Source organism: Streptomyces sp. NPDC044002, from assembly GCF_056434525.1.
Genome location: NZ_JBWKEZ010000020.1, coordinates 1 through 49,098 on the forward strand (window position 1 = coordinate 1; position 49,098 = coordinate 49,098).

At 72.1% G+C, this 49,098-nt stretch carries 44 protein-coding genes and 2 riboswitches; of the genes, 21 read left to right on the forward strand and 23 right to left on the reverse strand.

Annotation, left to right across the window (positions count from 1 at the left end; all coding sequences use genetic code 11):
• Positions 1-308: 308 nt before the first annotated feature.
• The 8 genes from AC07A6_RS17140 to AC07A6_RS17175 form a co-directional block, all read right to left on the reverse strand.
• Positions 309-1,370, reverse strand: a complete 1,062-nt coding sequence (locus AC07A6_RS17140) for an ABC transporter ATP-binding protein (protein ID WP_386275412.1) — start codon at positions 1,368-1,370, stop codon at positions 309-311.
• Positions 1,367-2,428 (reverse strand): ABC transporter ATP-binding protein, encoded by a 1,062-nt coding sequence (locus AC07A6_RS17145; RefSeq protein ID WP_386275413.1) that lies wholly within the window; start codon positions 2,426-2,428, stop codon positions 1,367-1,369. Before AC07A6_RS17145 ends, AC07A6_RS17140 begins: the two co-directional genes overlap by 4 nt.
• A gap of 29 nt (positions 2,429-2,457) precedes the next feature.
• Entirely contained in the window at positions 2,458-3,459 is a 1,002-nt protein-coding gene (locus AC07A6_RS17150; RefSeq protein ID WP_386275411.1) for an ABC transporter permease, read from the reverse strand.
• 164 nt (positions 3,460-3,623) lie between these two features.
• Positions 3,624-5,333, reverse strand: coding sequence for an ABC transporter substrate-binding protein (locus tag AC07A6_RS17155; protein WP_362474284.1), 1,710 nt, complete (start codon positions 5,331-5,333; stop codon positions 3,624-3,626).
• A 93-nt stretch (positions 5,334-5,426) separates the two neighbouring features.
• The gene (locus AC07A6_RS17160) at positions 5,427-6,419 is read right to left on the reverse strand and encodes an ABC transporter permease (RefSeq protein WP_362474275.1); all 993 of its coding nucleotides are present in this window, start codon (positions 6,417-6,419) and stop codon (positions 5,427-5,429) included.
• Between the two features lie 622 nt (positions 6,420-7,041).
• Positions 7,042-7,782, reverse strand: coding sequence for an enhanced serine sensitivity protein SseB C-terminal domain-containing protein (locus AC07A6_RS17165; protein WP_042801841.1), 741 nt, complete (start codon positions 7,780-7,782; stop codon positions 7,042-7,044).
• Positions 7,783-7,844: 62 nt separating this feature from the next.
• Positions 7,845-8,585 (reverse strand): enhanced serine sensitivity protein SseB, encoded by a 741-nt coding sequence (locus AC07A6_RS17170; protein ID WP_386275410.1) that lies wholly within the window; start codon positions 8,583-8,585, stop codon positions 7,845-7,847.
• A gap of 242 nt (positions 8,586-8,827) precedes the next feature.
• Positions 8,828-9,523, reverse strand: coding sequence for an AAA family ATPase (locus tag AC07A6_RS17175; protein WP_478777614.1), 696 nt, complete (start codon positions 9,521-9,523; stop codon positions 8,828-8,830).
• Positions 9,524-9,698: 175 nt separating this feature from the next.
• Positions 9,699-9,802, forward strand: a riboswitch (glycine riboswitch).
• 180 nt (positions 9,803-9,982) lie between these two features.
• On the opposite strand from AC07A6_RS17175, the gene gcvT reads away from it, so the two are divergent.
• From gcvT to AC07A6_RS17210, 7 genes are all read left to right on the forward strand, one after another.
• Positions 9,983-11,098, forward strand: a complete 1,116-nt coding sequence (gcvT, locus tag AC07A6_RS17180; RefSeq protein ID WP_478777615.1) for a glycine cleavage system aminomethyltransferase GcvT — start codon at positions 9,983-9,985, stop codon at positions 11,096-11,098.
• Between the two features lie 79 nt (positions 11,099-11,177).
• Positions 11,178-11,561, forward strand: coding sequence for a glycine cleavage system protein GcvH (gene gcvH / locus AC07A6_RS17185; RefSeq protein WP_478777616.1), 384 nt, complete (start codon positions 11,178-11,180; stop codon positions 11,559-11,561).
• 17 nt (positions 11,562-11,578) lie between these two features.
• The gene (gene glyA, locus AC07A6_RS17190) at positions 11,579-12,835 is read left to right on the forward strand and encodes a serine hydroxymethyltransferase (RefSeq protein ID WP_007266694.1); all 1,257 of its coding nucleotides are present in this window, start codon (positions 11,579-11,581) and stop codon (positions 12,833-12,835) included.
• Positions 12,836-13,061: 226 nt separating this feature from the next.
• The gene (locus AC07A6_RS17195; RefSeq protein ID WP_125816129.1) at positions 13,062-14,444 is read left to right on the forward strand and encodes an L-serine ammonia-lyase; all 1,383 of its coding nucleotides are present in this window, start codon (positions 13,062-13,064) and stop codon (positions 14,442-14,444) included.
• Between the two features lie 192 nt (positions 14,445-14,636).
• Positions 14,637-14,951: a hypothetical protein gene (locus tag AC07A6_RS17200; RefSeq protein WP_362459429.1), complete on the forward strand. Its 315-nt coding sequence runs from the start codon at positions 14,637-14,639 to the stop codon at positions 14,949-14,951.
• A gap of 229 nt (positions 14,952-15,180) precedes the next feature.
• Positions 15,181-15,591: an SsgA family sporulation/cell division regulator gene (locus AC07A6_RS17205; protein WP_362459432.1), complete on the forward strand. Its 411-nt coding sequence runs from the start codon at positions 15,181-15,183 to the stop codon at positions 15,589-15,591.
• Positions 15,592-15,686: 95 nt separating this feature from the next.
• The gene (locus tag AC07A6_RS17210) at positions 15,687-16,199 is read left to right on the forward strand and encodes an AMIN-like domain-containing (lipo)protein (protein WP_386274563.1); all 513 of its coding nucleotides are present in this window, start codon (positions 15,687-15,689) and stop codon (positions 16,197-16,199) included.
• A gap of 27 nt (positions 16,200-16,226) precedes the next feature.
• Here the strand turns inward: AC07A6_RS17210 and AC07A6_RS17215 are convergent, their stop codons facing one another.
• On the reverse strand, positions 16,227-16,946 hold the full coding sequence (locus AC07A6_RS17215) for a flavodoxin family protein (RefSeq protein ID WP_362459438.1): 720 nt from the start codon (positions 16,944-16,946) through the stop codon (positions 16,227-16,229).
• Between the two features lie 118 nt (positions 16,947-17,064).
• A riboswitch (cobalamin riboswitch) is annotated at positions 17,065-17,292 on the forward strand.
• A 29-nt stretch (positions 17,293-17,321) separates the two neighbouring features.
• Between AC07A6_RS17215 and AC07A6_RS17220 the strand changes: the two genes are divergently transcribed.
• The 5 genes from AC07A6_RS17220 to AC07A6_RS17240 all read left to right on the forward strand — a co-directional run bounded on the left by AC07A6_RS17220 (position 17,322) and on the right by AC07A6_RS17240 (position 20,627).
• Positions 17,322-18,020, forward strand: a complete 699-nt coding sequence (locus tag AC07A6_RS17220) for an energy-coupling factor ABC transporter permease (RefSeq protein ID WP_478777617.1) — start codon at positions 17,322-17,324, stop codon at positions 18,018-18,020.
• A complete protein-coding gene (locus AC07A6_RS17225; protein ID WP_362459442.1) occupies positions 18,020-18,379 on the forward strand; it encodes an energy-coupling factor ABC transporter substrate-binding protein in 360 nt (119 codons plus the stop codon). Before AC07A6_RS17220 ends, AC07A6_RS17225 begins: the two co-directional genes overlap by 1 nt.
• Positions 18,380-18,382: 3 nt before the next feature.
• The gene (gene cbiQ, locus AC07A6_RS17230) at positions 18,383-19,132 is read left to right on the forward strand and encodes a cobalt ECF transporter T component CbiQ (RefSeq protein WP_362459445.1); all 750 of its coding nucleotides are present in this window, start codon (positions 18,383-18,385) and stop codon (positions 19,130-19,132) included.
• Entirely contained in the window at positions 19,123-19,950 is an 828-nt protein-coding gene (locus tag AC07A6_RS17235) for an energy-coupling factor ABC transporter ATP-binding protein (RefSeq protein ID WP_362459450.1), read from the forward strand. Before cbiQ ends, AC07A6_RS17235 begins: the two co-directional genes overlap by 10 nt.
• Positions 19,951-20,063: 113 nt before the next feature.
• Positions 20,064-20,627 (forward strand): PadR family transcriptional regulator, encoded by a 564-nt coding sequence (locus AC07A6_RS17240; protein ID WP_362459453.1) that lies wholly within the window; start codon positions 20,064-20,066, stop codon positions 20,625-20,627.
• 45 nt (positions 20,628-20,672) lie between these two features.
• On the opposite strand, the gene AC07A6_RS17245 is transcribed toward AC07A6_RS17240, so the two are convergent.
• On the reverse strand, positions 20,673-20,885 hold the full coding sequence (locus AC07A6_RS17245; protein WP_007266682.1) for an EF-hand domain-containing protein: 213 nt from the start codon (positions 20,883-20,885) through the stop codon (positions 20,673-20,675).
• Between the two features lie 276 nt (positions 20,886-21,161).
• Between AC07A6_RS17245 and AC07A6_RS17250 the strand changes: the two genes are divergently transcribed.
• Positions 21,162-21,923 (forward strand): tRNA-dependent cyclodipeptide synthase, encoded by a 762-nt coding sequence (locus tag AC07A6_RS17250; RefSeq protein WP_362459457.1) that lies wholly within the window; start codon positions 21,162-21,164, stop codon positions 21,921-21,923.
• On the forward strand, positions 21,904-23,142 hold the full coding sequence (locus tag AC07A6_RS17255) for a cytochrome P450 (RefSeq protein ID WP_478777618.1): 1,239 nt from the start codon (positions 21,904-21,906) through the stop codon (positions 23,140-23,142). Before AC07A6_RS17250 ends, AC07A6_RS17255 begins: the two co-directional genes overlap by 20 nt.
• A gap of 60 nt (positions 23,143-23,202) precedes the next feature.
• On the opposite strand, the gene AC07A6_RS17260 is transcribed toward AC07A6_RS17255, so the two are convergent.
• The 7 genes from AC07A6_RS17260 to AC07A6_RS17290 form a co-directional block, all read right to left on the reverse strand.
• Positions 23,203-24,393, reverse strand: a complete 1,191-nt coding sequence (locus tag AC07A6_RS17260) for a YncE family protein (RefSeq protein WP_478777619.1) — start codon at positions 24,391-24,393, stop codon at positions 23,203-23,205.
• Entirely contained in the window at positions 24,390-25,181 is a 792-nt protein-coding gene (locus tag AC07A6_RS17265) for a polysaccharide deacetylase family protein (RefSeq protein WP_362459466.1), read from the reverse strand. Before AC07A6_RS17265 ends, AC07A6_RS17260 begins: the two co-directional genes overlap by 4 nt.
• A 383-nt stretch (positions 25,182-25,564) precedes the next feature.
• On the reverse strand, positions 25,565-26,068 hold the full coding sequence (locus tag AC07A6_RS17270; protein ID WP_362459469.1) for an ATP-binding protein: 504 nt from the start codon (positions 26,066-26,068) through the stop codon (positions 25,565-25,567).
• Between the two features lie 252 nt (positions 26,069-26,320).
• A complete protein-coding gene (locus AC07A6_RS17275) occupies positions 26,321-27,088 on the reverse strand; it encodes an enoyl-CoA hydratase/isomerase family protein (protein WP_478777620.1) in 768 nt (255 codons plus the stop codon).
• Between the two features lie 86 nt (positions 27,089-27,174).
• Entirely contained in the window at positions 27,175-28,419 is a 1,245-nt protein-coding gene (locus tag AC07A6_RS17280) for a L,D-transpeptidase (RefSeq protein WP_478777621.1), read from the reverse strand.
• 112 nt (positions 28,420-28,531) lie between these two features.
• Complete coding sequence (locus tag AC07A6_RS17285; protein ID WP_478777622.1) at positions 28,532-30,775, reverse strand: choice-of-anchor A family protein; 2,244 nt, start codon at positions 30,773-30,775, stop codon at positions 28,532-28,534.
• A 165-nt stretch (positions 30,776-30,940) separates the two neighbouring features.
• Positions 30,941-32,152 (reverse strand): L,D-transpeptidase, encoded by a 1,212-nt coding sequence (locus AC07A6_RS17290; protein ID WP_362459478.1) that lies wholly within the window; start codon positions 32,150-32,152, stop codon positions 30,941-30,943.
• 267 nt (positions 32,153-32,419) lie between these two features.
• Here AC07A6_RS17290 and glgX point away from each other — a divergent pair, with 267 nt between their 5' ends.
• Positions 32,420-34,624, forward strand: a complete 2,205-nt coding sequence (glgX, locus tag AC07A6_RS17295) for a glycogen debranching protein GlgX (RefSeq protein ID WP_478777656.1) — start codon at positions 32,420-32,422, stop codon at positions 34,622-34,624.
• Between the two features lie 152 nt (positions 34,625-34,776).
• Positions 34,777-35,499, forward strand: a complete 723-nt coding sequence (locus tag AC07A6_RS17300) for a CDP-alcohol phosphatidyltransferase family protein (protein WP_362459481.1) — start codon at positions 34,777-34,779, stop codon at positions 35,497-35,499.
• Here AC07A6_RS17300 and AC07A6_RS17305 read toward each other — a convergent pair.
• A complete protein-coding gene (locus tag AC07A6_RS17305; protein ID WP_386274108.1) occupies positions 35,480-35,974 on the reverse strand; it encodes an FAD synthase family protein in 495 nt (164 codons plus the stop codon). The two genes, AC07A6_RS17300 and AC07A6_RS17305, sit on opposite strands and share 20 nt — an antisense overlap.
• Positions 35,975-36,146: 172 nt before the next feature.
• On the opposite strand from AC07A6_RS17305, the gene AC07A6_RS17310 reads away from it, so the two are divergent.
• Genes AC07A6_RS17310 through AC07A6_RS17320 form a run of 3 tightly spaced genes read left to right on the forward strand, consistent with a single transcriptional unit; the run spans position 36,147 to position 40,209 of the window.
• Entirely contained in the window at positions 36,147-37,352 is a 1,206-nt protein-coding gene (locus AC07A6_RS17310) for a glycosyltransferase (protein WP_478777657.1), read from the forward strand.
• Positions 37,349-39,001, forward strand: coding sequence for a lipopolysaccharide biosynthesis protein (locus AC07A6_RS17315; RefSeq protein WP_478777623.1), 1,653 nt, complete (start codon positions 37,349-37,351; stop codon positions 38,999-39,001). Before AC07A6_RS17310 ends, AC07A6_RS17315 begins: the two co-directional genes overlap by 4 nt.
• Entirely contained in the window at positions 38,998-40,209 is a 1,212-nt protein-coding gene (locus AC07A6_RS17320) for an MATE family efflux transporter (protein ID WP_478777624.1), read from the forward strand. Before AC07A6_RS17315 ends, AC07A6_RS17320 begins: the two co-directional genes overlap by 4 nt.
• Positions 40,210-40,420: 211 nt before the next feature.
• On the opposite strand, the gene AC07A6_RS17325 is transcribed toward AC07A6_RS17320, so the two are convergent.
• The 4 genes from AC07A6_RS17325 to AC07A6_RS17340 all read right to left on the reverse strand — a co-directional run bounded on the left by AC07A6_RS17325 (position 40,421) and on the right by AC07A6_RS17340 (position 46,507).
• Positions 40,421-41,887 carry a CHAP domain-containing protein gene (locus AC07A6_RS17325; protein ID WP_478777625.1) on the reverse strand — a complete coding sequence of 489 codons (1,467 nt, stop codon included), beginning with the start codon at positions 41,885-41,887 and terminating at the stop codon, positions 40,421-40,423.
• A gap of 64 nt (positions 41,888-41,951) precedes the next feature.
• Complete coding sequence (locus AC07A6_RS17330) at positions 41,952-43,415, reverse strand: M23 family metallopeptidase (protein WP_478777626.1); 1,464 nt, start codon at positions 43,413-43,415, stop codon at positions 41,952-41,954.
• Between the two features lie 49 nt (positions 43,416-43,464).
• Complete coding sequence (locus tag AC07A6_RS17335; RefSeq protein WP_478777627.1) at positions 43,465-44,760, reverse strand: transglycosylase family protein; 1,296 nt, start codon at positions 44,758-44,760, stop codon at positions 43,465-43,467.
• Positions 44,761-44,995: 235 nt separating this feature from the next.
• On the reverse strand, positions 44,996-46,507 hold the full coding sequence (locus AC07A6_RS17340; RefSeq protein ID WP_478777628.1) for a hypothetical protein: 1,512 nt from the start codon (positions 46,505-46,507) through the stop codon (positions 44,996-44,998).
• Between the two features lie 96 nt (positions 46,508-46,603).
• Between AC07A6_RS17340 and AC07A6_RS17345 the strand changes: the two genes are divergently transcribed.
• Together AC07A6_RS17345 and AC07A6_RS17350 are read left to right on the forward strand one after the other, a co-directional pair.
• The gene (locus AC07A6_RS17345) at positions 46,604-47,143 is read left to right on the forward strand and encodes a WcaF family extracellular polysaccharide biosynthesis acetyltransferase (protein ID WP_362459502.1); all 540 of its coding nucleotides are present in this window, start codon (positions 46,604-46,606) and stop codon (positions 47,141-47,143) included.
• The gene (locus AC07A6_RS17350; protein WP_478777629.1) at positions 47,140-48,297 is read left to right on the forward strand and encodes a glycosyltransferase; all 1,158 of its coding nucleotides are present in this window, start codon (positions 47,140-47,142) and stop codon (positions 48,295-48,297) included. Before AC07A6_RS17345 ends, AC07A6_RS17350 begins: the two co-directional genes overlap by 4 nt.
• On the opposite strand, the gene AC07A6_RS17355 is transcribed toward AC07A6_RS17350, so the two are convergent.
• Complete coding sequence (locus AC07A6_RS17355; RefSeq protein ID WP_478777630.1) at positions 48,260-48,952, reverse strand: hypothetical protein; 693 nt, start codon at positions 48,950-48,952, stop codon at positions 48,260-48,262. The genes AC07A6_RS17350 and AC07A6_RS17355 overlap by 38 nt on opposite strands.
• Positions 48,953-49,098 lie beyond the last annotated feature (146 nt).

Consider the following 49,098-nt stretch of genomic DNA (forward strand, 5'->3'; position numbering starts at 1 on the left):
CTCAAACGCCGGCGGGGCTATGAATAGCCCCGCCGGCGTTTGAGGCGACGGGCGCGCAGCGCCCGTACCGGGGTCAGGGGCAGCGCCCCTGGGAACGGTGGAAGGGCGGGTAGGGGACCCTCGCCCCGCGCAGCGGCCCACCTACCCGCAGACGACCCACCGGCACCGGCCACGCGAACCGGCCCCGCCCCGGCCCCGACGGACGGAGTCCGGCGCAGCGGCGCGAAGCCGGTAAGGCGCCCCGGCGCCGCACCGCGCGAGCGGCGCGTCAAAAGGGGGCGCGGCGCGTCCAAAAGGAGTGCGGCGCATCAAGAAGGAGCAGGGGCGTTTTCCGGGTGGTGGCAGGCCGTCTGGTGGCCCGGCTTGATCGTCAGCAGCGGCGGATCCTGCTTCGCGCACAGCTCCGTCGCCTTCCAGCACCGCGTGTGGAAGCGGCAGCCGGCCGGCGGGGAGATCGGCGAGGGGACGTCTCCCTTGAGCAGGATGCGGCCGCTCTTCGCCCCGCGCCGCCTCGGGTCCGGGACGGGGACGGCGGACAGCAGGGCGTTCGTGTACGGGTGCATCGGGGTCTCGTACAGCGACTTGCGGTCCGCCAGCTCCACGATCTTGCCGAGGTACATCACCGCGATGCGGTCCGAGACGTGCCGGATGACCGACAGGTCGTGCGCAATGATCACGTACGTCAGGCCGAGCTCCTGCTGGAGGTCGTCCAGCAGGTTGACCACCTGCGCCTGGATCGACACGTCCAGCGCCGACACCGGCTCGTCCGCGACGACCAGCTTCGGCTTCAGCGCCAGGGCGCGGGCGATGCCGATGCGCTGGCGCTGGCCGCCGGAGAACTCGTGCGGGTAGCGGTTGTAGTGCTCCGGGTTCAGGCCGACGAGCGAGAGCAGGCGCTGGACCTCCTTCTTGACGCCGCCCTCGGGCGTGACGCCCTGGAGCTTGAAGGGGGCCGAGACGATCGCGCCGACCGTGTGGCGCGGGTTCAGGGAGCCGTACGGGTCCTGGAAGATCATCTGCACGTCGCGGCGCAGCGGGCGCATGCCGGCCACGCCGAGGTGGGTGATGTCCTTGCCCTCGAACTCGATCCGGCCGCCGGTCGGCTCCAGCAGCCGCGTGATGAGGCGGCCCATCGTCGACTTGCCGCAGCCGGACTCGCCGACGACGCCGAGGGTCTCACCCCGGCGGACGTCGAAGTCGATCCCGTCGACGGCCTTGACGGCGGCGGTCTGCCGGCGCAGCAGCCCCTTGTTGATGGGGAAGTGCTTGACCAGGCCGGTGACCTTCAGCAGCGGCTCCGCCTCGGCCACGGCCGTACCCGCCGCCGCGTCCTGGGCGGCGGTGTCGGTGTCCTTCTTCATGTCCGTCACAGCTTCGGCGCAATCTCTTCGGTCCAGATCCGGGTCCGCTCCTCCTGCGACATGTGGCAGGCGGACCAGTGCCGGCTGTCGTCCTGGGTCAGCTCGGGCCGCTGGGTGCGGGTGATGCCCCCCTTGGGCACGTCGGCGTAGGGGCACCGGGGGTTGAACGCGCAGCCGCTCGGGATGTTGATGAGGCTGGGCGGCGAGCCCTTGACCGGGATCAGCCGCTCGGTCTGGTCGCGGTCGATGCGCGGCATGGAGCCGAGCAGTCCCCAGGTGTAGGGGTGGCGGGGCTCGTAGAAGACCTTCTCGGCGGTGCCGCGCTCGACGCACCGGCCGCCGTACATCACGAGGATCTCGTCGGCCATCTCGGCGACCACGCCGAGGTCGTGCGTGATCATGATGACCGCGGAGCCGAACTCCTTCTGCAGGTCGCGGATCAGGTCGAGGATCTGCGCCTGGACGGTGACGTCGAGGGCGGTGGTCGGCTCGTCCGCGATGAGCAGTTCGGGGTTGTTGACGAGTGCCATCGCGATCATCGCGCGCTGGCGCATGCCGCCGGAGAACTCGTGGGGGTACGCGTCCACGCGCCGGTGGGGCTCCGGGATGCCGACGCGGTCGAGCATCTCGACGGCGCGGGCGCGGGCCTTCTTCTTGTCGACGTCGTGGTGGGTCCGGTACGCCTCGACGATCTGCTTGCCGACCGAGTAGTACGGGTGCATCGCGGACAGCGGGTCCTGGAAGACCATCGCCATCTTGCGGCCGCGGAGCCGGCGCACGTGGTCGGCGTCGGCGCTGACCAGGTCCTCGCCGTCGAGCACGACCTCGCCGGAGATGTTCGGGCGGCTGCGGGCGTTGCCGGTGCGGTGCAGGCCCATGATGGCCAGCGAGGTCACCGACTTGCCGGAGCCGGACTCGCCGACGATGCCGAGGGTCTTGCCGCGCTCCAGGTCGAAGGTGAGGCCGTCCACGGACTTGACCAGGCCGTCGTCGGTCGGGAAGTGGACCTTGAGGTCGCGCACGGAGAGGAAGGGGGCCGCGTCGGGCGCGCCGCCCTGCTCGGGCACGAAGGCCGGCTGGTCGGAATCGTTCTTGGTCACGTCAGCCTCACGCGCGGGTCGATGACGGCGTACAGCAGGTCCACGATCAGGTTGGCGAGGACCACGAACAGGGCGGCGAGCAGGGTGACGCCCATGATCACGGGAAGGTCGCCGGCGCTGATGGCGGCCACTGCGGCCGTGCCCAGGCCCTGGAAGTTGAAGGTGGTCTCGGTGAGCACCGCGCCGCCGAGGAGGCCGCCGAGGTCCAGGCCGAACATGGTGACGACCGGGGTGAGCGTGGAGCGCAGGGCGTGCTTGCGGATGACCACGCCCTCCTTGAGGCCCTTGGCGCGGGCGGTGCGGATGTAGTCCTCGCCCATGACCTCCAGCATGGTCGCCCGGGTGATGCGGGCGTAGGTCGCGGCGAAGAGGAAGGCCAGGGTGACCCAGGGCAGGATCATGCTGTTGAGCCAGGCCAGCGGATCCTCGGTCAGGGGCTTGTAGTTGGAGACGTCCAGCCAGCCGAGGCTGTAGACGAAGATCGCGGGAGCCACCATGCCGGTGAAGAAGATCGGCAGGGAGACGCCGGCGAGCGCGCCGACCATGACGGTGCGGTCGACGGCGGTGCGGCGTTTGAGTGCGGAGATCACGCCCGTGGCGACGCCGGCGATCACCCAGAGCACGGCCGCCCCGAGGGCGAGCGAGAGGGTGACCGGGATGCGGTCCATCATGGTCTCCCAGACGGGCGCCTCGGTCTTGAAGGAGTAGCCGAAGCAGGGGGCCGCACAGTGGGTGATCTCGGTGCCGCCGTCGTAGTCGCGGCCGGCGAAGATGCCCTTGACGAAGAGCAGGTACTGCTCGGAGATGGGCTTGTCGAAGCCCATCTTCACGCGGATGCCCGCCAGGGCGGTCTCGTTGGTCTCCCGGCCTGCGTACATGAGCGCGGGATCGCTGCCGGTCAGCTTCGGGACCGCGAAGAAGATGCCGAAGGTGACCACGGAGACCACCAGCAGCGTGGCGGCGACGTTGAACAGCCGCCGTATGAGGTAGACGAGCACTGCAGTCGGCCGCCCGGGGCTGGTGGCCGCCGCCCCTCGTGGGGACGGCGGCCAGCGCCTGCGGCCTTCACCTGCCCTTCGGACTAGCGCATGTGCGGTGAAGGCACTTACTTACGTGCTGAGTTGCGGGTTGCGTGCCCGGCGGTCGGCCGGGCCGCCTGCTGCTACTGCTTGATGCCCACGGTGGCGAGGTCGATCTTGCCGAAGGACTCGTTGAAGAAGACGTTCGTCAGGCGCGGGTTGTGGTAGACGAGGGCCTTGTCGAAGTTGATCGGCAGGTAGAGCGCCTTGTCCATGACCTTCTTGTTGATCTCCGTGTAGAACGGAGCGGCAGCCTCCGGGGTCGCGGCGGCAGCGGCCTTGTCGAACAGGCCGTTGATCTCCGTGTCGTTGACCTCGGTGTAGTTGTTGTTGCCGTTCGGCAGGATGAACGATCCGTCGACCAGCGGCTGCAGGAAGCCCGCGCCGGAGTTGTAGTCGGCGCCCCAGCCCATGACGATGATGCCGTAGCCCTTCTTCTTCACGTTCTCGGGCGAACCGATCGTGGAGGAGGAGAGCTTGCCGTCGAACTGGTCGATCGTCGCCTTGATGCCGACCTTGGCGAGCGAGGCCTGCAGGGACTCGGCCGTCTTCACCTCGGGGGCGCGGTTGTTGCGCACGGCGATGACGGTCTCGAAGCCGTCGGGCTTGCCACAGGCCTTGAGGGCCGCCTTGGCCTTGGCCTCCTGCGGCTTGCCCTTCGTCAGGCTGAAGGGGTCGTAGGCCTTGTCTGAGCCGGGGACGCCGGCCGGCAGCATGTTCGCGCCGAGGTCACCGCTGGTCGGGCCGCCGCGGGCGGTCTGGAGGGACTTCGGGTCGGCCGCGTAGATGACGGCCTTGCGGCACTCGATGTTGTCGAACGGCGCGACCGTCTGCGGGAAGGCGAAGTAGCGGATGTAGCCCGTGAACGGGTTGTCCGCGTTGGCCTTGAGCTTCTCGTCCTTGAGGATCTTGTTCTTCGCGGCCTGCTGGACACCGGTGCCGTCGACGGCCATGTCGATGTCGCCCGAGAGCAGGCGCTGGTCCATGTCGTCCGGGTTGGTGGTGACCGTGAAGGAGACCTTGTCCGGCAGACCCTTGCGGATCGGGTCCGTCTTCGGGTCCCAGTTCTCGTTGCGGACGAAGGTCGCGCCCTTGCCGGCGGTGAAGCTCTCGACCTTGTAGGGGCCCGTGGATATGGGCTTGTTGGTGTACGTGGCACCCGTGTCCTTGCCCGCCGGGACCGGCGAGGAGGACGGCATGGCCAGCAGGTAGCTGAAGTCGGAGTTCGCGCTCGCCAGGTTGAAGACGATCGTCTTGTCGTCCGGCGTCTCGACGGTCTTCAGACCCATCTTGTTCGGGTCGGTGTCCTTGTACGGGCCGGGGTACTTCTGGCCCTGGTCCAGGAGGTCGATCAGGTAGGTCGGACCGCCGGACAGGACGTCCTGCGCGAAGACGCGCTCGACGCCGTACTTGATGTCCTTCGAGGTGATCGGCGTACCGTCCTCGAACTTCACCCCGTCCTTGAGCTTCAGGGTGTAGGTCTTGCCGTCGTTGCTGATGACCGGCAGGGCCTCGGCGAGGTCGGGGACGACCTTCGTTCCGTCCTTGCCCGGCTTGGCGTCGTAGGCCAGCAGGCTGCGGACGTAGAGGCGCTGCATGTTCCAGACGAAGCCGTAGTAGGCGCGCGCCGGGTCGAGGTAGTCGACGTCCTGCGGGGACCAGAGCTTGAGCTCGCCGCCCTTGGCGTCGGAGGGGTTGATCACGGCGGTGGCGGCGCCGCTGTAGCCCTTGCCGCTGTCGCCGTCGGCCTTGTCGTCCTTCTTCGCCCCGTTGTCACCGCACGCGGCGGTCATCGAGAGCGCGGCGATCACAGCGGTGATCGCGAGGGCCTGCTTTCTGCGGGTCACGTTGTCCAACCTCCATAGGTGGTGAATCGAAGAAGCGGTTCAGCTGCCCTTGGGGTCGAGTGCGTCACGCAGCCCGTCCCCGAAGAGGTTGAACGCCAGGACGGTGATGAAGATCGTCATACCGGGAACCACCATGTACATGGGGTCGTCCTGGTAGATGGGGACGGCGTCGGAGAGCATCTTTCCCCAGGAAGCGGTGGGCGGCTTGACGCCGGCACCCAGGAAGCTGAGGGCCGCTTCGGTCAGGATGTTGGTCGGGATGATCAGCGTGGCGTACACGAGGATCGGCGCGACCAGGTTCGGCAGCAGCTCCTTGAGGAGGATGTAGCCGCGCCCGGCTCCGAGGCTGCGCGCCGCCTCGACGTACTCGCGCTCCCGCAGGGAGATCGTCTGGCCCCGGACGATGCGGCCGATGTACGGCCAGCCGAAGAAGCCGATGACGAGGATGAGCACGCCCATCCGGACGCCCGAACCCTCGAACCCCCACACGGAGTTGGGGACCACGGAGACCAGGGCGATGGTGAACAGCAGCTGGGGGAAGGCCAGCAGCAGGTCCATCAGGCGGCTGATGATCCCGTCCACCCAGCCGCCGAGGAAGCCGGCGAGGGCGCCCAGGAGGCTGCCGAGGACGACCGAGACGAAGGCCGCCAGGAAGGCGACGACCAGCGAGATGCGGGCGCCGTAGACGATCCGGCTGAACACGTCGCGCCCGTTGGTCGGTTCGACGCCCAGCAGGAAGTCGGAGCTGATGCCGCCGAAGGATCCGAGCGGCGTGCCCAGGTCCGGATCGATCATGTCCTCGTGGAACTCGTTGGGGTCGTGGCCCAGCAGGCTCACGATCAGCGGCGCGAAGACCGCCACCAGGATCAGGAGGATCACGATCACGCCGCCGGTCAGCGCGACCTTGTCGCGCTTGAGCCGCATCCAGGCGATGCGGCCGGGCGAGCGGCCTTCGATGGCCTTGGCAGGGACTTCGGCTACGGACACGGGTGCGGGCGTTTCCGCGTCCGTGTCGTGCAGTGGTGCCGTCATCGTGGTGGGGACCCCTCTCGGCCGACCTGTGGGTCGGCCCATGCCCGCCGCTGTGGCGGCGTTGGTGCGGAGTGGCGCTCCAGTGCTCGGGGCACGTGAACGCGTACGAGGTGCGAGGTGCTGGCTGTGCTGGCAGTGCGGCCGTGCTGTGGGTGGAGCAGGGTGCGGTGCGTGCGGTGCGGTGCAGCTGAGGTGCGGGAAGTGCGGAAGCGCCGCGTCGGGACGAGCGGCGAGGTCCACGTGCCGAACCGCGTCCTGGAGGACTGACCGGCTCTTGGGTGGGGAGTCTTCATCGGGCGCTCGACCAGCCGCCAGACCCGCAGATGAATGGATGCGCAACCGTGATCTGACGCCGGGGTTCCCGTTATCCGGACTCCGCTCACGGCTCAGCGGAGCAAGACCGTCCGTTCGGTACGCAAACGGACATCACGGCCAACTCCGGGGAGGAGTGCGCCAATTGGGCGCCCACCTGCGGCGAAATCCGGACAAGACGAAGGCCGCCGGGAACCGTGGTTCCCGGCGGCCTGGTGTCCGTCGGAGGGGGTCGTCCCAGAGTGCGGGCGCACCCCGGCAATCCCTGTAGGAAGCTCGGGGAACGCGTCCCCGCAGCGCCCGCGGGGGCTCAGTAGGCGGCCGCCTGCCCCTCGCGGTCGTAGAAGGGCCGGGTCTGCGCGCGCAGCCACATCGCCACCGGGTCGTGCTCGTCCGCGAGCGCGACCGTGCACACCGGGACCCCCTCGGGCACGGCGCCGACCGACTGGCGCATCATCTCGCGCACGGACTCCAGCGCGGGCGGCGAGGCGTCGTACAGGTCGAGCCCGACCGCGAGGTACGCGGACCCCAGCGAGGGCTGCACCCAGGCGCGGCGCAGCGACCTCACGGCCGGCGTGCGGTGCGCGTGCTGGGTCAGCAGCCCGTAGAACTGCGGGAGCTCCAGGGACGGCTCGGACAGCCGCAGCGGCCCCGCCGGCATCCGGTCCAGGCCGGTGGCGACCCGGCGCAGGTCGGCCCAGGGGATGCCGAGACCGCCGCCCTGGGCGTGCGGGTTGACCCACAGCCCCCAGCGGTCCGGGTAGAGGGCGCGGGCGATGTCCCGGCCCGTGACCACCTCGTAGCCGCGGTTCCAGCCGCTCGCGGCCAGCTCCTGCGGGGAGGTCACGCAGGGGGCGTAGCCCAGCCCCTCGACCTCCATGCCGCCGTACTGGGCGTCCGGTGAGCCCGGCTGCCCCTGCCACAGGAGCATCCACAGCCTGCCCTCGGCGAGGGCGTGCAGGAATGACTCATAGCTCTCATAGCGCCCGGGAGTCACCTGGCGCAGCATGTGCTCGACCTGCCCGGCCGCGGCCGTGCCTGACGCACTCACCCGGTACCCCTCTTCGTCTTCGTCCGCCCGTCGTCCACACGTCCCGACCAGCTTAAGCGGCGCTACGGGAGGTAGAAGGGGCGTACGCGCTCACGAATCCACTCCGTGACCGGGTCCTCGGCGGCGTCCAGCAGGATCAACTGCACCGGCCAGGGCGCCGGTACGCGGCCCAGGGCGCGGCCGAGCGCCTCCAGCGGGGCGCTGCGCGACTCGGGATCCCATCCCAGCAGGCGGACGCCGATGTAGAGCTGGGGGTCGCCGCCCTCGACGCTGGCGAGGCAGCGGTGGGCGGCGGCGACGGCCCCGGTGGCCCGGAACTCCTCGGCCGCGGCGGCGAGGAAGTCGACCGGGTCGTCCTGCCAGTCGGGCTCGAAGAGCCGGACCCGGGCTCCGCCGGCCGGACCGTCGAGCTCGGTGCGGCCGGCGCGGCAGAGCTCCGCGACGGCGGCCGGGGGGAGCGGGACCCCGACGGCGCCCTCGGGGTTCACGGCGATGCCGAGCTGCGGGGGCAGGCCGCGGGCGAACTCGACGGCGGGGGCGACCGCGAAGTCCATGGCGGGGCCGGCGGCGATGCGGAACTGGGCCTCGGAGCTGTAGACGGGTACGTACGCGGCTCCGTCGATCAGCATCGTGGGGAGGTCGAGGGAGGCGCTGTCGGGCCCGCCGCCGTTGGGGAGCGGCACCCAGACCTGGCTGCGGCCGAGCGCGTCCATGATCCGCGGGCCCGCGTCCGGCAGGCCGAGCGCCGCCCCGAGCACCTGCTCCAACTCGTTCGCCGGCCAGCCGTTGCCTTGCGCCTGCATCTGCCCGTGCCTCCGTGTGGTTCCGCCCTTGTGTGACCCCGAGGCTATCGGGGGCGGGGCCGCCGTGGCGCCCCGGTCCGCCGCGCGGGCTGCCGCTGCGCGGGCTGCTCCCCGCCCCGCCCTTCGCCCGTTCCCCGGGGCGCTGCCCCGGACCCCCTGGGGGCTCCGCCCCCAGACCCCCGCGCCTCAAACGCCGGCGAGGCTGGATTCTCCAGCCCGCGCGGCGATTGAGCGCAACGGGGTCAGGGGCCGAACGTGATCCGGGTCAGGGCGGCGGCCGACGGCCGGTCCAGGAGGGTGACCGAGGCGCAGCCGCGCGGGGTGCGCCCGGCTTCCGCGGAGCGCAGGAGGCGGGACACCGCCCCCCGGTGCCGCGCGAAGGCGTACGCCGACACCCGCCGCCCCCGGACCGCCTGCCCGGACAGCGCCTCCTCGGGGGTGGTGTCCAGCAGCAGCAGGTGCAGCCCCCGCCCCCGCCGCCGGGCGACGGCGGCCAGCAGGCCCCGCACCCACGGCTGGGTGCCGCAGTCGTGGACCACCACAGAGGCGCCGGAGCGCAGCTCGCGCCACAGCCCCCCGTAGTGCGCGGCGCGGACCAGCGGCCGGTACACCGCGTACGGCAGCCCGGACGGCATCCGGCGCTCCCAGCGCTCGCGGGTGTCCTGCGAGTCGATGGCGGCTTCGGCGGCCCGCTTGATCAGGGTGCTCTTGCCGCCGCCGGGCAGCCCGGACACCACCACGATGTCCCCGGCGGCGTACCTCAGCCGGTGCGGCCGCGCGGGCCGTCCGCGCAGGTCGCGGACGGGTCCGCCGGCGGCCGGCGCGGGCCGGGCGGTGTTCCGCCGCTCCGGGGCCGCCCCGACCGCGCCTGTAGTCGTCGCCACTCCGAGTCTCCGCACAGTGATCGTCTCCCCCGAATCGGGCCGCGAGGGCCCCATGCCCACTGAATGTAAAGAGACGGTAATCCGACGGCCCCGGTTGCGGCCGGGCGTTCCACAGCGCGGACGGCCGGCCCCGTCCGGACCGCACGTTCTTCCGGGCCCCACTGCCCTCCCCCGCCCGTCCCGTGCAATGATGTGCGCCATCTGGACACCAAACTGCATACCGGCCGCTTGAATCCGCGCGGGAGAGTCCCGGCAGGCCGCGAGGCCGTGCCCGGGCGCCGAAGGAGCAAGTACCTCCCTTGAATCTCTCAGGCCCCGTACCGCGTGGATGAGGCAGATCTGAAAAGCGAGCCCCGCCGCGTCCGTCCCCGACGGCCGCCCGGCGCGTGCTCCACCCAAGGTGCAAGTCGGCGTTCCCCCTCCGGGAACTCTCGGCGAACCTCTCAGGTTCCGATGACAGATGGGGAGGAACCTCCTCGTCATGTCATGCCCTGGGACCCGGGAGCCACACCCATGAGCACTGCCCCCCGCCTGACCGCGCTCGACGCGCTGCACCGCTCGCTCGGTGCGACCATGACCGACTTCGCGGGCTGGGACATGCCGCTGCGCTACGCCAGTGAGCGCGACGAGCACAACGCCGTACGCACCAAGGCCGGCCTCTTCGACCTGTCCCACATGGGTGAGATCACCCTGACCGGCCCGGAGGCCGTGAAGGCGCTGGACTACGCGCTCGTCGGGAACATCTCCACCGTCGGCGTCGGCCGCGCCCGCTACACGCACATCTGCCAGGAGGACGGCGGGATCGTCGACGACCTGATCGTCTACCGCCTCGGCGAGACCGAGTACATGGTCGTCGCCAACGCCTCCAACGCCCAGGTCGTGCTGGACGCGCTCACCGAGCGCGCGGCCGGCTTCGACACCGAGGTCCGCGACGACCGTGACGCGTACGCGCTGATCGCCGTCCAGGGCCCGGAGTCCCCCGGCATCCTGAAGTCCCTCACGGACGCCGACCTGGACGGCCTGAAGTACTACGCCGGCCTGCCGGGCACCGTCGCGGGCGTGCCCGCGCTGATCGCCCGCACCGGCTACACGGGTGAGGACGGCTTCGAGCTGTTCGTCTCCCCCGAGCACGCCGTGGAGCTGTGGCAGGCGCTGACCGAGGCGGGCGAGGACGCCGGTCTGGTGCCGGCCGGCCTGTCCTGCCGCGACACGCTGCGCCTGGAGGCGGGCATGCCGCTGTACGGGCACGAGCTGACCACCGCGCTGACCCCCTTCGACGCCGGGCTGGGCCGGGTCGTGAAGTTCGAGAAGGAGGGCGACTTCGTCGGCCGCGCCGCCCTGGAGGCCGCCGCCGAGGTCGCCGCCACCAAGCCGCCGCGCAAGCTGGTCGGCCTGGTCGCCGAAGGCCGCCGCGTCCCGCGTGCCGGCTTCCCCGTCGTCGCGGGCGGCGAGGTCATCGGCGAGGTGACCTCCGGCGCCCCCTCCCCGACGCTGGGCAAGCCGATCGCGATGGCGTACGTCGACGCGGAGCACGCCGCGCCCGGCACCTCCGGCGTCGGCGTCGACATTCGCGGTACGCATGAGCCGTACGAGGTCGTGGCCCTGCCCTTCTACAAGCGGCAGAAGTAACCCTCGTACCGGGTCCCCCCGTCTCAGCACGCAAGACCACCGTTCGTATCCACCTCCCCGCATCCAGGAGAATCAGGTCATGAGCAACCCCCAGCAGCTGCGTTACACCAAGGAGCACGAGTGGCTGTCGGCCGCCGAGGACGGCGTCGCCACGGTCGGCATCACGGAGTTCGCGGCCAACGCGCTCGGTGACGTCGTCTACGCCCAGCTCCCCGAGGTCGGCGAGACCGTCACCGAGGGCGAGACCTGTGGCGAGCTGGAGTCGACCAAGTCGGTCAGCGACCTGTACTCCCCCGTCTCCGGTGAGATCACCGAGTTCAACCAGGACGTCGTGGACGACCCGTCGCTGGTGAACTCCGCCCCGTTCGAGGGTGGCTGGCTGTTCAAGGTGCGCCTGTCGGAGGAGCCGAAGGACGCGCTCTCCGCCGACGAGTACGCCGCGCTCACCCACTCCGACAACTGACACCCCAGGGGCCCTGAATGTCCGTTCTGAACACCCCCCTCCACGAGCTCGACCCCGACGTCGCCGCCGCCGTCGACGCGGAGCTCGTGCGCCAGCAGTCGACCCTGGAAATGATCGCGTCGGAGAACTTCGCTCCGGTCGCCGTCATGGAGGCCCAGGGCTCGGTCCTGACCAACAAGTACGCCGAGGGCTACCCGGGCCGCCGCTACTACGGCGGCTGCGAGCACGTCGACGTGGTCGAGCAGATCGCGATCGACCGCATCAAGGCGCTCTTCGGCGCCGAGGCCGCGAACGTCCAGCCGCACTCGGGCGCGCAGGCCAACGCCGCCGCGATGTTCGCGCTGCTGAAGCCGGGCGACACGATCATGGGCCTGAACCTGGCCCACGGCGGTCACCTGACCCACGGCATGAAGATCAACTTCTCCGGCAAGCTCTACAACGTGGTCCCGTACCACGTCGGCGAGGACGGCCAGGTCGACATGGCCGAGGTCGAGCGCCTCGCCAAGGAGTCCAAGCCGCAGCTGATCGTCGCCGGCTGGTCCGCGTACCCGCGCCAGCTGGACTTCGCCGCGTTCCGCCGGATCGCGGACGAGGTCGGCGCGTACCTGATGGTCGACATGGCGCACTTCGCGGGCCTGGTCGCCGCGGGCCTGCACCCGAACCCGGTGCCGCACGCCCACGTGGTCACCACCACCACGCACAAGACCCTCGGCGGTCCGCGCGGCGGCGTCATCCTGTCGACGCAGGAGCTGGCCAAGAAGATCAACTCCGCGGTCTTCCCGGGCCAGCAGGGCGGTCCGCTGGAGCACGTGATCGCGGCCAAGGCCGTCTCCTTCAAGGTCGCGGCCTCGCCGGAGTTCAAGGAGCGCCAGGAGCGGACCCTGGAGGGCGCGAAGATCCTCGCCGCCCGCCTGGTCCAGGACGACGTCAAGGCCGTGGGCGTGGACGTCCTCACCGGCGGCACCGACGTGCACCTGGTCCTGGTCGACCTGCGCAACTCGGAGCTGGACGGCCAGCAGGCCGAGGACCGCCTCCACGAGGTCGGCATCACGGTCAACCGCAACGCCATCCCGAACGACCCGCGGCCGCCGATGGTCACCTCGGGTCTGCGGATCGGCACGCCGGCCCTCGCGACCCGCGGTTTCGACGCCGAGGCCTTCACCGAGGTCGCCGAGATCATCGCGCAGGCGCTGAAGCCGAGCTACGACGCCGCCGACCTCAAGGCGCGCGTCTCGGCCCTGGCCGCGAAGTTCCCGCTGTACCCGTCGCTCTAGGCACGGTTTCGGGGGCCCGGCCTTGTTCTCCACAAGGCCGGGCCCTTTTCATGACCGGAATCCGGCACCGGAACGCGATCCGGCTCACGCCTGACGGCCCCGTCCGGGAGGCGAACCGTTCATCTCCACGCGTTACGCTCGTCTGCCGGACAAAATCCGCACATCCCCCGTTTTGATCACACCCCTGCCCCCTCTCCACCCCACGAGCAGACAAGGGAGTCCGCCAGTGGCCATCTCCGTCTTCGACCTCTTCTCCATCGGCATCGGCCCGTCCTCCTCCCACACGGTCGGCCCGATGCGCGCGGCGCGCATGTTCGTGACGCGGCTGAAGAAGGACGGCGTCCTCGCCCAGACCGCCGCCGTGCGGGCGGAGCTCTTCGGCTCCCTCGGCGCGACCGGCCACGGCCACGGCACGCCCAAGGCGGTCCTGCTGGGCCTGGAGGGCCACTCCCCCCGCACCGTGGACGTCGAGACCGCCGACGACGAGGTGGAGCGCATCCGCAAGAGCGGCAAGCTGCGGCTGCTGGGTGCGGAAATAGGCGGTGCCCACGAGATCGACTTCGACGAGCCGAGCCAGCTGATCCTGCACCGCCGCCGCTCGCTGCCCTACCACGCGAACGGCATGACCCTCTTCGCGTACGACGCCTCCGGCGCGCCGCTGCTGGAGAAGACGTACTACTCGGTGGGCGGCGGCTTCGTCGTGGACGAGGACGCGGTCGGCGAGGACCGGATCAAGCTCGACGACACCGTGCTGAAGTACCCCTTCCGCTCCGGTGACGAGATGCTGCGCCTGGCGAACGAGACCGGCCTGTCGATCTCCTCCCTGATGCTGGAGAACGAGAAGGCCTGGCGCACCGAGGAGGAGATCCGCGAGGGCCTGCTGGAGATCTGGCGGGTCATGCAGTCCTGCGTCTCGCGCGGCATGTCCCGCGAGGGCATCCTCCCGGGCGGCCTGCGCGTCAAGCGCCGCGCCGCGTCCACGGCGCGCCAGCTGCGCACCGAGGGCGACCCGATGATGCACCGCAGCGAGTGGACGACGATCTACGCGATGGCCGTCAACGAGGAGAACGCCGCGGGCGGCCGTGTCGTCACCGCCCCCACGAACGGCGCAGCGGGCGTCCTGCCGGCCGTCCTGCACTACTACGTGAACTTCGTGCCCGGCGCGGACGAGGACGGCGTGGTCCGCTTCCTGCTGGCCGCGGGCGCGATCGGCATGCTCTTCAAGGAGAACGCGTCGATCTCCGGCGCCGAGGTCGGCTGCCAGGGCGAGGTGGGCTCGGCCTGCTCGATGGCGGCCGGCGCCCTCGCCGAGGTGCTGGGCGGCACCCCCGAGCAGGTGGAGAACGCCGCCGAGATCGGCATGGAGCACAACCTGGGCCTGACCTGCGACCCGGTGGGCGGCCTCGTGCAGATCCCCTGCATCGAGCGCAACGGCATGGCGGCCGTCAAGGCCGTCACCGCCGCGAAGATGGCGATGCGCGGGGACGGCAGCCACAAGGTCTCCCTCGACAAGGTCATCAAGACCATGAAGGAGACCGGCGCCGACATGAAGATCAAGTACAAGGAGACGGCGCGCGGCGGCCTCGCGGTCAACGTCATCGAGTGCTGATCCGAGAAATACGCAAATGATCTCCGGTTTGGGGTTTCAACCGAGTTGATCACGCTTGCGAGGGAAGAAGCAGGTCCGGGCTGGTTTCTCGATGATCACGTAGGCCAATCTGGTCACGCGACGTCGCGTCACCCCCGGGCGGTCGGCCAACCGCCTTACCCCCTTGCTGTTTTGCGTACTGGAGGCTTCACCATGGCAGGCATCCGCAGCATCCGCGTGATGGCGGCGCTCGCATCGCTCCCCCTCGCCGCCGCCCTCTTCACGGGCACGGCCCAGGCGGACAACGGGGCCGGCGCCGCCGGCACCGCCTCGAACGCCGCCCTCGCCGGGATCCTCGGCAGCGGCGTCGGCGGCAGCAACCTCGGCAACTCCTCCACCGCGCAGCAGGTCGCGTCGGGCTTCGGGGCGTCGAACCAGAACAACGGCGCCCAGGCCAACGGCTCCGGCTTCACCGCGATCGGCCAGTCCAACAACCACGACTCGCTGATCTACAACCCGGTCCCGTAGCGGCCGGCCGCGCGGCCCTGCCGCAGCGTGCCACCGGGCCCGCCCTCCCCCCGGAGGGCGGGCCCTTCGCATGCCCCTGGCACGTGACCCGCGGTGCACCCTGTGGCCGAAAAGAGGCCCTGCGGCCCGGTGGCTCGGGACCTTCGGCCCCGCGCCGCCCACCCGAGCCGGGGATAGCGTGCCGGGAGGGGCGCGGGAAGCACCCACGCGCGACGAGAGGCAGCCGCCGATGGCCACCATCACCGAACACAGACTCCTGCCGCTGCGGCTGGAAGCCGCCCCCCTGTCCGTGCCCCTGACCGGCCGGTTCGTCTACCGCACGGACCGCCCGTACGAGGTGGCCGTGGACTTCCGGGGCGCCGGGGCGCACCTCGCCCGCTGGGTGTTCTCGCGGGAGCTGCTGCTCGACGGGCAGAACAGCGCCACCGGCGAGGGCGACATACAGGTCTGGCCGCGCTGGAGCGGCACGGAGCCGCGCGTCCTGCTCGGCTTCAGCAACGGCGAGCAGAGCTGCGTGGTCTCCGCCCGCGCCAAGGACGTGCGCGAGCTGTGCCGGCGGATGACGGAGCTGGTGCCGCGCGGGCAGGAACAGCGCCACTACGACCTGGATGCCGAGCTGAGCGCGCTGCTGACCTTCTGACGCGGCGGGCGCACGCCCCGTGGAACCGGTGGCGGCCCGGCGCTGTCTTATGAGATGACAGGCAAGTCCCCGTCTCACGGAACCGGGGAGACACCATGAGTCACCCGCACCGCCGCCGGATCGTGGCCATCGCCACGGGTGCCCTGCTCACCGCCGGGCTCGCGCTCTCCACGTCGCCGGCCTCCGCCGCCACCACGACCACCCGCACCCAGACGCCGCTCGTCGTCAATGCCCGCTGGGGCGGGCACTGCACGTACGACCGGCTCGTCATCGACCTCCAGGGCTACGTGCCCCCGGTCACCGTCACTCCCGTGTCCGAGCTCGTCTACGACGGGTCGGGACAGCCCGTCCCGCTGGCCGGGAAGTACTTCCTGGAGATCCGCCTGCACCCGGCCGCCGGGCACAATGACGCCGGGGAGAACGTCTACCAGGGGCCCAGGCTCCAGAAGATCTACCTCAGCAAGCTCAAGGGCATGGCCATGACCGGCGACTACGAGGGGTACGTGACCTTCGGCGCCGCCTTCGACACCGCCCCGACCTGGAAGACCTCCGTCCTGCACTCGCCCGAGCGGCTCGTGCTGGACTTCCCGCACCCCAACACCTGCTGACCCGCGGACGGCCCCGGAGCCGCCCGGCTAGCGGTGTTCGGGGTTGGGGAAGTCGAAACGGCAGCCGGCGTCCCACAGGGAACGCTGGTTGCCGTGGGCCGGCATGCCGCCGGCCCGCTTGAGGAGCGCCGCCAGGTGCATCAGGTTCCACGACATGAACGTGGTGTTCCGGTTGGTGAAGTCGTTCTCCGGACCGCCCGAGCCCGGGTCCAGGTAGGAGGGGCCGGGGCCGGCCTCGCCGATCCAGCCCGCGTCGGCCTGGGGCGGAATGGCGTAGCCGAGGTGCTGGAGGCTGTAGAGGATGTTCATGGCGCAGTGCTTGACGCCGTCCTCGTTCCCCGTGATCAGCGCTCCGCCGACGCGCCCGTAGTAGGCGTACTGCCCCTGCTCGTTCAGCAGGGAGGAGCAGGCGTAGAGCCGCTCGATGACCTGCTTCATGACGGAGCTGTTGTCCCCGAGCCAGATCGGGCCGCACAGCACCAGGATGTCGGCGTCCATGATCTGGCTGTACAGGACCGGCCACTGGTCGCTCTCCCAGCCGTGGTCGGTCATGTCCGGCCAGACGCCGGTGGCGATGTCGTGGTCGACGGCGCGGATCAGCGAGGTGCGGGCGCCGGCCGCTTCCATGACGGCCCGGCTCCGCGCGATCAGGCCCTCGGTGTTGCTGGTCTCGGGAGAGCGTTTGAGGGTGCAGTTGACGTAGACGGCGGAGAGGTCCTCGTAGCGGGGGCTGTCGTCGGCGGCCATGCCCTCCACCGTGCCGCGCGCCCGGCGGCCCGGCCAGCGGGCCTGGCCCGTACGGGTGCCCGCGGCCGGGTGGCCGGGTGGCCGGATCGGTCCGGGTTGTGACGGTCCGTGCGGGCGACTAGGGTCGTCTGGCCTTGGTGTTCGGGAAACCGGTGCAAGACCGGTGCGGCCCTCGCCACTGTGATCGGGAAGTCCGGCTCCACTCTCTCCCCCAGACTCCGTCCGGGAGGTGCCCCCACCGCGGGAAGCCACTGGGCCCGCGCGGGAGACCGCACGGTCCCGGGAAGGCGGAGCCAGGGCATCAGCACCCGTGAGCCAGGAGACCGGCCGGGGCGCGTCGTCCATCCACGAGGTGCTGGAGAGGTCTCCCAACCCATGCATATAGCCGAGGGGTTCCTGCCCCCTTTGCACGCGGCCGCCTGGGGCGCCGCGTCCGCCCCCTTCGTCGTCCACGGGGTCCGCGCGCTCACCCGCGAGGTGAAGGCGAACCCGGAGAGCACGCTGCTGCTCGGGGCGTCCGGTGCGTTCACGTTCGTCCTGTCCGCCCTGAAGATCCCTTCTGTGACGGGCAGTTGTTCGCACCCGACGGGGACGGGGCTCGGGGCCATCCTCTTCCGGCCCCCGATCATGGCGGTGCTCGGCACGATCACCCTCCTCTTCCAGGCGCTGCTGCTGGCCCACGGCGGGCTCACCACGCTGGGCGCCAACGTCTTCTCGATGGCCATCGCCGGGCCCTGGGCCGGCTACGGGGTCTACCGGGTGCTGCGGAAGTCCGGCGCGCCGCTGATGGTGACCGTGTTCTTCGGCGCGTTCTTCGCCGACCTGGTCACCTACTGCGTCACCTCCGTCCAGCTGGCGCTGGCCTTCCCCGACCCGGCGAGCGGCTTCCTCGGCTCCCTGGAGAAGTTCGCGGGCATCTTCGCCCTGACCCAGATCCCGCTCGCGATCAGCGAGGGGCTGCTGACGGTGCTCGTGATGCGGCTGCTGATGCAGTCCAGCAAGTCGGACCTGGTCCGGCTCGGCGTCGCGAAGCTGACCGGCGGCACTCAGGCGAAGCAGGAGGCGGCCCTCTGATGAGCCGGAACGCGAAGATCAACACCCTGCTGCTGCTCCTGGTGGCGGCGCTGGCCGTGATCCCGCTCGCGCTGGGGCTCGGCGACGGCAAGGAGGAGCCGTTCGCCGGCGCCGACGCGCAGGCCGAGGCGGCCATCACCGAACTGAAGCCGGACTACGAGCCCTGGTTCGCCCCGCTGTACGAGCCCCCCTCGGGCGAGGTCGAGTCGGCGCTGTTCGCCCTCCAGGCGGCGCTCGGGGCGGGCGTGCTCGCCTACTACTTCGGCATCCGCAAGGGCCGCCGCCAGGGCGCGGCGCAGGCCCTCGCCCAGGCCGCGGCCGCCGAGGCCGGGCCGGACCGCCCGGCCCGGGAGTCGTAGGCGGTGCTGCCGATCGACGTGGCGGCGCACTCCAGCCGCTGGCGGGGCCGCCACCCCCTGGAGAAGGCCCTCCTCGGGCTCGGGCTCACCGTCACCGCGGTGTGCCTGCCGCCCTGGCCGGGCGGGCCGCTGGTGGCCGCCGCGACCCTGGCCGTGCTGCTCGGGCCGGCCGGCGTGGCCGGGCGGCAGCTGTGGCGGGCCTTCCGGGTCCCGCTGGGCTTCTGCGTGACCGGTGCGCTGCCGCTGCTGGTGTCGGTGGGCGGCCCGGACGGGTTCCTCGCCCCGGCCCCGGACGGGCCCCGGCACGCGGCGGAGCTGCTGCTGCGCACCTCGGCGGCCTCGCTCGGGGTGCTGCTGTTCGCCTTCACGACGCCGGTCTCGGACGTGCTGCCGCGGCTGGTGCGGGCCGGGGTGCCGGCGCCGGTGGTGGACGTGGCCCTGGTGATGTACCGGATCGGCTTCCTGCTGCTGGACTCGATGGCCCAGGTCCGGCGCGCCCAGGCGGCCCGGCTGGGGCAGGCGGGCCGGGCGGCGGTGTGGCGTTCGCTGGCCGGGCTCGCGGCGACCTCGTTCGTCCGGGCCTTCGACCGCGCGGCCCGGCTCCAGGAGGGGCTGGCGGGGCGCGGTTACGACGGTGCGCTGCGGGTGCTGGTACCCGACGCGGCGCTGTCCTGGCGGTTCCTGACGGGGTCCGCCGCCCTGCTGACCGCCCTGGTCGCGGGGACCCTCGTACTGAAGGAGCTGTGGTTGTGACCCCGTTGGTGGAGCTGGTCGGCGCGGGGTACGCGTACGAGGACGGCCCGGCCGTGCTGTCCGGGGTGGACTTCGGCATCGCCGAGGGCCGCGCGCTGGTGCTGCTCGGCCGCAACGGCAGCGGCAAGACCACGCTGATGCGGCTGCTGAGCGGGGGCCTGCGGCCCGGCTCGGGGACGCTGCGGCTCGGCGGGGACGAGGTGGCCTACGACCGCAAGGGCCTGGTCCGGCTGCGCACCTCGGTGCAGCTGGTGGTGCAGGACCCGGACGACCAGCTCTTCGCGGCCTCCGTCGAGCAGGACGTGTCCTTCGGCCCGATGAACCTGGGGCTGCCGGCGGCGGAGGTCCGCGAGCGGGTGGACGCCGCGCTCGCCGCGCTGGACATCACCGCGCTGCGGGACCGCCCGACGCACCTGCTGTCGTACGGGCAGCGCAAGCGCGCGGCGATCGCGGGCGCGGTGGCGATGGCCCCGCGGGTGCTGATCCTGGACGAGCCCACGGCCGGGCTCGACCCGGACGGGCAGGAACGCCTCCTGGACGTCCTCGCGGGGCTGCGGGCGGCCGGCACCACGGTGGTCATGGCCACCCACGACGTGGACCTCGCGGTGCGGTGGGCGGACGACGCGGCCGTGCTGACCCCTTCGGGGATCCGGACGGGGCCGGCCGCCGAGCTGCTCTCGGACCCGGAGCTGCTCGCGTCGGCGGGGCTGCGGTCGGCCTGGGCGCCGGTGGTCGCCGCGTTCCTGCGGGCGCGGGGGGTGCTGACGGACGGGGTGCCGGGGCCGCGGACGCCGGAGGAGCTCGCGGCGCTGGGCTGAGCCGGAGCCCCGCAGGGGCGGACCGTGAAGCGGGGTGGCCCTGCGGGGCGGGGTGTCCGGTGTGCCCACCCGTCCCGCCCTGCGGGACGATTGCCCACACCTAGGATGGCCGCATGTCGCTGCCGCACGCCATTCTCACCGCGCTGATGGAGAAGCCCTCGTCGGGGCTGGAGCTGACGCGGCGGTTCGACAAGTCGATCGGCTACTTCTGGTCCTCGACGCACCAGCAGATCTACCGGGAGCTGGGGCGGCTGGAGGAGGCGGGGCTGATCCGGGCGCTGCCCAGCGAGGTGCCCGTGCGCGGGCAGAAGAAGGAGTACGAGGTCCTGCCCGACGGCCGCGCGGAGCTGGCGCGGTGGGTGGACGAGAGCCAGGATCCGAAGCCGGTGCGGGACGCGCTGCTGCTGCGGATCCGCGCGGCGGCGGTGGTCGGGCCGCAGGGGCTGGGCCCGGAGCTGCGGCGCCATCTGGACCTGCACCGGGCGCAGTTGGCCACGTACGAGGCCATCGAGGCGAAGGACTTCCCGGCGGGGCGGGACGCGGACGCCGACCGGCTGCGCCGGCTCGTGCTGCGCGGGGGCATCGCCCTGGAGGGTTTCTGGCTGAGCTGGCTGGAGGAGGCCCTGTCCGAGGTGGAGGCCATGTCCGGAGCGGATGCGCCGGAGGGCGGGGCCTGACGCGCCCCCGCCCCGGCGGGCGGGGCGGAGGCGGACGCGCCGCGCTTACTTGTTCAGGGAGGCCCAGAACTCGTCGAAGCTCATCAGCTTGTCGCCGTCGCTGTCCTTGGCGGCGATCACGGAGTCCGCGACCGCGGCGGTGACGTAGTGGTCACCCATCGCCTTCATGGCCGCGCTGTACTCGTCGGCCGTGACGAAGCCGTCACCGTTCACGTCGAACTTGTCGAACGTCGCCCGTGCGCTCTCGATGTCAGCCACTGGGTCCACCCCTTCTCGGTGCTTGTTGACCGGCTCAGGGTAGCGGCCCGGGGCGCCGGGGGCTCCCGCGGGTCCCGTTCGGGCGGCAGAAAGATATTCAATTACCCGCGCGTAAGCCGCCGGAACGGCTCGGCGGATAGGCGGAATCGATAATTCCACCCAACAAATCCGCTTACCACTTGTCACGCTCCGGGATCACGGCATAACGTACCGGCATTGCCGCCACACCAGGAGCGCAGGGCTCCCAGGGACATGCGGCAACAAGGGCGATCACAGGTGACGATCACAGCTGACGCATCATTCGAAGTTCTGCCCTTCACCCGTACCTGCCGCCACATCTGGGAAGACGGCGACCATGTGCTCATAGGCGTGAGCCCCGGCAACAGCTACTTCAGCGCCGAGCGCGTGTCCAGTCTCGCCCGGTGGGCCGTGAGCCGGTTCGCGCAGGTCGACTTCGTCTACGCGGACCTCCACGTGGACCGGATGTTCGCCGCCTTCGGCTACACCCCGGAGCATGCGAGCAGACGCGCCTCGAAGGAGATCAAGGCGGTCCGGCGGAGGATCATCAAAGGCGTCGAGGATTCGGGCCACGAGCACGCCGAGATACGGGTGAGAGCGCTTTCGGAGTTCCAGGCCAACCCCGTCTACCAACTGCTGCACCGGCGCGTACTGCATTTCCTGGAGACCGATGGCGCATTCCGCAAGGGCTGCGAGGAAATGGCGCTGCATTTCGTCGGGTCGAAGTTGCCCGAGGGTGAATCCATGACGGATTCCCAGTTGCGGGTGTGTTTCGACTACCTGGCGGCCGAGCTGCCCTTCTTCATCGACACCCCCAGCATTCTCGACGTGCCGTCCTCCGTGGCGGCCTACCACGTCAGGATGCCGATGACCGACGTCCTCTTCGCCCGGGGCGGGGGCCTGCGCGCGACCCGCAACCAGGCGTACGCCGTCGTACGCCCCGGGGCCGGCGCCCCGGACGGCGCCACCACCGCAGCAGCCGCCACCGAAGGGACCGCCGATGAGCGTCGAGCAGCTTGAGGACGGCGGGGCCCAGGAGCAGCCCCTCCTCGACTTCCCGCTCTCGCGGCGCGGTGACGTCGTACCGCAGGAGTGCTCGTGGCTGCGCGAGAAGGCGCCCGTCGCCCGGGTCCGCACCCTGACCGGGGACCCGGCCTGGCTGGTGAGCAGCCACGCGCTGGCCCGGCAGGTGCTGGAGGACGAACGCTTCAGCCTCAAGGACACCGCGCGCGCCGGGGTGCCCCGCCAGTACGCGCTGACGATCCCGCCGGAGGTCGTCGACAACATGGGCAGCATCAACAGCGCGGGGCTGCGCAACGCCGTGATGAAGGCGCTCAGCCCGCGCCGGCCCGGCCTGCGGGAGGCGCTGCGCGCCAAGGCCGGGGAGCTGCTGGACGCGGTGGTCGCCGAAGGGGGCCCGGCCGATCTCCGGGCCGGCTTCGCCGATCCCTTCTCGGCGGCCCTGCACTGCGAGGTGCTGGGGGTGCCGTTCGAGGACTGGCGCCGGCTGATGTCCGGGCTGGACGTCGCGTTCATGACCGCTCGCGAGCCGTTCGCCGACTCGGCCCTCAACTGGTACAAGGACGTCGGCTACTTCGCCGGCCGGTTCCGGGAGCAGCTGGCGCTGCCCGCCGAGGAGCGTACGGGGCTCCTCGGCACCTTCGCCGGCCTGCGGGAGGCCGACCCGGAGTCGGCGCACCTGACGGACGAGATGTTCGCGACCGTCGCCGTCTCCCTCTTCGGCGCGGGGGCGGTCTCCACCTCCGCCTTCCTGGTCCTCGCGGTCCTCGCGCTGCTCCAGCGGCCCGAGCTGGCCGGCTACCTGCGCGCGCATCCGGAGCGCACGGCCGGGGCCGTCGAGGAGCTGCTGCGGTGGAACCTGTCCGTCGGGGACGGCCTGCCGCGGATCGCGCTGGCGGACGTCCGGGTCGGGGACGTGCTCGTGAAGGAGGGCGAGCTGGTGCTCGTCCTGCTGGAGGGGGCCAACTTCGACCCGGCGGCCTTCGAGCGTCCCGAGGAGCTGGACCTGGAGCGGGAGGGCGCGGGCGCCCACCTGGCCTTCGGTGCCGGCCGGCACTTCTGTCCGGCCTCGGCGCTGGCCCGGGCGCATGCCGAGATCGCGCTGGGGGTGCTGGTCGAGCGGCTGCCGGGGCTGCGCCTGGCGGTGCCGGCGGAGAACCTGGTGTGGCGCACGGGCTTCATCAAGCGGCTGCCCGAGCGGCTGCCGGTCGCCTGGTAGCGGCCTCACGGACACGGTGTCCCGGGTGCTGTGCGAGCTCCCGGGGCACCGTCGTGTCCGCTACCGGAAGATGCCGGTGTGGCCGAGGGAGTAGCGGCCGGGCTGCGGGTACACGGCGAGGCCGTGGGGGCCGCCGCCGACGGGGATCCGGGCCAGCTGCTTGCCGGTGACGGTGTCGATCGCGTAGACCTCGGAGTTGTAGCGGCCGGAGAGCCACAGCACCTGGCCGTCGGCCGAGACCCCGCCCATGTCGGGGCTGCCGCCGTCGGGCAGCTGCCACTTCTTGGTGAGGCGGTTCTCCTTGAAGTCGAAGACCGAGATGCTGCCCTCGCCGCGGTTGGAGACGTACATCTCCCTGGAGTCGCGGCTGACGTACAGGCCGTGGCAGCCCTTGCCGGTGGGCAGCAGCTTGGGGACGTCGAACTTGTCCCCGCTGAGCACCCACATGCCGTGCGCCATCATGTCCGCGACGTAGAAGGTCTTCCCGTCGGGGGAGATCTTGACGTCCTGCGGCATGGCGCCCTCGAAGGGCAGCTTCTGCTGGCCGATCACCTCCATCTTCTCGGTGTCGACCTTGAGCAGTTCGCCGGAGAACTCGCAGCTGACGATGAAGTAGCGGCCGTCCGCCGAGAAGTCGGCGTGGTTGACGCCGAAGCAGGTGACGGGGACGGTCTTCACCCGGTCCATGGTGTGCGGGTCGCGGAAGACCAGCTCGCGGTCCATGGAGGCCATCACGACGGCGTACTTGCCGTTGGGCGTGAAGTACAGGTTGTACGGGTCGTGCACCTCGACGGGCTTGCCGGCCTCGCCGGTGGCCGGGTTGATCGGGGTGAGCGTGTGGCCGCGGTTGTTGTTGACCCAGAGGGTCTTCATGTCCCAGGAGGGCACGACGTGCTGCGGCTGGACGCCGACGGGGATGGTGTCGATGACCTTGTACGTGGCCGGGTCGATGACGGACACCGTGTTGGAGTTGGTGTTCGGCACGTAGACCCGGGACGGGAAGTCCTTGACCACCGGGGAGAGCTTGTTCGGCCGGTCGGCGGCGTACACGTCGTGGGGGTCGAGCAGCGGGGGCATCCCGGCCAGGCCCGGCGGCACGGCCGGGACGGCCTTGACGGGCTGCCTGGCGGGCCCCTTGGTGCCGAGCGCCTCGGCGGGGGCCTTGTCTGCCGATCCGCAGCCGGCCAGGGCGGCGAGGACCAGACCGGCCAGCAGCACGGTGGCCTTCCGGGGAAGGCGGGTGGTCTTCATGAGGTCAGCAGCTCCGTGGTGGTCACCGCGCGCAGTTCGCGGCGCGCGAGTTCTTCGAGGAGGGGCGGCATCGCGTCGACCGTGTCCGCGTAGCCGAAGTGCAGGCTCACCACCGATCCGGGCCGGATCGTCCCGGTGACGTTGCGGATGACGGCCGCCGCGCCGGGCGAGGTGAAGTCGAGGGAGTCCACGTCGTACGAGAGGACGTGCGGGTAGCCCGCCCGCTGGGCGAGGGTCCGGACGAGGGGGGTGGCGTACTGGGTCTGCGAGGGGCGGAACCAGGTGCCGATGGAGCCGGTGAGCCGCTTGAGGCGCTGGGCGCAGCCGGTGATCTCGGCGTAGGCCTCGGCCTCGGACATGCCGTTGATGGCGAGGTGGCGCTGGGTGTGGTTGCCGAGTTCGTGGCCGCCGTCCAGGATCCGCCGGGCCATGCCGGGGTGTTCGTCGAGCCAACTGCCGATGGCCAGTACGGTGACCCGCGCGCGGGCCTTCTCCGCCGCGGCGAGTACGGCGCGGGCGATGGCGGGGTCCCCGTTGCCGTGGAAGGTGAGGGCGACCCGGGGCCGGTCGCGGGGGCCGTGCGCGATCTCCACGGGCTGTCCCGGGATGCGGCGGGGGGCCGGGGCCGCGGGCGCCTGCCCGGCCGGCCGGGCGGGCGGGGCGGGGGTGGCCCGGACGGGTCCCGGCGCTGCCCGGCCGCCGCCCGTGCCGCAGGCCGCGGTGAGGGCGCCGGCGGCGGCCGCCGCCGTGGCGCGCAGGGCGGTACGGCGGTCTGGATAACAGAGCACCCGCCCATTTAAGAGCCGGATCACCCTCAAGGTAATGATTGACCCAATTTGGGACTTTCGTCGGACGGGGGTCCCGAGCCCGGTGTCCGGTATGTGATCAACGATTTACGCAGAGCGGTCGATATTTATTCGTTGATTGCGAGGCGAGTGGCCCACCTCACCTAGGATTTAGGTGGAAACTCTTGGGATATGCACACTTATGTCCGAGTCGGGACTTTTGGCGTTTGAGCCCTCGTCTGCCATAGTCGGAACCACGACTTCCCTTTGACCCGAGCGAAGTCACCTCGCCGAGGATCACACACCCCACCGATCCTCGGCGCACCCATGAAACCCCCGCAGCGCCCCACCTCGGCGACAGGGGGTTTCTGGCGTTCCGGGGCCGGTCAGCGGTCGGCGACCCGCATCTCGAACCAGGTGATCTTGCCGCGCGGCAGCAGGTCCGCGCCCCAGCGGTCGGAGAGCTTGTCGACGAGGAACAGCCCCCGCCCGGTGGTGTCCAGCTCGTGGACCGGCATCAGGCAGGGCAGCCCCCGCGAGGGGTCGCGCACCTCCACCCGGATCCAGCCGCGCCGCCGCAGCATCCGTAAGCCGAAGGAGCGGGCGCCGGTGTGGCGCACGGCGTTGCCGACGAGCTCCGAGACCAGCAGGACGGCGTGCTCGGCGATCTGCGGCGACAGCCCCCAGAAGCGGATGACCACGCTCTGGGTGAGCCGGCGGGCCGTGCTCGCGGACTCCGGCATGGACGGCAGCGTCACTTCCGCCTCGGCCGGGTTGCCGTACAACTCCAGGGCCCTGAGACCCTGTTCGTCCTCGACCGCCGCCGTGAGCCGTACGGCCGAAGCGCTGCTGCGCTGCCGCGGCTGATCCACACCCTCCAGGCCCGCCATGCACCCATCATGGACGGCCCGCGCGCCCGTCCGGGCCGTTCCGCAGGAATACACCCCCCGGAACCATGGATTCCGAGGGGGTGTCCCGGCATATGCGAAAGGCAATCGAGGGCTGCATGAACCACCCTGACCTGGGGTGACGTTCCGCTGCGCGGCGATCACCGTCAGTGGATCATCAGGTCCCCTTAAGGTTGCCTTAAGGCTGGGCTAATCCACCCGCAGGGGTTCCGCGCAGCGGGGTTCGAGCGTTCCTCAGACGAACTTGGCCTTGCCCGGGCCCTCTTCGACGAAGCTGCGCATCCCGCGCTCGCGGTCCTCGGTGGCGAACAGGCCCGCGAACCAGTTGCGTTCGATGGTCAGGCCGGTGTCGATGTCCGCCTCCAGACCGGCGTCCACGCACTCCTTCGCGGCGCGCAGCGCGATCGCCGGGCCCTGGGCCAGCTTGGCGGCCCAGGCGTGCGCCTGCTCGTACACCTCGGCGGCGGGCACGACGCGGTCCACCAGGCCGAGGGTGAGGGCCTCTTCGGCCTTGACCATGCGGCCGGTGAAGATCAGGTCCTTGGCCTTGGACGGGCCGATCAGCCGGGAGAGCCGCTGGGTGCCGCCCGCGCCCGGGATCAGGCCGAGCAGGATCTCGGGCTGGCCCAGCTTCGCGTTGTCGGCGGCGATCCGGTAGTCGGCGCACAGGGCGAGTTCACAGCCGCCGCCGAGGGCGTAGCCGGTGATCGCGGCGACGACGGGCTTGGGGATCCGGGCCACGGCGGTGAAGGCGTCCTGGAGCGCGCGGGACCGGGCGACCATGGCCGCGTGGTCCATGTTCTGCATCTCCTTGATGTCCGCGCCGGCCGCGAACACCTTCTCCCCGCCGTAGAGGACGACCGTGCGCACGTCGGCGCGGTCGGTGGCCTCCACGGCGAGCTCGCGCAGCCGGTCCTGGGTGGCGATGTCCAGGGCGTTCATGGGCGGGCGGTCCAGCAGGATGGTGCCGACGCCTTCGGAGACTTCGAGAGAGATGGTCATACGGGGAAGGTTAGCCGCGGTTAACGGGGAGTGGCCCGGTGCTGTGGGTCACAGCACCGGGCCACTCGCTCACCTGCGCGGATCGGCTACTTGATCCACTCCGCCCAGTCCATGTTCCAGCCGTTGAGGCCGTTGTCCGGGGCGATCTGCTTGTCCTTGGAGTTCTTCACGACGACCACGTCGCCGATCAGCGACTCGTTGAAGAACCAGGCCGCGGGGGTGTTGGGGTCGCCGGCGCCGCGCTCGTCCTCCAGGCCGACGCAGCCGTGGCTGACGTTCTCCGAGCCGAACGTGCTGGAGGGGGCCCAGTAGTTGCCGTGGACGAAGGTGCCGGAGGTCGACAGGCGCATCGCGTGCGGGACGTCCGAGATGTCGTACTCGCCGCCGAAGCCGACGGTGGCGCCGTTCATCCGGGTCACCTTGTACTTCTCGCTGATGACCATCTGACCGTTGTAGGTGGTCGTCGCCGGGGCGCCCGCGGTGATCGGGATGGTCTTGAGGACCTGGCCGTCGCGGACGACCTCCATCTTCTTGGAGGTGGCGTCGACGGTGGTGACCTGGGAGCGGCCGACGGTGAAGGTGACCGTGCGGGTCTGCTTGCCGTAGACGCCCGGGCGGCCCTCGACGCCGTCGAGCGCGAGCTTCACGGTGACCTTGGTGCCCGCCGCCCAGTACTTCTCGGGGCGGAAGTCGAGGCGGTCGTTGCCGAACCAGTGGCCCTCGATCGGCACGGACGGCTCGGCCGTGACGGTGATGGCCTTCTCGACGGCCTCGGTGTTGGTGATGCCGCGGGTGAAGTTGATGGAGACGGGCATGCCCACGCCGACGGTGGAGCCTTCCTCCGGCGTGTAGTGGCCCACGAAGGTGTTCTGCGGGGTCAGGGTGGTGAAGGTGGTGTCCTTGGCGGACTCGCGGCCGGCCTCGTCCTTGGCCACCGCGTGCACCTTGTACTCGGTGGCGGCGGCCAGGTTGCGGGCGGGCTCCCAGGTCGCGCCGTCGGCGGCCAGCTTGCCCTCGACCGCGTTGCCCTTGGTGTCGGCCACCGTCACGGTGGTCAGCTTGCCCCCGCTGCTGGTGATCTTCAGGACGCCGCTGGTGGCGACTTCCTTCGACCCGTCGTCCGGCTTGACGTTGACCACGGCCTTGGACGCCTCGGTGCCGGTCTTCGCCGTACCGCCGCCGGCCTTGCCGTTGTCCCCGCCGCTGCCCCCGCCGTTGCCGCCGCCGCTGCAGGCGCTGGTCAGCAGCAGGGCCGCCCCCAGCAGAACGGCCGGCAGGCCGGTGCGGACGCGGCCGCGTATCGGCTGCAGGTTCACTCGTGTTCTCCCCATGTCCCCCGCGCACGGACAGTCGCGCGCTTGTCGACAGGAAATCACATGGGGAGATTACGAATAGGCACAGTCGTGTCACCGTTCCGTCCCAAGTGCCGGGGCGGACGGCCTGTCAGGCCTTGCGGTCACCGCCCAGGGGCCACTCGCCGGGGTTCCAGCCGGGGCCGTCGTGGCCGGGACCGTCGTGTTCGGGGCGGCCGTGCTCGGGACGTCCGTGGTCCGGCTTGCCGTGGTCCGGCTTCCCGTGGTCCGGCTTGTCCTTGCAGTGGCAGGTCTGGCCGTCGTGCGCGCGCTTGTTGAGGAGGGTGACGGCGATCCGGTGGCCCGGGGTGCGGTCGTTCAGCGTCAGCGGGCCGGTCACCGGGTCGCGCGGCAGCACGTAGCCGTCCGGGACGTCCACCTCGACCACGTAGTACGAACCGTCCGGGAGCCGGTCGAAGGCGCAGACCCCGTCCCGGCCGGTGGTGCACTCGTCCCCGACCCGCTCGTCGGCGTTGTCGCCGCTCCGCTGGAGGCCCGTCTCCTCTCCGGTCTCCCGCCACAGCTCGAACTCCGCGCCGCGCAGCGGCCGCTTCGTCTTGGCGTCCTTCTTCAGCACCTTGATAGTGCCGCTCGGGTCCTCGTCCTTCTTCGTGTTCGGGACGGTGACGATGAGGTATTCCTCGGTCTCACCGGGTTCCAGCTCGAAGGCGGTCACCGGGTCGCCGGGGCGCTCGTAGCCCGCTGGGAGGCCCACCTCCCGCCAGTAGTAGCGCTGGCCCACCGGCAGCTCGACCGTGCAGGAGCCCCGCTCGTCGGTGACGCAGGCACCGTCCCCCAGCAGCGTGTCGGGGTTCGTCCCGGTCTGGAGGCCGGCGGTGTCGTTGCTCTCGCGCCACAGCTCGAAGCGGGCGCCGGGCAGCGGGGCGCCGGTGTCCTTGTCGATCTTGCGCAGCACGACCCGGGCGCTCTCGTCCGGCGGCACGGGGGTCTTGGTGTTCACGGCCGTCCACCGCACGCCCCGGGTGGCGTTCTCGGCCGTCAGGACCAGGGTGTGGACGGGCTGCGCGGGGAGGTCGTAGCCGGCGGGCGGGGCGGTCTCGCGCCAGTAGTAGGTGCCGAGCTCCTGCTCCCGCGCGCAGATGCCGTCCGCGCCCGTGGTGCAGTCGGCGACCTTGGTGTCGAGCTCGCCGGTGCCCTCGTACTGGAGTCCGTCCCGGCCGTTGGTCTCCTTCCACAGCTCGAACTTCGCCCCGGGCAGGGCCCGGCCGTTCTCGTCGTTCTTGAGGACCGACACCGAGCCCCGGGCCGGCGGGACGGGCGCGCAGTCGGGCAGGTCGCCGTTGAAGGGGTAGGCGTGGAACTCCGCGCCCAGGCCGGTGGTCTCCGTCGGACTGGTGTGGGTGACGTCGCCCGCGGTGAAGAAGCGGCCGTTCATACCGATCACGGAGACGTCGGTGATCGATTCCTGCGGACCGATCAGGACGCTGCCGCCGAGCTGGGCCGAGCCGGCGATGGTGGCAGACTCGGCGCCCGGGAAGTTCCACAGCAGCCGCTCGCGCAGCCCGGTCGGCAGCAGGGCGTTGTTGACACGGATCTGGGGGGACTCGCCGAGCATGTTGACCAGGACGGTGGCGTTCTCCGGGATGTCCGCGAAGCGGATCGTCAGCTGCGCGGTGTCGGGGCCGGAGAGGTTCTGGGAGACGTTGAAGACCTGGAGCGGGGACCTGCCGTCACCGGTGAGGACGGCCTCCTGGCGGGTCACGGCGACCGTGCCCGTCGCGACCTGGTCGGCGTAGCAGGTGCTGGCCGCGGTGAGGGCGCCGCGCAGGCGGGTGTAGTCGTCGGCTGCGTTGGGGTCGGGGACGAGGGTGCCGGTCACGGTGCCGCTGAGGGTGCCCGCGTAGTGGACGCGGCCGCCGTCGGCGAGGAGCCGCTGCCCCGTGGCCACGGTGACGTCGCCTCCGGTGACCAGGAAGTCCGTGTTGTCGGGCGGGGGGACGCGGGAGCCGACTCCGGCGATGCCCACGTTGTAGACGCCGGCCGTCTTGTTCATGTCGAAGTCGCCCAGGACGACGACCTTGCCCTCTGCCTCTGCGGCGCCCCGCCGCACCAGCATGTTCCCGCCGACGAAGACGTTGATGTTCCGGTCCCGGCCGGTGAAGCCCTCGCTGTTGGGGTCCTTCCAGAAGGGCGGGCAGGCCTCCCCCGAATTCCTCCCCGGGATGCAGGGCCCGAGGCCGCCCGGCAGCGGAGCCCTCAGAGTGCGCGCCGTGGCCGGCGGCTCGGTGCCGGGGCCCGCCGCGAGGGCCGTGGGGGACCCGGTGGCGATTACGACGCCCACGGCCAGCCCGAGGGTCCATTTCCTTGCTGACATGACACTCCGTCCGCTGTCTCGGCCACCTGCCCGCGCCGATGGCCCTGACAGGCTGCGGGCGGGCTTCGGCGCGGCGGACGGAAGACACTCGGCGAGTACCGCATTCCGGTCTGACAATCACTCGATTGCACCGCTCCCCCGGGGTGCGGGGAGGTCCGGGGTGTGTCAGCCGATGGCGGAGCCCGCCACCCAGTCGGCCCAGGACATGTTCCAGCCGCCCAGTCCGTTGTTGGGGGCGACGGTCTTGTCCTGCGAGTTCACGACCTCCACCACGTCCCCGACCAGCGTCCGGTCGAAGAACCAGCCCGCCGGGGTGTCCGAGCCGCCGCCCTTGTCGTCGCGCAGGCCCACGCAGCCGTGGCTGGTGTTGGTGGAGCCGAAGGTGTCCGGGCTGGCCCAGTAGTTGCCGTGCAGGAAGGTGCCGGAGGCGGTGAGCCGCATGGCGTGCGGGACGTCCGGGATGTCGTACTCGCCCTTGCCGTCCTCGCTGGTGAAGCCGACGGTGGCACCGTTCATCCGGGTCACGTCGAACATCTCCATCACCACCATCTTGCCGTTGTAGGTGGTGTTCTTGGGCGCCCCGGCGCTGATGGGGATGGTGGACAGCAGCTGCCCGTCCCGGCGGACCTCCATGGTGTGCGCCTCCGCGTCGACGGTGGAGACCTGGGAGCGGCCGACGGTGAAGCGGATGGTCTTGTCCTGGATGCCGTACGAGCCGGGCGCGCCCTCGATGTCGCGCAGCTTCATCTTCACGGTGACCTCGGTGCCGGCCTTCCAGTAGGTCTTGGGCCGGAAGTCGAGGCGCTCGGAGCCGAACCAGTGGCCGACGACCTCCACGGCCGGGTCGGAGGTGATGGTGATGGCCCGCTCCACGTCGGCGCGCTGCTTGATCGACCGGTTGAAGCTGAAGGAGACGATCATGCCGGTGCCGACGGTGGAGCGGTTCTCGGGCTTGAAGTAGCCGATGAACCGTTCCTCGGGGACGTAGGTGGTGAAGGTGGTGTGCCGGGCCTGGCGGCGGTTGTGCCCGTCGAGGGCGACCGCGTCGACGGTGTACTTGGCGGCGAGCGCGAGCCGTCCGGCGTCGGGGTCGGGGCTCCAGCTGAGGCCGTCGGCGGCGATCTCGCCCGGGACCTCCTCCTCCTGGGCGTCCTCGACCTTGGTGACCCGGACCCGTTCGAGGCGGCCCTCGGGGACGTTCACCCGCAGCGGGCCCTCGGCCGGTACGCCCTTGGCGTTGTCGTCGGGGGTGATCCGGATGGCCTCGTCCGGGGAGCGGGGTTTTCCGGGCAGCTGGATCTCGACGGGGGATCCGCCGTCCTCGGTGCAGCCGGTCAGACCGCCCAGCAGGCCCGCCCACGCCGCCACTGCGGCCAACCCCGCCCCTGCCCGCCTCGTCAGAAGAGTCACGTTCCGTCCAACGACCGGGGCCCTCCGGGGGAAACGTGAGGGCCGGGCACGTTCCGGGCAGAACAGTCCGGGCAGAACAGTGGGAAGGACCAGACGGGGCGGGCCCTGGCCGGGACGCCGGGCCGCACTCACCCCGCCGGTACCGAGGAGCCGTGGAGGCGGTCAGTGTCGAGCGCAGCCGAGCAAGAGGCGGTGGATACCGCCGGCAGTGATGCCGGCAGGGCCGTCGAGGGGATGGACGCCGTACGGGAACGGGTCCAGGCGAAGGTGTTACGGGCCGCCGCGCACCCGCCGCCACCGGTGTGGCCGGGCTCCTCGCACCCGCTGGGGGCCCGGTACCACGCGGGGCCGGCCGGGGTGGAGGGCACCAACTTCGCGGTCTGGGCGCAGGGCGCGGAGGCGGTGGAGCTGTGCCTGTTCGACGCCCTCGGGGCGGAGACGCGCTGCACCCTGACCGAGCTGACGCACGAGATCTGGCACGGGTTCGTACCGGGCGTGCGGCCCGGGCAGCGGTACGGCTTCCGGGTGCACGGGCGCTGGGACCCCTGGACGGGTGCCCGGTACAACCCGGCGAAGCTGCTGCTGGACCCGTACGCGCGTGCGGTCGACGGTGACTTCTCGCTGCCGCCGGAGGTGTACGGGCACGTCCGGGACTGGCCGCAGCAGTACATCGCGGACACCGTGCGCGACGACCGGGACTCGGCCCCGTACGTCCCGAAGGGGGTGGTCGTCCACGATGACGACGACTGGTCGGACGACGTCCGGCCGAAGACCCCCTGGGCCGACACGGTGATCTACGAGCTGCACGTGCGCGGGTTCACGATGCGCCATCCGGGTGTTCCCGAGGAGCTGCGCGGCACGTACGCGGGGCTGGCCCATCCGGCGGCGGTGGAGCACCTGAAGGCGCTGGGCGTGACGGCGGTGGAGCTGCTGCCGGTGCACCAGTTCGCGCACGAGGACCACCTGCTGCGGCGGGGCCTGCGCAACTACTGGGGGTACAACTCGGTGGGGTACTTCGCCCCGCACGCCGGGTACTCCGCCAGCGGGACGGCGGGGCAGCAGGTCGGCGAGTTCAAGCGGATGGTGAAGGCCCTGCACGCGGCGGGCATCGAGGTCATCCTCGACGTGGTCTACAACCACACGGCGGAGGCCGGGGAGCTGGGGCCGACCCTGTCGCTGCGCGGGATCGACAACCGGGGCTACTACCGGCTCCAGTCCGACCAGCGCCGCTACGCCGACTACACGGGCTGCGGGAACACCCTGCACGCCGGGCGCCCGCACGTGCTGCGGCTGATCACGGACTCGCTGCGGTACTGGGTGACCGAGATGGGGGTGGACGGCTTCCGCTTCGACCTGGCGGCGGCGCTGGCCCGCTCGATGCACGACGTGGACATGCTGTCGCCGTTCCTCGCGGTGATCTCCCAGGACCCGGTGCTGCGGCGGGTCAAGCTGATCGCGGAGCCGTGGGACGTGGGCTCGGGCGGCTACCAGGTGGGGGCGTTCCCCCCGCTGTGGACGGAGTGGAACGACCGCTACCGGGACGCCGTGCGGGACTTCTGGCGGGGCGCGCTGCCCGACGTACGGGACCTGGGGTACCGGCTGTCGGGCTCCAGCGACCTGTACGCGTGGGGCGGGCGGCGGCCGTACGCCTCGGTGAACTTCGTGACCGCGCACGACGGGTTCACCCTGCGCGACCTGGTGTCGTACGAGCGCAAGCACAACGAGGCGAACGGGGAGGCCAACCGGGACGGCACCAACGACAACCGGTCTTGGAACTGCGGGGCCGAGGGCGAGAGCGGGGACCCGCGGATCGGGGCGCTGCGGCGGCGGCAGCTGCGCAACCTGCTGACGACGCTGCTGCTGTCGACGGGGGTGCCGATGCTGGTGGCGGGCGACGAGTTCGGGCGCACGCAGGGCGGCAACAACAACGCGTACTGCCAGGACAACGAGACGGGGTGGGTGGACTGGTCGCTGCTGTCCGACCCGGAGTGGAGCGGCCTGTTCGCGCTGACCCGGCGGCTGCTCTCGCTGCGCCGGGCGCATCCGGTGCTGCGCCGGCGGGCGTTCTTCTCGGGCCGGGCGCAGGGCGCGGACGGGCTGCGGGACCTGGCCTGGTTCACCCCGGCGGGCGCGGAGATGACGGAGCGGGACTGGTACGCGCCGGCCGCGGCGGTGGGCCTGTACCTGTCGGGGCGGGACATCCCGGGCCGGGACGAGCGGGGCCGCCAGGTGACGGACGACAGTTTCCTCGCGCTGCTGCACGCCGGGGACCGGCCGGTGGAGTGGGTGCTGCCGGGCGCGCCGTGGGCGGCGGCGTACGAGCTGGTGCTGGACACCGCGCGGGAGTCCCAGGAGGCTCCGCCGGGGACGCGGCACCGGGGCGGGGAGCCGCTGACGGTCCCGGCCCGGTCGGTGCTGCTGCTGCGGGTGGTGGGCTGAGGCGGCGGGCTGCGCGGCTTCTTGCGGGAGTTGACCGATCCGGGACCGATCCGGAGCGGAGTCTTTCGTTCCCCCTGCAATGATGTGCCCTTCCTGTGAACACACGATCACATGACCACATGGACAGGGCGATGGACAGGGCAGGGGCAGGCATGGGGAGATTCGGGAGCGCGCTCCGGGAACTGCGGGGGGCCCAGAAGTCGGCCAAGGGGGTGTCGCTCTACTCCCGGTTCGTCAACCGGCCCGCCGGCCGGTACCTGGCCGCCGGGTCCTACGCGCTGGGCCTGACGCCCAACCAGGTCACCCTGGTCAGCGCCGCGTTCAGCTTCGCCGCCGTCGCGGCGGTGGCGCTGGCCGCGCCCTCGTGGGGGCTCGGGATCGCCGTCTGGGCGGCGCTCGCGGTCGGCTTCGCCTTCGACTCGGCCGACGGACAGCTGGCCCGGCTCCGCGGCGGCGGGAGCGCGGCGGGCGAGTGGCTCGACCACGTGGTGGACGCCGCCAAGCTGACCGCGCTGCACGCCTGCGTGCTCATCGCCTTCCACCGCTTCCCCGAGGCGTACGGAACCGCCTCCGACGGCTGGCTGCTGGTGCCGCTGGGCTTCCAGTTCGCCGCCGTCGTCACCTTCTTCGGGGGCCTGCTGACCGAGAAGCTCAAGCCGAAGCCCGCCCCGGGCAGTCCGGCCGCCGCCCCCTCGACCCTGCGCGCGGTGGCCCTGCTCCCCGTGGACTACGGGGTGTTCTGCCTGGTGTTCCTGCTGCTGGGCGGCGGGGCGCTGTTCCGCTGGGCGTACGCGGGGCTGGGCGCGGTCGCCGCCCTGTTCCTGCTGGCGTTCCTGGCGAAGTGGTTCCGCGAGCTCAGCGCCGTTCGGCGGTGAACTGCTCCGGCAGCGGCGGGAGGGACGGCTCGGCCAGGGCGTCCAGGGCGCGGCGCAGCTGGGTGCTGGAGGTGTGGACGGTGTACGGGAAGTAGACGACGTCGACCCCGTGGGCGGCGAAGTCCCGTTCCAGCCGGTCCCCCTTGGGGGTGCCGCGCCAGTCGTCGCCCTTGAAGATGACGTCGAAGCGGACCTGCTTCCAGGTCTCCACCTTGTCCGGGACGGTCTCCACGAAGGCGGCGTCGACGTACTTGACGCTGCGGACGATCTCCAGCCGTTCGACGAGCGGGATCATCGGGCGGCGCCCCTTGGCCAGTTCGGCCATCTCGTCCGAGACCACGCCGGCCACCAGGTAGTCGCACCGACTGCGGGCGTGGCGGAGGATGTTGAGGTGGCCTATGTGGAACAGGTCGTAGGCGCCGGGCGCGTAGCCCACCCGGTACGGCCTGTGCCCGGACGGCACAGGGTCGGTCATGTCGTGCTCCGTCATCGGTTCCCCCCAGCGGCCGCACCCCCCGGCGCGGCGGATCAGCCGACAATAGCGCGCGCGTTCCACTTCCTGTCGGGTGAACGAATAGGGTGACGTGCGCATCATCCAGGGGAGAAGGGGACGTTCAGTGTCCACATCCGGTCACCGGCGCCTGCTGCTGGTTTCCACCAACTACGCCCCGGAGCATGCGGGCATCGGCCCGTACGCCACCCAGATCGCGGAGCACTGGGCGAGTACCGGCCACGACGCGCACGTTCTGGCGGGCATGCCGCACTACCCGGCCTGGTCGGTCGAGCCGGAGTACAAGGGGGTGCTGCGGCGGACCGAGAAGCGCGCGGGAGTCACCGTGCACCGGCGCGCCCACACCGTGCCGCCCCGTCAGACCGCTGTCCGGCGCGCCCTGTTCGAAGGATCGATTCTGCTGCACGGCGCGGCGGCCCCGCCCCGGATGCCCAGGCCCGACCTGGTCATGGCGCAGATGCCGAGCCTCGCCGGCGGGGTCACGGCCGCACGCCTGGCGGCCCGCTGGAAGGTGCCGTTCGTCCCCGTCGTCCAGGACCTGATGGGCGCCGCGGCCGCGCAGAGCGGCATCAGCGGCGGGGACAAGGCGGCCGCGTTCGCCGGGCGCGCGGAGGCGTACGCCCTCAAGCGGGCCACGCTGGTCGGCGTCATCCACGAGACCTTCGTGGACCGGGTCGTGGCGATGGGCGTGGACCCGGAGAAGATCCGCCTCGTCCCCAACTGGTCGCACGTGGCCAAGCCCACCAAGCCGCGCGGGGAGACCCGCCACCACCTGGGGTGGGCGCCCGGCCAGACCGTGGTCCTGCACTCCGGGAACATGGGCCTCAAGCAGGGCCTCGAAGTCCTCGTCGGCGCCGCCCGGCTGGATCCGGAGGTCCGCTTCGTCCTCATGGGCGACGGCAGCCAGCGCGCGGCCCTCGCCAGCATGGCCGCCGACGTGCCGAACCTGGACATCATCCCGCCCGCCGCCGACAACGGGTTCCCGGACGTCCTCGCCGCGGCTGACGTCCTCGCCGTCACGCAGCACGCCGCGGTGCTGGACATGAGCGTGCCGTCCAAGCTGACCTCCTACTTCCAGGCCGGCCGGCCCGTCGTCGCCTCCGTCGCGGCGCAGGGCGGGACCGCGCAGGAGGTGCGGCGTTCGGGCGCCGGGGTGCTCGTACCGCCGGAGGACCCCGAGGCGCTGCTGGAGGCCGTCCGCTCCCTGGCCGGGGACCCGGAGGGCGCGGACGCCCTGGGCGCGGCCGGGCCCGTCCACGTGGCGGCCCACCTGAGCCGTGAAGCCGGCCTGGCCCGCATCGACGCACTGGTCGACGAAGCACTCGGGGGGAACCGGCCGTGACCGAGACGAACCGCCCGGCGACGGCCCCCGCCGAGGACGAACCCGACCTCCTCCGGGACCAGTTCAAGCAGCTCCTGCGCTACCGCCGGTTCCTCGGCGCCGGCCTGGCCGTCGGCCTGCTGGGCGGCGTCTACCTCGGCGTCTCCACGGCGGACACCTACGTGTCCGTCGCGGACGTGGTGCTGCGCGCGCCCACCGACGACCCGTTCAACCCGAGCCTGGCCCCCGACAAGGCCATCAACATCGGCTCGGAGCGGCAGGTCGCGCTCTCCCGCTCCATAGCCGAGCAGGCCGCGAAGACCCTCGGCGTGGCCGACAAGGACGTCCCGGCGTTCCGCGGCGGCCTCCAGGTGACCAACCCGCCGCAGACGATGGTGCTGCGCTTCACCTACACCGCGGCCTCCCCCAAGGAGGCCGCCAAGCGCGCCAACGGCATGGCTGCCGCCTACCTGCTCAAGCGGCAGGAGGCGCTCGCCGTCACCCGCGACACGATGGTCAAGGGGTACGAGGCCCAGCGCGACCCGGTCGCCAAGCAGCTCGACGAGGTGGCCCGGCAGATCAACAGCATGCCGGCGGGCAACGCCCGCGACGCCTCCCTCTCCTCGCGGACCGACCTCCAGAACAAGGTGAACACCCTCAACGGGAACATCGCCAAGCTCCAGGCCCTGGACATGACCCCCGGCCGGGTCACCAGTGCCGCCGCCCCGCCCGCCGCCCCGGACGGGCCCGGCCTGCCCATGTCCCTCGCGCTCGGCGCGGCCGTCGGCCTGGCGCTCGGCCTGCTCGCCGCGTGGGTCCGGCTGGTCTTCGACCCGGCACCCCGCTCCGAGGGCGACGTGGCCCGGTCCCTGCGCGCACCCGTACTGGGCTACCTGCCCCGGGACCGGACCGGCGGCGGCCCGCTCCTCGCGGCCGGGGAGGCCGATCCGCGGCTCGCCGAGGAGTACCGCTCGGTGGCGTTCCGCCTCGCCTACGACTCCCGGTTCGCCGACCGGCGCCGGCTGCTGGTGGCCGCCCCGCGCGGCAGCAGCGAGACGGCCGCCGCCGTGGCCGTGAACCTGGCCGCCTCCTTCGCCGAGACCGGTAAGGACGTCCTGCTCATCGAGGCCGACCTGCGCACCCCGGTCCTGGCCAGCCAGCTGCCCACCGACACCGGCGACCGGCCGCGCCGGAGCGTGCTCTCGGGCGGCTCCGCGAACGGCGACGCCGAGTGGCCCGACGGGCGCCGGGTCGTCGTGGACGCCGCCGAGTCCGGCGACTTCGACCTGATCCCCGGCGACCGCGTGCGCAACGTGGCGCGGGCCCTGACCTCCCGGCGCACCGGCCAGCTGATCGCCGAGGCCGACACCCCCAACTCCACCGTCGTGGTGCTCGCGCCGCCCGTGCTCTCGTACGCCGACGCGCTCGCCCTCGTCGACCGCGTCGACGGCGTCCTCGTGGTCTGCGACCCGCGCGCCGTGCACCGCAGCGACCTGTCCCGGATCCGCGAGCTGATCAGCGGCGCCGGCGGGACCGTGCTGGGCGCGGTGCTGCACGCCCCGCTGCCCTCAGGCAAGCGCGGCCCCCGCCCCGAGGGGGTGGCCGGCTCCGCCCCGGACGAGGCGGGCGACACCGTGGCGCTGCGTACCGTCCGCACGGGCCAGAGGTGAGCCGGCGGGGTCTCGCCGCGGTCTCCTCGGTCCTGGACCAGGCCGCCTCCAGTGCCACGAACATCCTGGTGCTGGTACTGGCCGCCCGGCTGTCCTCGGCGTCGGGGTTCGCCGCCTTCTCGATGGTCTACGTGGCCTTCAGCGTGCTGCTCGGGCTCAACATGGCCTACGTCGGCCAGACCGTGGTGCTGGAGAAGGGCGAGGGTCTGGGCCGGGTGTGCCGCTCGTCCGTCCTGTTCACGGCCGCGGCGTCCGGCGGGGCCGGACTCGTCCTGGCCGCGGCGGGCCTCGCGGTGCCCGGGGACGCCGGGTGGGCACTGCTCGCGCTGGGCCTCGTACTCCCGGCGGTCCTCGTCCAGGACGGGCTGCGCTACTGCTTCTCCGCCCTGCGGGTGCCCGAGCGGGCGCTGGCCGCGGACGCGCTGCGGCTGGTGTGCGTGGTCGCGGCGCTGGCCGTACAGCCGCAGGGGGTGCCGGCGGGCCGGCTGGTCCTGGTGTGGGGGCTGTCCGCGCTGCCGGCGCTGGCGGTGGGGCTGTGGCTGCTGCGGCCGTTCGTCCGCGGGGTGCGCGCCGACCTGCGGCCCTATCTGCGGCGCGGGCACCTGGGGCGGCGCTTCGCGGTCGAGTTCGCCGTGGGCAACGGCTCCAGCCAGCTCGCGGTGCTCGGGCTCGGGGCGTTCGCGAACCCGCTCGCCGTCGGTGCGCTGCGCGGCGCCGGCACCCTCTTCGGCCCGCTGAACGTGCTGTTCAACTCGGCGAACGCCTTCGGGCCGCCGGTGGTCGGCCGGGCCTCCGGCAAGCGGGGCGTGGTCCGGCTGACCCTGCTGACGGGGGCGGTCCTCGCGGTGCTGGGCGGGGGCTGGGCGGCGTTGCTGTACGCGCTGCCGGACCGGCTGGGCCGGGAGCTGCTCGGCGACACCTGGCCGGCGGCCGCCGCGCTGCTGCCCGCCACGGGCGCGCAGTACGCGGTCATGGGCCTGGGCACCTGCGCCCTGCTCACGCTGCGCGTGCTCGAACCGAAGGCCACCCTCTCGCTCCAGGTGGTGTTCTCGCTGCTGTCGGTGGCCCTGCTGCTGGGCGGGTACGCCGGGTGGGGCGTCATGGGCGCCGCCTGGGGGCTGGCCCTGGGCTCCGCCGCGAAGGCCGCCGCCGGGTGGCTGCGGGTGGCCCGGCTGGAGGTTCCGGCGGAGGTCGCGGCCGCCGCCTGAGGTGCACGGGAGCGGGGGGGGGGGGGGGGGGGGGGGGGGGGGGGGGGGGGGGGGGGGGGGGGGGGGGGGGGGGGGGGGGGGGGCGGCCGTGGGGGGGTTTTTGGCGGGGGTCGCCCCCCCTGCGGGGGGGGAGGGGGGGCGGCCCGGGGCTGGTCTTCCCCCCGCCCCCGCGGTGTGTCCGGATCAGGAGCGCCGGATCAGGGATGCCGGATCAGTTGTAGGTGCCGGTGATCGAGACGCCGGTGCGGGTGCCGGGGACGCCCGCCAGGTCGACCGGGGCCGCCGGGGTCCAGGTGCCGTCGACGGCGCGGATCGTGTGCAGGACCCGCCCGTCGGTGGTCACGAAGGCCGCCTGCAGCTCGTTGTTCACCTGCGCCGCCGCCACGTCCGTGACCGTCACGCCGGAGGGGACCACCGCCGACAGGTCGTTCAGGACCCACTGGCCGTTCGCGAAGCGGGCGCCGTGGTAGCGCTTGGCGCCGCCCTCGGTGGTCACCACCAGCTGGAGGTCACCGCCGGTGCCCGCCACCGCGACCTCCTCGATGCCGCTCACGCCCGTCTCGTTCGAGGCGTTGCCCCAGTTCGTCCAGGTGCCGTCGGCGTGCCGGACCGTGTGGAACAGGGACCCGCCGGACACGGCGACCACCTGGGTGTCGGTGCCCGTCTGGGACAGGGCCACCTTCGTCACCGGCGCCCCGCCCGGGTTGCCGACCGCACCGAACGGCGCCCACGTCCCGTTCGCGTACCGGACCGTGTGGTAGACCTTCCCGTCCGCCACGACGACGACCTGTACCTCGGTCCCGGAGGAGACCGCCGCCACCTGCGTGATGTTGCCGAGCGGACCGGCCTCGCCGTGGACGTCGCCGAAGCCCGCCCAGGTTCCGTCCGCCAGCCGGACCGTGTGGTGGAGCTTGCCCTCGTTGTTGACCGCGAAGACGTGCGTGGTGCCGTTGATGCCCGCCTCGGCGGTGGTGCGCACCCCGCCCGGAACCTCGCCGGCCACGTCCTGGACGTCGCCGAAGCCGGTCCAGGTCCGGTCCGCCTTGCGGATCGCGTGGTAGATGCCGCCGCCGGACTCGACCGCGACCTGCGCCCGCCACTGGCCGGTCGGGGCCGGCGGGGTGGTGTTCGGGGGCGGGGTGCCGGGGACGCCGACCGGCGAGACGAAGGCGAGGGCCCGGCCCGCGCCCGGGTTGACGTACGTACGCCAGTTGAACCAGCCCTTGGCGGAGACCTTGCGGCTCTCGTTGCCGCCGACGGTCTGGATCTGCGAGCCGTCGGAGGAGACGGCGACCACGAGGCTGACGTGGTTGGCCTCCTGGCTGACCGAGCCGTCGTCGTCCCACAGGACGGCGTCGCCCACCTGGGGGCCGCTGGTGTGGAGGGTGCCGTTGCGCTGGCCGTAGCTGTAGAAGGAGGCGGCCGCCGCGTTGAGGCCCGAGGTGTTGGCGCCGGCCTGCTTCCAGACCCAGCGGGAGAACTCCGCGCACCAGGCGCTCGGGTAGACGCAGCCGTAGTACGGGGTGCAGTCGTTGCCGACCTGCGAGCGGGCTATGTCGGCGACCGAGGGGGCGTCCGCCGCCGCGGGGGCCGCGGAGGCCATTCCCAGTACGGGGGCGAGGACGACGGTGGCGAGCAGGAAGGAGCGGGCGCGGGCCGACTTCGGGGTCTTGAACATGGCGTGGGTGTCCTTTGCGGAAGGAAGTCCGGAAGAAGAAGGGGGGCGGGGCGTCGGCGCCGCGTCAGTTGTAGGTGCCGGTGATCGAGACGCCGGTGCGGGTGCCGGGGACGCCCGTCAGGTCGACCGGGGCGGCCGGGGTCCAGGTGCCGTTGACGGCGCGGATCGTGTGCAGGACCCGCCCGTCGGTGGTCACGAAGGCCGCCTGGAGCTCGTTGTTCACCTGGGCCGCCGCCACGTCCGTGACGGTCACGCCGGTCGGGACGACGGCGGAGAGGTCGTTCAGGACCCACTGGCCGTTCGCGAAGCGGGCGCCGTGGTAGCGCTTGGCGCCGCCCTCGGTGGTGACGATCAGCTGGAGGTCACCGCCGGTGCCGGCCACCGCGACCTCCTCGATGCCGGAGACCCCGGTCTCGGCGGAGGCGTCGCCCCAGTTCGTCCAGGTGCCGTCGGCGTGCCGGACCGTGTGGAAGAGGGTGCCGTTCGAGACGGCCACGACCTGGGTGTCGGTGCCGGTCTGGGACAGCGCCACCTTGGTCACGGGAGCCCCGCCCGGGTTGCCGACCGCACCGAACGGCGCCCACGTCCCGTTGGCGCGGCGGACCGTGTGGTAGACCTTCCCGTCCGCCACCACGACGACCTGCACCTCGGTGCCCGAGGAAACCGCCGCCACCTGCGTGATGTTGGCCAGCTGGCCGGCCTCGCCGGCCACGTCGCCGAAGTCGGACCAGGAGCGGTCGGCGAAGCGGATGGAGTGGTAGAGCTTGCCCTCGTTGGTCACGGCGAGGACGTGCGTGTCGCCGTTGATGCCCGCCTCGGCGGTGGTGCGCACCCCGCCCGGGACCGCGCCGGTGACGCCCTGGACGTCGCCGAAGCCGGTCCAGGTCCGGTCGGCGTTGCGGACGGCGTGGTAGAGCCCGCCGCCGGACTCGACCGCGACCTGCGCCCGCCACTGGCCGGTCGGGGCCGGCGGGGTCGTCGTGTCGGTGCAGTTGCGGCTGGTCAGCGTCGAACCCATCTGGAAGGGCTCGCCGTCGAAGACGGACTGCTTGACGGTGCCGTTGTAGCGCTGTTCGTAGTGCAGGTGGGCGCCGGAGGAGTTGCCGGTGTTGCCGACTATGCCGATCTTCTGACCGCGTGAGACGCGGGTTCCGGCGCTGACGTCGTAGCCGTTGAGGTGGGCGTACAGGGTCGTCGAGCCGTTGCCGTGGTCGATGACCACGTACTTGCCGTAACTGCGGTACGAGCCGTCGGGGTTGGTGAGGGTGGTGGCGGTGCTCACGACGCCGTCGGCGCTGGCGAGCACGGGCTGGTTGGCGGTGGTGCTGCCGTGCGTCCAGTCGATCGACTGGACCGACGGGCTGTGGCCGCTGTACGTCTTGCCCAGCCAGGCCTGGTTGCAGCTGAAGGGCATCTGGTAGGCGGGCCCCGCGGCGTAGGACGGGGAGGCGGCGAAGGCGACCAGGCCGGAGGCGGCGAGGGCGATGCCGGTGGCGGAGGTCAGCGCACGACGGGTGAAGGTGGACATGGGGGGCTCCTGGGTTCTGTCGGGGGGTGTCGTGGGTGTCGTGCGCTGGTCAGTTGAAGGTGGCGGTGATGGACACGCCGGTGTGGTCGCCGCCGACGCCGGTCAGGTCCATGGGGGCGGCGCCCGTCCAGGTCCCGTTGGTGTGGCGGAGGGTGTGCAGGACGCGGCCGTCGGTGGTGACGAAGGCCGCCTGGAGTTCGTTGTCGACGGCCGCGGCGGCGACGTCCGTGACGGTGACGCCGGTCGGGACGACGGCGGAGAGGTCGTTCAGGACCCACTGGCCACTGGCGAAGCGGGCGCCGTGGTAGCGCTTGGCGCCGCCCTCGGTGGTGACGACCAGCTGGAGGTCGCCGCCGGTGCCGGCCACCGCGACGTCGTCAATGCCGCTCACGCCGGTCTCGGCGGAGGCGTTGCCCCAGCCGGTCCAGGTGCCGTCGGCGTGCCGGACGGTGTGGGAGAGGGAGCCGTTCGAGACCGCGACCACCTGGGTGTCGGTGCCGGTCTGGGACAGCGCCACCTTGGTCACGGGAGCCCCGCCCGGGTTGCCGACCGCACCGAACGGCGCCCACGTCCCGTTGGCGCGGCGCACCGTGTGGAAGACCTTCCCGTCCGCCACCACCACGACCTGGAGCTCGGTGCCCGACGAAACCGCCGCCACCTGCGTCACGTTGGGCAGGGCGCCCGCGACCGCGTGGACGTCCCCGAAGGTTCCCCAGGTGCGGTCCGCGTTGCGGATGGTGTGGTAGAGCCTGCCCTCGTTGCTCACGGCCAGGACGTGCGTGTCGCCGTTGATGCCCGCCTCCGCGGTGGTGCGCACGCCGCCCGGGACCGCGGTCGCCTGGCTGTCGACGTTCCCGAAGCGGGTCCAGGTGCCGTTGTCGAAGCGGGTGGCGTGATAGATCCCGTTGCCGGAGCCGATCAGCACCTGCGCCTTCCAGGACTGCGCGGGGGCCGGCGGGGTCGGCGCGTCCGGGTAGGGGTCGGCGTGGTCGCTGCCGAGTCCGGCGAGCCGGCCGCAGGTCGGCCACGCGCCCGGGCCCTGGCCGGCGAGGACCTTCTCGCCTATCAGGATCTGCTGCTTCTTGGTGGCCTGGTGGGCGTAGGCCGCGTACGCCGTGCCCCCGTAGGCCCGCCAGGTCGACGCCGAGAACTGCAGGCCGCCGTAGTAGCCGTTGCCGGTGTTGATGCTCCAGTTGCCGGAGCTCTCGCACTGGGCGACCTTGTCCCAGGTCGCCACGCTGGCGGCCGAGGCCGGCACCGCACCCAGGGACAGGAGCACGGACGAGCTGACGGCAACGGTGGCGGTGACCGACGCGAGCGCGTTGAGCCGACGGCGAGCAGACATGACAATCCCCCAGATTTCGGACGCGGATGGGCCAGGCGTGCGCAGTCGCGCGGACCTGTGGTGACGTGGCGCTCCAGGTGTGCGCCCATCGGCGCCGGCCCGGTTCCCCCCGGCGCCTCACTGCTGCGCCGTTGAAAGGATCATGTCTTCCGGGCCCGGGGGTGTTCCAGGGGTTCGGGGTGGCACGGAGGTGCCTGGCTCCATGCGGCCAGACCGGCCGCGCACGTGCGCCGCGTCAGCGCAGGGTGGCGGCCTTGTCCCGGCGGTACGTGGCCACGAGCGCGAGGCACAGTGCGGCGATCGCGACCCGGCCGGAGGCCTGGAGCAGCGGACCGCGCAGCAGGATGAAGGAGTACCCGGCGACCAGCGGGACCACCACCGAGATCAGGCTGCCCGGGGCGGAGCGGCGCGTGGCCCGCTTCGCGTAGCGGCGGTCGACGCGCGCGGCCGCGTACCCGATGCCCAGCATTCCGGCGCCCATGCCCAGCGGGCCGAAGTCCAGCCAGAGTTCGGCCCAGACCGGCGAGGAGAGGTTGGTGTTGACCGTGCCCATCCACTGGCCGACCATCACGCCCGTGTCGCGCGGCTTGCCCGGCCACACCGAACGGGGCACCGCGAAGAAGACGGATCCGGCGAGCTGGCGCCCGTAGAAGTGGCCGGGGCCGGAGTCGGAGAAGGTGATGGTGTTCGCGAACATGCCGATCTGGTCGTAGTCCTTGAGCGCCATCGGCTCCAGGAACGAGGTCGTCTCGACGGGCTTGTAGTTCTTCTCGTCGTAGCGGAAGCGGTCCGCGAAGGGGAAGACGAGCAGGGCGACGACGACGGCCATCGACAGCGCCACCCGGTACATGGCGGCGCTCACCGGGAAGACGGTGAACAGCAGCGCGAACAGGACGGTCAGGAACCAGTAACGCGGGTTCGAGACCGGGTTGTTGACGATCAGGTTGAGCACCGCCAGCGCCGCCCAGGTGACGATGACCGACACCTTGCGGCGGGCGAACGTCGAGGTGATCAGCCACCGGGTGTACAGCAGCAGCGCGAGCAGCGCGGGCACGGTGCCGAAGCCGCGCAGCAGGGCCTGTCCGGCCTGGCCGTCGCCGTTGGAGACGCCCGCCTCCTGGATGCCGGCGATGATCTCCTGGCGGCTGGAGAAGAAGACCGCGGGGCCGCCGAGTTTGACGATGAAGGCGGCGCTGCCCAGGAAGGCGAGGGCGGTCAGCAGCTGGAGCCTGCGCCGGTGGGCCATGACTGGCCGGGGTTCCTTCGGCGAGCCGCCGGCGCGGCCCGCGGGCCGGTGGCGGGCGAGCAGCACGCCGACGTCGAAGGCCGTGCAGCCCAGCAGCACCAGCCCGATGGCGAGGGTGAGGTCGGAGCGGGGGCCGACGACGGGGGTGGGGACCCGGCCCAGGACGGCCTGGGCGAGCGGGGCCACACCCATCGCCATGTAGACGAAGAGCCAGAAGGAGCCCTGGAGCAGTTTGCGGCGGCTCGTCAGGATCATCGCGGAGAGCCGGGCGCCCGCGTACATGGTGAGCAGCAGCTGGAGCCAGTAGGCGGCGTCGCGCTGGCCGTCGCCGGGCTGGGCGGCGACGAAGAGGGGGAAGAAGACGGTGAAGCCGAGGGCGAGCGGCACGGACAGGGCCCGCGAGAGCAGCGTGCGGGGGGTGGTGACCCTCCCCCACTGGGACTCGTCCTCGACGGGCGTCGCCACCGGCCGCACGGCGGGCTCGCGTATGTCCGTGGCCACTGTTGCCCCCACCCCCGTGCGTGATCAGCCCGCAGTTTAGTCTGGGCGTCCGGCGCCCGGGGAGGCGCGCCCGGGGCGGACGACGAGGGGCTTCTGTTGCGCGATCTTCCTGCCTTCACGCTGGCCGGATACGACAAGGGGCGCGGGTTTCTGACGCAGGCTCTGTGGTTCGCCGTGATGAACACCCTGTTCATGTCGTGGTTCTGCCCGGCCCGGTTGCGCGTGGCGCTGCTGCGGGCCTTCGGGGCGAAGGTGGGCGAGGGGGTGCTGATCCGGCACAAGGTGCGCGTGCTGTGGCCGTGGAAGCTGGAGGTCGGCGACCACACGTGGATCGGCGAGGGCGCGTGGCTGCTCAACCTGGAGCCGGTGACCATCGGTTCGCACGTGTGCCTGTCGCAGGAGTCGATGCTGTGCACCGGCTCGCACGACCACCGGGCCGCCGACTTCCGCTACCGCAACGCCCCGATCACCGTCGAGGACGGCGCGTGGGTGGCCGTACGGGCGACCGTGCTGGCGGGCGTGACCGTGGGCCGCTGCGCGGTGGCCGGCGCGGGCTCGGTGGTCCACAAGGACCTGCCCGAACTGACCCTGCAGACCCAGGACGGCCGCCGCCGCCCGGTGGAGGAGCCGAAATGAAGGTCCTGCACGCCGTCACCCTCCACTCCCCCTCGCACGCCTTCGGCGGCCCGGTCCGGGTGGCGCTGAACCTGGCCAAGGGCCTGCGGGCGCGCGGCCACGAGGCGCGGCTCCTCGCGCTCGGCGAGGGCTTCGACCCGTGGCCGGCCTCGGTGGAGGGCGTCCCGGCGAAGCTGTTCCCGGCCCGCCGCCTGCTCCCCCTCGGCTTCAGCGGGATGACCTCGCCGGCCCTGCTGGCCTCGGCGTCCCGCCTGGTGCGGGAGGCCGACGTGGTCCACGTCCACCTGGCCCGGGACCTGGTCACCCTGCCCGTGGCCCTGGCGGCCCTGCGCGCCCGCAAGCCGCTCGTCCTCCAGACCCACGGCATGGTGGACCCGAGCGAGAGGCTCCTCGCGAAGCTGCTGGACGCGGTGGCGGTACGCCGCCTGCTGCGCGGCGCGGACGCGGTGCTGTACCTGACCCCGCACGAGCGGGAGGGGCTGGACGCCGTGGCGGGCTCGCCGCTGGCGCGGGCCGCCCGCCTGGTCAACGGCACCCCGGCCCAGGAGGCCCGCCCGGCCCTCTCCGGCCCCCCGCGCATCCTGTACTCGGCCCGCCTCCAGGCCCGCAAGCGCCCGGTGGACTTCGTGGACGCCGCCCCGGCGGTGCTGGCGGCCCACCCGGACGCGGAGTTCGTGGTGGCCGGCCCGGACGAGGGCGAGCTGGCGGCGGTCCGGGCCCGGATCACGGCGCTGGGCCTCACCGACCGCTTCACGGTCCCCGGCGCCCTGTCGGCGGCCGAGGTCCTCGCCGAACTCCGCCGCGCGCACGTCTACGTACTGCCCTCGGTGGACGAGCCGTTCCCCATGTCGGTGCTGGAGGCCCTCGCGGTGGGCGTCCCGGCGGTGGTGACCCACTCCAACGGCCTGGCCCGGAACATCGCGGCGGCCGGCGCGGGCCTGGCGGTGGACCCCGGCCCGGAGGGCGTCGCGAAGGCGGTCCTGACCCTCCTGGACCCCGCCGCGAACACCGAGGCCTCCACGGCCGCCCGCGAGCTGGCCGCGAGGTCCTTCTCGATGGACGCCGTGCTGGACACCCTGCTCGGCGTGTACGAGGGGGCTCGGGAGCGGGGGCCGGTTAGGCCGGGAGCCAGGCGTAGCAGCCCGTCGAGGTGAACCGGTCGGTGCCGGCGGGGACGGTGGCCGTGGTCCTGTCGCCCGGCTTCGGCGGGGTTTCGGGGCCCGAGGCGAGGACGGAGCCGTCCTTGGAGCGGGCCTCCCAGGTGCACGCGGTGCTCTGGGTGGCGGCCCGGTAGGTGCCGGGGGCCGGGGCGGGGCGGGGGCCGTCGGGGAAGCCGCTCCGGGCCGCTTCGAGGACCGGCTTCTGCTCCGGGCAGAGGAAGGTGATCGCGTCCGCGGCACCGGTGACCTCGCCGGCGACGATCGACGCGGCGGCCGCGTCCTTGTCCCGCTTGGCCGTGCGCTGCACCCGCTGGCAGGTCTCCTGGCCGGTCTGGAGGACGGCGGCCGGGTCCGTCTTCTCGGGGACGCGGCCGCTCAGGTACTTCTTCTCGTTCTCCTTGAAGCTGCCCGTCCTCGGGGTGAGCTTCGCGTCCGGGAGCACCGGCCCCGTCGGCTTCGCGTCCGGTGACGCCGGTGCGGTGGGCGCCGTCGTGGCGTCCGCCGCGTCGGGTGCCGGGGACGCGGCCGGCGGCTTGGGCGTGGCGGCGGCCCGGGCGGTGCCGGCCTCGGCGCCGTCCGGGGAACTGCAGCCGGTCAGCGTCAGGGCGGCGGCGAGCAGGACGGCGGCCGCCGCGGGGCGTCGGTACATCAGGTGGCTCCCGTACGTGGGGAGGAGTGGGGGGGGGGGGGGGGGGGGGGGGGGGGGGCGCCCCCCCCCCCCCCCCCCCTCCCCCCCCCCCCCGTAGAGGGGACGAGGGGGCGGGGGGTGTCACCGCCCTTCCCTCCCGCCCAAAC

What these genes read in the sequence shown, in the direction of transcription:
- AC07A6_RS17155 (WP_362474284.1), bottom strand. Translation starts at nt 5,333, where the DNA reads ATGACCGCCGCGTGCGGTGACAACGGGGCGAAGAAGGACGACAAGGCC.
- AC07A6_RS17280 (WP_478777621.1), bottom strand. Translation starts at nt 28,419, where the DNA reads ATGGGGAGAACACGAGTGAACCTGCAGCCGATACGCGGCCGCGTCCGC.
- AC07A6_RS17160 (WP_362474275.1), bottom strand. Translation starts at nt 6,419, where the DNA reads ATGACGGCACCACTGCACGACACGGACGCGGAAACGCCCGCACCCGTG.
- AC07A6_RS17285 (WP_478777622.1), bottom strand. Translation starts at nt 30,775, where the DNA reads ATGTCAGCAAGGAAATGGACCCTCGGGCTGGCCGTGGGCGTCGTAATC.
- AC07A6_RS17275 (WP_478777620.1), bottom strand. Translation starts at nt 27,088, where the DNA reads ATGACCATCTCTCTCGAAGTCTCCGAAGGCGTCGGCACCATCCTGCTG.
- gcvH (WP_478777616.1), top strand. Translation starts at nt 11,178, where the DNA reads ATGAGCAACCCCCAGCAGCTGCGTTACACCAAGGAGCACGAGTGGCTG.
- AC07A6_RS17325 (WP_478777625.1), bottom strand. Translation starts at nt 41,887, where the DNA reads ATGTTCAAGACCCCGAAGTCGGCCCGCGCCCGCTCCTTCCTGCTCGCC.
- AC07A6_RS17330 (WP_478777626.1), bottom strand. Translation starts at nt 43,415, where the DNA reads ATGTCCACCTTCACCCGTCGTGCGCTGACCTCCGCCACCGGCATCGCC.
- AC07A6_RS17255 (WP_478777618.1), top strand. Translation starts at nt 21,904, where the DNA reads ATGAGCGTCGAGCAGCTTGAGGACGGCGGGGCCCAGGAGCAGCCCCTC.
- gcvT (WP_478777615.1), top strand. Translation starts at nt 9,983, where the DNA reads ATGAGCACTGCCCCCCGCCTGACCGCGCTCGACGCGCTGCACCGCTCG.
- AC07A6_RS17305 (WP_386274108.1), bottom strand. Translation starts at nt 35,974, where the DNA reads ATGACCGACCCTGTGCCGTCCGGGCACAGGCCGTACCGGGTGGGCTAC.
- AC07A6_RS17220 (WP_478777617.1), top strand. Translation starts at nt 17,322, where the DNA reads ATGCATATAGCCGAGGGGTTCCTGCCCCCTTTGCACGCGGCCGCCTGG.
- glgX (WP_478777656.1), top strand. Translation starts at nt 32,420, where the DNA reads ATGGACGCCGTACGGGAACGGGTCCAGGCGAAGGTGTTACGGGCCGCC.
- AC07A6_RS17355 (WP_478777630.1), bottom strand. Translation starts at nt 48,952, where the DNA reads ATGTACCGACGCCCCGCGGCGGCCGCCGTCCTGCTCGCCGCCGCCCTG.
- AC07A6_RS17200 (WP_362459429.1), top strand. Translation starts at nt 14,637, where the DNA reads ATGGCAGGCATCCGCAGCATCCGCGTGATGGCGGCGCTCGCATCGCTC.
- AC07A6_RS17175 (WP_478777614.1), bottom strand. Translation starts at nt 9,523, where the DNA reads ATGGGGCCCTCGCGGCCCGATTCGGGGGAGACGATCACTGTGCGGAGA.
- AC07A6_RS17260 (WP_478777619.1), bottom strand. Translation starts at nt 24,393, where the DNA reads ATGAAGACCACCCGCCTTCCCCGGAAGGCCACCGTGCTGCTGGCCGGT.
- AC07A6_RS17335 (WP_478777627.1), bottom strand. Translation starts at nt 44,760, where the DNA reads ATGTCTGCTCGCCGTCGGCTCAACGCGCTCGCGTCGGTCACCGCCACC.
- glyA (WP_007266694.1), top strand. Translation starts at nt 11,579, where the DNA reads ATGTCCGTTCTGAACACCCCCCTCCACGAGCTCGACCCCGACGTCGCC.
- AC07A6_RS17205 (WP_362459432.1), top strand. Translation starts at nt 15,181, where the DNA reads ATGGCCACCATCACCGAACACAGACTCCTGCCGCTGCGGCTGGAAGCC.
- AC07A6_RS17215 (WP_362459438.1), bottom strand. Translation starts at nt 16,946, where the DNA reads ATGGCCGCCGACGACAGCCCCCGCTACGAGGACCTCTCCGCCGTCTAC.
- AC07A6_RS17210 (WP_386274563.1), top strand. Translation starts at nt 15,687, where the DNA reads ATGAGTCACCCGCACCGCCGCCGGATCGTGGCCATCGCCACGGGTGCC.
- AC07A6_RS17300 (WP_362459481.1), top strand. Translation starts at nt 34,777, where the DNA reads ATGGGGAGATTCGGGAGCGCGCTCCGGGAACTGCGGGGGGCCCAGAAG.
- AC07A6_RS17225 (WP_362459442.1), top strand. Translation starts at nt 18,020, where the DNA reads ATGAGCCGGAACGCGAAGATCAACACCCTGCTGCTGCTCCTGGTGGCG.
- AC07A6_RS17240 (WP_362459453.1), top strand. Translation starts at nt 20,064, where the DNA reads ATGTCGCTGCCGCACGCCATTCTCACCGCGCTGATGGAGAAGCCCTCG.
- AC07A6_RS17270 (WP_362459469.1), bottom strand. Translation starts at nt 26,068, where the DNA reads ATGGCGGGCCTGGAGGGTGTGGATCAGCCGCGGCAGCGCAGCAGCGCT.
- AC07A6_RS17350 (WP_478777629.1), top strand. Translation starts at nt 47,140, where the DNA reads ATGAAGGTCCTGCACGCCGTCACCCTCCACTCCCCCTCGCACGCCTTC.
- AC07A6_RS17170 (WP_386275410.1), bottom strand. Translation starts at nt 8,585, where the DNA reads ATGCAGGCGCAAGGCAACGGCTGGCCGGCGAACGAGTTGGAGCAGGTG.